Annotated in this window: 49 protein-coding genes (2 of these 49 cut by a window edge); 31 read left to right on the forward strand and 18 right to left on the reverse strand. The window is 71.5% G+C overall.

From position 1 onward, the window contains the following. The 13 genes from DFH01_RS24445 to DFH01_RS24505 all read left to right on the forward strand — a co-directional run. A protein-coding gene (locus DFH01_RS24445) for an urease accessory protein UreE (protein ID WP_109873129.1) crosses the window boundary here: on the forward strand, positions 1-557 show its 3' portion. The gene continues 1 nt to the left of window position 1, outside the view; 557 of the gene's 558 nt are visible here — the last part of the coding sequence; the start codon is cut by the window's left edge — 2 of its three bases fall inside, at positions 1-2; the stop codon is at positions 555-557. A 19-nt stretch (positions 558-576) separates the two neighbouring features. Beyond that, positions 577-1,233, forward strand: coding sequence for an urease accessory protein UreF (locus DFH01_RS24450; RefSeq protein ID WP_332903298.1), 657 nt, complete (start codon positions 577-579; stop codon positions 1,231-1,233). Further along, on the forward strand, positions 1,230-1,913 hold the full coding sequence (gene ureG / locus DFH01_RS24455; RefSeq protein ID WP_109873131.1) for an urease accessory protein UreG: 684 nt from the start codon (positions 1,230-1,232) through the stop codon (positions 1,911-1,913). Before DFH01_RS24450 ends, ureG begins: the two co-directional genes overlap by 4 nt. After that, positions 1,913-2,476: a HupE/UreJ family protein gene (locus tag DFH01_RS24460; RefSeq protein WP_109873132.1), complete on the forward strand. Its 564-nt coding sequence runs from the start codon at positions 1,913-1,915 to the stop codon at positions 2,474-2,476. Before ureG ends, DFH01_RS24460 begins: the two co-directional genes overlap by 1 nt. Positions 2,477-2,612: 136 nt before the next feature. Continuing rightward, a complete protein-coding gene (locus DFH01_RS24465) occupies positions 2,613-4,172 on the forward strand; it encodes an ABC transporter substrate-binding protein (RefSeq protein WP_109873133.1) in 1,560 nt (519 codons plus the stop codon). Beyond that, positions 4,169-5,176: an ABC transporter permease gene (locus DFH01_RS24470; RefSeq protein ID WP_109873134.1), complete on the forward strand. Its 1,008-nt coding sequence runs from the start codon at positions 4,169-4,171 to the stop codon at positions 5,174-5,176. The genes DFH01_RS24465 and DFH01_RS24470 overlap by 4 nt, the downstream gene beginning before the upstream one ends. Then, entirely contained in the window at positions 5,173-6,069 is an 897-nt protein-coding gene (locus tag DFH01_RS24475) for an ABC transporter permease (protein WP_109873135.1), read from the forward strand. The genes DFH01_RS24470 and DFH01_RS24475 overlap by 4 nt, the downstream gene beginning before the upstream one ends. Continuing rightward, entirely contained in the window at positions 6,066-7,034 is a 969-nt protein-coding gene (locus DFH01_RS24480) for an ABC transporter ATP-binding protein (protein WP_109873136.1), read from the forward strand. Before DFH01_RS24475 ends, DFH01_RS24480 begins: the two co-directional genes overlap by 4 nt. Before the next feature lie 5 nt (positions 7,035-7,039). Further along, on the forward strand, positions 7,040-8,020 hold the full coding sequence (locus tag DFH01_RS24485; protein ID WP_109873137.1) for an ABC transporter ATP-binding protein: 981 nt from the start codon (positions 7,040-7,042) through the stop codon (positions 8,018-8,020). Then, the gene (locus DFH01_RS24490) at positions 8,017-9,033 is read left to right on the forward strand and encodes a C45 family autoproteolytic acyltransferase/hydrolase (RefSeq protein ID WP_109873138.1); all 1,017 of its coding nucleotides are present in this window, start codon (positions 8,017-8,019) and stop codon (positions 9,031-9,033) included. The genes DFH01_RS24485 and DFH01_RS24490 overlap by 4 nt, the downstream gene beginning before the upstream one ends. A 29-nt stretch (positions 9,034-9,062) precedes the next feature. Beyond that, complete coding sequence (locus DFH01_RS24495) at positions 9,063-10,061, forward strand: sigma-54 interaction domain-containing protein (protein WP_109873139.1); 999 nt, start codon at positions 9,063-9,065, stop codon at positions 10,059-10,061. A gap of 62 nt (positions 10,062-10,123) precedes the next feature. Continuing rightward, positions 10,124-11,512 carry an acyclic terpene utilization AtuA family protein gene (locus DFH01_RS24500; protein ID WP_109873140.1) on the forward strand — a complete coding sequence of 463 codons (1,389 nt, stop codon included), beginning with the start codon at positions 10,124-10,126 and terminating at the stop codon, positions 11,510-11,512. 2 nt (positions 11,513-11,514) lie between these two features. Next, on the forward strand, positions 11,515-11,835 hold the full coding sequence (locus DFH01_RS24505) for a DUF4387 domain-containing protein (protein WP_199231386.1): 321 nt from the start codon (positions 11,515-11,517) through the stop codon (positions 11,833-11,835). 41 nt (positions 11,836-11,876) lie between these two features. On the opposite strand, the gene DFH01_RS24510 is transcribed toward DFH01_RS24505, so the two are convergent. Together DFH01_RS24510 and DFH01_RS24515 are read right to left on the reverse strand one after the other, a co-directional pair. Next, positions 11,877-12,659 carry a class II aldolase/adducin family protein gene (locus DFH01_RS24510; protein ID WP_109873141.1) on the reverse strand — a complete coding sequence of 261 codons (783 nt, stop codon included), beginning with the start codon at positions 12,657-12,659 and terminating at the stop codon, positions 11,877-11,879. Between the two features lie 20 nt (positions 12,660-12,679). Continuing rightward, complete coding sequence (locus DFH01_RS24515; protein ID WP_109873142.1) at positions 12,680-13,651, reverse strand: Bug family tripartite tricarboxylate transporter substrate binding protein; 972 nt, start codon at positions 13,649-13,651, stop codon at positions 12,680-12,682. A gap of 115 nt (positions 13,652-13,766) precedes the next feature. On the opposite strand from DFH01_RS24515, the gene DFH01_RS24520 reads away from it, so the two are divergent. Then, entirely contained in the window at positions 13,767-14,861 is a 1,095-nt protein-coding gene (locus DFH01_RS24520; protein ID WP_109873143.1) for an Ldh family oxidoreductase, read from the forward strand. Positions 14,862-14,868: 7 nt separating this feature from the next. On the opposite strand, the gene DFH01_RS24525 is transcribed toward DFH01_RS24520, so the two are convergent. Both DFH01_RS24525 and DFH01_RS24530 read right to left on the reverse strand, forming a co-directional pair. Continuing rightward, a complete protein-coding gene (locus tag DFH01_RS24525) occupies positions 14,869-16,053 on the reverse strand; it encodes an MFS transporter (protein WP_158287892.1) in 1,185 nt (394 codons plus the stop codon). 25 nt (positions 16,054-16,078) lie between these two features. Continuing rightward, a complete protein-coding gene (locus tag DFH01_RS24530) occupies positions 16,079-16,834 on the reverse strand; it encodes an amino acid ABC transporter permease (protein ID WP_199231387.1) in 756 nt (251 codons plus the stop codon). A gap of 111 nt (positions 16,835-16,945) precedes the next feature. Here DFH01_RS24530 and DFH01_RS24535 point away from each other — a divergent pair, with 111 nt between their 5' ends. The 3 genes from DFH01_RS24535 to DFH01_RS24545 are packed head-to-tail and all read left to right on the forward strand — an operon-like array spanning position 16,946 to position 19,463. Then, positions 16,946-18,277, forward strand: a complete 1,332-nt coding sequence (locus DFH01_RS24535) for an aromatic ring-hydroxylating oxygenase subunit alpha (protein WP_158287893.1) — start codon at positions 16,946-16,948, stop codon at positions 18,275-18,277. After that, positions 18,274-19,077: a transporter substrate-binding domain-containing protein gene (locus DFH01_RS24540; protein WP_109873146.1), complete on the forward strand. Its 804-nt coding sequence runs from the start codon at positions 18,274-18,276 to the stop codon at positions 19,075-19,077. The genes DFH01_RS24535 and DFH01_RS24540 overlap by 4 nt, the downstream gene beginning before the upstream one ends. After that, a complete protein-coding gene (locus tag DFH01_RS24545; RefSeq protein ID WP_199231388.1) occupies positions 19,053-19,463 on the forward strand; it encodes a Rid family hydrolase in 411 nt (136 codons plus the stop codon). Before DFH01_RS24540 ends, DFH01_RS24545 begins: the two co-directional genes overlap by 25 nt. Here DFH01_RS24545 and DFH01_RS24550 read toward each other — a convergent pair. Further along, positions 19,454-20,221, reverse strand: coding sequence for a creatininase family protein (locus DFH01_RS24550; protein ID WP_158287894.1), 768 nt, complete (start codon positions 20,219-20,221; stop codon positions 19,454-19,456). The genes DFH01_RS24545 and DFH01_RS24550 overlap by 10 nt on opposite strands. Positions 20,222-20,238: 17 nt before the next feature. Here DFH01_RS24550 and DFH01_RS24555 point away from each other — a divergent pair, with 17 nt between their 5' ends. From DFH01_RS24555 to DFH01_RS24585, 7 genes are read left to right on the forward strand one after another with little or no spacing between them, the layout of a single operon-like run. After that, complete coding sequence (locus DFH01_RS24555; protein WP_109873149.1) at positions 20,239-21,438, forward strand: NAD(P)/FAD-dependent oxidoreductase; 1,200 nt, start codon at positions 20,239-20,241, stop codon at positions 21,436-21,438. 24 nt (positions 21,439-21,462) lie between these two features. Next, positions 21,463-22,452 carry an isopenicillin N synthase family dioxygenase gene (locus tag DFH01_RS24560; RefSeq protein WP_199231389.1) on the forward strand — a complete coding sequence of 330 codons (990 nt, stop codon included), beginning with the start codon at positions 21,463-21,465 and terminating at the stop codon, positions 22,450-22,452. Beyond that, positions 22,449-23,084 (forward strand): phosphohydrolase, encoded by a 636-nt coding sequence (locus tag DFH01_RS24565; RefSeq protein ID WP_109873150.1) that lies wholly within the window; start codon positions 22,449-22,451, stop codon positions 23,082-23,084. The genes DFH01_RS24560 and DFH01_RS24565 overlap by 4 nt, the downstream gene beginning before the upstream one ends. Further along, positions 23,074-23,901 carry an amino acid ABC transporter permease gene (locus DFH01_RS24570; RefSeq protein WP_199231390.1) on the forward strand — a complete coding sequence of 276 codons (828 nt, stop codon included), beginning with the start codon at positions 23,074-23,076 and terminating at the stop codon, positions 23,899-23,901. Before DFH01_RS24565 ends, DFH01_RS24570 begins: the two co-directional genes overlap by 11 nt. Before the next feature lie 27 nt (positions 23,902-23,928). After that, positions 23,929-24,792: a transporter substrate-binding domain-containing protein gene (locus DFH01_RS24575; protein WP_109873151.1), complete on the forward strand. Its 864-nt coding sequence runs from the start codon at positions 23,929-23,931 to the stop codon at positions 24,790-24,792. A 9-nt stretch (positions 24,793-24,801) separates the two neighbouring features. After that, positions 24,802-25,698 (forward strand): amino acid ABC transporter permease, encoded by an 897-nt coding sequence (locus tag DFH01_RS24580; RefSeq protein WP_109873152.1) that lies wholly within the window; start codon positions 24,802-24,804, stop codon positions 25,696-25,698. A gap of 20 nt (positions 25,699-25,718) precedes the next feature. Further along, entirely contained in the window at positions 25,719-26,345 is a 627-nt protein-coding gene (locus tag DFH01_RS24585) for a carboxymuconolactone decarboxylase family protein (protein WP_109873153.1), read from the forward strand. Between the two features lie 51 nt (positions 26,346-26,396). On the opposite strand, the gene DFH01_RS24590 is transcribed toward DFH01_RS24585, so the two are convergent. The 10 genes from DFH01_RS24590 to DFH01_RS24635 form a co-directional block, all read right to left on the reverse strand. Continuing rightward, a complete protein-coding gene (locus DFH01_RS24590) occupies positions 26,397-27,497 on the reverse strand; it encodes an alpha-hydroxy acid oxidase (protein WP_199231391.1) in 1,101 nt (366 codons plus the stop codon). 53 nt (positions 27,498-27,550) lie between these two features. Continuing rightward, positions 27,551-31,612 carry a glycogen debranching protein GlgX gene (gene glgX, locus DFH01_RS24595; RefSeq protein WP_109873155.1) on the reverse strand — a complete coding sequence of 1,354 codons (4,062 nt, stop codon included), beginning with the start codon at positions 31,610-31,612 and terminating at the stop codon, positions 27,551-27,553. Beyond that, positions 31,602-33,047 carry a glycogen synthase GlgA gene (gene glgA, locus DFH01_RS24600; RefSeq protein ID WP_199231398.1) on the reverse strand — a complete coding sequence of 482 codons (1,446 nt, stop codon included), beginning with the start codon at positions 33,045-33,047 and terminating at the stop codon, positions 31,602-31,604. The genes glgX and glgA overlap by 11 nt, the downstream gene beginning before the upstream one ends. A 9-nt stretch (positions 33,048-33,056) precedes the next feature. Beyond that, positions 33,057-34,325, reverse strand: a complete 1,269-nt coding sequence (gene glgC / locus DFH01_RS24605) for a glucose-1-phosphate adenylyltransferase (RefSeq protein WP_109873157.1) — start codon at positions 34,323-34,325, stop codon at positions 33,057-33,059. Then, positions 34,309-36,543, reverse strand: a complete 2,235-nt coding sequence (gene glgB / locus DFH01_RS24610; RefSeq protein ID WP_109873158.1) for a 1,4-alpha-glucan branching protein GlgB — start codon at positions 36,541-36,543, stop codon at positions 34,309-34,311. Before glgB ends, glgC begins: the two co-directional genes overlap by 17 nt. After that, complete coding sequence (locus DFH01_RS24615; RefSeq protein WP_109873159.1) at positions 36,540-39,008, reverse strand: glycogen/starch/alpha-glucan phosphorylase; 2,469 nt, start codon at positions 39,006-39,008, stop codon at positions 36,540-36,542. Before DFH01_RS24615 ends, glgB begins: the two co-directional genes overlap by 4 nt. A 136-nt stretch (positions 39,009-39,144) precedes the next feature. After that, positions 39,145-40,095 (reverse strand): glucokinase, encoded by a 951-nt coding sequence (locus DFH01_RS24620; protein WP_109873160.1) that lies wholly within the window; start codon positions 40,093-40,095, stop codon positions 39,145-39,147. A gap of 30 nt (positions 40,096-40,125) precedes the next feature. Then, positions 40,126-40,434, reverse strand: a complete 309-nt coding sequence (locus tag DFH01_RS24625) for a c-type cytochrome (protein ID WP_109873161.1) — start codon at positions 40,432-40,434, stop codon at positions 40,126-40,128. A 13-nt stretch (positions 40,435-40,447) separates the two neighbouring features. Continuing rightward, the gene (locus DFH01_RS24630) at positions 40,448-41,200 is read right to left on the reverse strand and encodes an SDR family NAD(P)-dependent oxidoreductase (protein WP_109873162.1); all 753 of its coding nucleotides are present in this window, start codon (positions 41,198-41,200) and stop codon (positions 40,448-40,450) included. 92 nt (positions 41,201-41,292) lie between these two features. Then, positions 41,293-42,036 (reverse strand): SDR family oxidoreductase, encoded by a 744-nt coding sequence (locus DFH01_RS24635; RefSeq protein WP_109873163.1) that lies wholly within the window; start codon positions 42,034-42,036, stop codon positions 41,293-41,295. 166 nt (positions 42,037-42,202) lie between these two features. On the opposite strand from DFH01_RS24635, the gene DFH01_RS24640 reads away from it, so the two are divergent. The 3 genes from DFH01_RS24640 (at position 42,203) to DFH01_RS24650 (ending at position 49,194) form a co-directional block, all read left to right on the forward strand. Beyond that, a complete protein-coding gene (locus DFH01_RS24640) occupies positions 42,203-45,604 on the forward strand; it encodes a transglutaminase family protein (RefSeq protein WP_109873164.1) in 3,402 nt (1,133 codons plus the stop codon). Between the two features lie 267 nt (positions 45,605-45,871). After that, positions 45,872-48,310, forward strand: coding sequence for a circularly permuted type 2 ATP-grasp protein (locus DFH01_RS24645; RefSeq protein WP_109873165.1), 2,439 nt, complete (start codon positions 45,872-45,874; stop codon positions 48,308-48,310). Beyond that, positions 48,307-49,194 carry a transglutaminase family protein gene (locus DFH01_RS24650; protein WP_109873166.1) on the forward strand — a complete coding sequence of 296 codons (888 nt, stop codon included), beginning with the start codon at positions 48,307-48,309 and terminating at the stop codon, positions 49,192-49,194. Before DFH01_RS24645 ends, DFH01_RS24650 begins: the two co-directional genes overlap by 4 nt. Positions 49,195-49,298: 104 nt before the next feature. Here DFH01_RS24650 and DFH01_RS24655 read toward each other — a convergent pair whose 3' ends face one another. Both DFH01_RS24655 and DFH01_RS24660 read right to left on the reverse strand, forming a co-directional pair. Continuing rightward, complete coding sequence (locus tag DFH01_RS24655) at positions 49,299-49,997, reverse strand: Bax inhibitor-1/YccA family protein (protein ID WP_109873167.1); 699 nt, start codon at positions 49,995-49,997, stop codon at positions 49,299-49,301. Positions 49,998-50,117: 120 nt separating this feature from the next. Beyond that, positions 50,118-51,104 carry a Bug family tripartite tricarboxylate transporter substrate binding protein gene (locus DFH01_RS24660; RefSeq protein WP_233256264.1) on the reverse strand — a complete coding sequence of 329 codons (987 nt, stop codon included), beginning with the start codon at positions 51,102-51,104 and terminating at the stop codon, positions 50,118-50,120. Between the two features lie 101 nt (positions 51,105-51,205). Here DFH01_RS24660 and DFH01_RS24665 point away from each other — a divergent pair, with 101 nt between their 5' ends. The 4 genes from DFH01_RS24665 to DFH01_RS24680 are packed head-to-tail and all read left to right on the forward strand — an operon-like array spanning position 51,206 to position 56,218. Next, positions 51,206-52,894: an SMP-30/gluconolactonase/LRE family protein gene (locus DFH01_RS24665; RefSeq protein WP_109873168.1), complete on the forward strand. Its 1,689-nt coding sequence runs from the start codon at positions 51,206-51,208 to the stop codon at positions 52,892-52,894. Between the two features lie 19 nt (positions 52,895-52,913). Continuing rightward, a complete protein-coding gene (locus DFH01_RS24670; RefSeq protein WP_109873169.1) occupies positions 52,914-53,819 on the forward strand; it encodes a dihydrodipicolinate synthase family protein in 906 nt (301 codons plus the stop codon). Further along, the gene (locus DFH01_RS24675; protein WP_109873170.1) at positions 53,816-54,994 is read left to right on the forward strand and encodes a mandelate racemase/muconate lactonizing enzyme family protein; all 1,179 of its coding nucleotides are present in this window, start codon (positions 53,816-53,818) and stop codon (positions 54,992-54,994) included. Before DFH01_RS24670 ends, DFH01_RS24675 begins: the two co-directional genes overlap by 4 nt. A 54-nt stretch (positions 54,995-55,048) precedes the next feature. Further along, complete coding sequence (locus tag DFH01_RS24680; protein WP_109873171.1) at positions 55,049-56,218, forward strand: OpgC family protein; 1,170 nt, start codon at positions 55,049-55,051, stop codon at positions 56,216-56,218. Here the strand turns inward: DFH01_RS24680 and DFH01_RS24685 are convergent. Beyond that, positions 56,215-56,606, reverse strand: the end of a protein-coding gene (locus DFH01_RS24685; protein WP_109873172.1) for an adenine deaminase. The gene runs 1,375 nt beyond the window's last position; only the last 392 of its 1,767 coding nucleotides appear in the window; the start codon falls outside the window, past its right edge; it ends in the stop codon at positions 56,215-56,217. The two genes, DFH01_RS24680 and DFH01_RS24685, sit on opposite strands and share 4 nt — an antisense overlap.

Consider the following 56,606-nt stretch of genomic DNA (forward strand, 5'->3'; position numbering starts at 1 on the left):
TGGAGGAAAGCATTCCCCGTGCCACGGCCGTTGCGGCCGCCGGCGCCTGGCCCGAGACGGAGATGCGCGACACCGTCACGGTGGATTTCGACGATCGCTTCCGCCGCCGCAAGCTCTACACGGGCGAAGGCGGCCTCGCCTTCCTGCTCGACCTGCCGGAGGCGCAGGTGCTGCGCGAGGGCGACGGCCTTGCGCTCGCCTCCGGCGGCTATGTCCGCGTGAAGGCCGCGCCGGAGCCGCTGGTGGAGGTGACGGCCAGCGACCCACAGCATCTGCTGCGCCTCGCCTGGCATCTCGGAAACCGGCACCTGCCGGCCGAGATCGCGGGGACGCATATCCTGATCCGCCACGACCACGTGATCCTGCGCATGCTGGAAGGCCTGGGCGCGACGGTGCGCACGGTGGATGCGCCCTTCAATCCCGAGGGCGGCGCCTATGGCGAGCACAACCGCGCGCCCGGCCACCCGCACGGGCATCACCACCACGATCATCATCACGACCACGGGCACGATCACCATCACCATCACGATGGCTGCGACCACGACCACCACCACTGATGCCGCGCTCGCGCGGCTGATGGTGTGGCTGTCGCCGGCCTATCCGGTCGGCGCCTTCTCCTACAGCCACGGGCTTGAGACGGCGGTCGAGGAAGGCGCCGTCACGCGGCGGCACGAGCTGGTCGCCTATGTGGAGGCCGCGCTGTTGCGCGGCGCCGGCGCGGTGGATGCGGGCCTGCTCGCGCTGGCCTGGCGCGCGGCGGAGGCCGGCGCCGACGCGGCGCTGGACGAGATCGTGGAACTCGGCGCGGCCTGGCGCGGTACCGCGGAACTGGCGCTGGAAGCGATGCAGCCCGGCGCCGCCTTCGCCTCCGTCACCCTCGCCGCCTGGCCGGAGCCGCGCTTCGCCGCCTTCGCCGCGCGCCACCCCGGCCGGCTGACGCATGCTGTGGCCTTCGGTGCAGCCGCCGCCTGGCACGGCGTGCCGTTGCGCACCGCCTGCTTCGGCTGGCTCAACGCCTTCGCCGCCAACGTCGTCTCGGCTGGCGTTCGCCTGGTGCCGCTCGGCCAGACCGACGGGCAGATCGCGACCGCGGCGCTGCTGCCCGCCATCGCCGAGGCGACCGAGGCGGCGCTTGCGGTCGAGGACGCGGATGTGCTCGGCAGCGCCGCGCTCGCCATCGACCTCTTCTCCATGCGTCACGAGACGCAATACACGAGGCTGTTCAGATCATGAGTGGATCATCCGATCGTCGGATTCAGACCTCCGCGCACGACGTGCGCTCCGGCCATCCGACGAATGGACCCTTCCGCGTCGGCGTCGGCGGTCCCGTCGGCTCCGGCAAGACCGCGCTGGTGGACCGGCTGTGCAAATTCATGCGCGACGGCAACGAGGTCGCCGCCATCACCAACGACATCTACACCAAGGAAGACGCGGAATTCCTCACGCGCTCCGGCGCGCTCGCGCCCGAACGGATCATGGGCGTCGAGACCGGCGGTTGCCCCCACACGGCGATCCGAGAGGACGCGTCCATCAACCTCGCCGCCGTCGCGGAGATGTCGCAGCGCTTCCCGCAGCTCGAGATCCTGTTCATCGAGAGCGGCGGCGACAACCTCGCGGCCACCTTCAGCCCCGAGCTCGCGGACCTGACGATCTACGTCATCGATGTGAGCGCGGGCGACAAGATCCCGCGCAAGGGCGGGCCGGGCATCACGCGCTCGGACCTGCTGGTCATCAACAAGACGGATCTGGCGCCGCTGGTCGGCGCGGATCTCGGCGTCATGGACCGCGACGCGCGGAAGATGCGCGGGCAGCGGCCCTTCATGTTCACAAACCTCAAGGAGAACCGGGGCGTGGCCGAGATTGCATCCTTCATCCTCAAGGCGGGCGGGCTGACGTCCCGCAAGGCGGCGTGATGCGCGCGGCCGTCTTCCTGGCGGCGCTGCTGCTGCCGCTGCCGGCGCTGGCCCATCCCGGCGTGCATGGCGCGGGCGGCTTCGCTTCCGGCCTGATGCATCCTTTCGGCGGGCTGGATCATGTCGTCGCCATGGTCGCCGTCGGCCTGTGGGCCTCGGTGCTCGGCGGCCGCGCGCCGCTGCTGCTGCCTCTCGGCTTCCTGGTCGGCATGACGGCAGGCGGCGGGCTCGGCATGGCCGGCGTGGCGATCCCGCTGGTGGAGCCCGGCATCCTGGCCTCGATGGTCGTGCTCGGCGGCCTGGTGGCAATCCTGGCGCGCGTGCCGCTCGTCGTTGCGGTCGCCGTCGGCGCAGGCTTCGGCCTGCTGCATGGCCATGCGCATGGGACCGAGATGGTCGGCAGCGCGCTCGGCAACGCCATCGGCTTCCTGCTGGCGACCGCGGCGTTGCATGGCGCTGGCCTGCTGGCAGGTCGCGTTGCGGGCGGGGTCGGTTCGATGCTTGTGCCGCGCCTCGCCGGCGCGGTCGGGGCCGCGGCGGGCATTGCGCTGATGCTCGCCTGAAGCACGCGCGGCTTTCGCGCCAAGGCGTGAAGGCCGCGCATCCTGTTGCCCCAAAATCGCCTTCATGCGTGAGATGTAACCGGCACGCCGCTTGCTCTGCCGTTGTTCGGCTTCACGAACGGGGACGGTAGGACGCATGAAAACCACTCGCCGCAAGGCCCTTCTGGGCGCGCTCGCCGCGCCTTCCCTTGCGCTCCTGCCGCGGGCCTCGCTCGCCCAGGGCGCAGCGCGCGAGGTGCGCGTGGGATTCACGCAGGATGCGCTGACCCTCGATCCCGCGAACCACCGCAACCGCGAGACCGAGACCATCATCCGCAACATGCATGATGGCCTGCTCACCCGCGACGCGCAGATGCGCATCCAGCCGGAGATCGCCGAGGCGATCACCGCCGTGGACCCGAAGACCTACGACGTCCGTATCCGCCAGGGCATCCGCTTCCATTCCGGCGATCCCCTGACCGCGGAGGATATCGCCTTCAACATCCAGCGTCTGGTGAAGCCGAACGCCATGGGCGGCCAGACCAGCCCGCGCAAGAGCCTGCTCGGTCCGGTGGAGGATGCAAGCGTGCGGGATGCACGCACGGTGCGCCTGCACATGGCTGAGCCCTGGGCGCTGCTGCGCGCCATGCTGCCCTTCCAGGAGATGGTCAACCCGCGCCAGGTTCAGCGCGTCGGCCAGGACGGCATGCAGACCCGCCCCGATGGCTGCGGCCCCTACAAACTGGTGGACTGGCGCCGCGGCGAGGCCATCATCATGGAACGCTTCGCGGAATACTATGGCGGCTCGCCGGAGATCCCGGTCGCCGGCCCCGCGCAGGTGGACCGCGTGATCTTCCGTGTCCTGCCCGAGAATTCCTCCCGCGTCGCCGCGCTGCTGGCCGGCGAGGTGGACATCATCAACGACCTGCCGCCCTCGGCCATGCGGCAGGTTGAGGCCAGCCGCAACGCGCAGGTGATGAAGGTGAACGGCACGCGCACCTTCTTCGTCTCGCTCAACCTTGCCAAGAAGCCTTTCGACGATGTGCGCGTTCGCCGTGCGCTGAACCACGCGCTCGACAAGAACGTCATCATCTCCCGCGTGCTGGCGAACACCGCGACTCCGCTGCGCGGCGTGATGAGCCCGGACGCCTTCGGCTTCAACCCGGACCTGCCCGAATACGCCCATAACCTGGACCGCGCGAAGGCGCTGCTGGCCGAGGCCGGCGTCGCGCAGGGCACGGAGATGGTGATCGACACCACCGGCGCCACGCGGGAGATCGCGGAGGCGATCGCGGCCCTGCTCTCCCGCACCGGCCTGCGCGTGCGCGCGCAGGTCTGGGAAGGCGCGGTGCTCAGCCCGATGTGGCAGAACGCGGAGCGTCGCAAGGATCGCGACATGTATCTCACGTCCTGGGGCAACGGCGCGCTCGATCCCTCGGACATCATGGTGCCGACGCTGAAGACTGGCGGCCGCGGCAACTCCGCCGGCTTCTCCAACGCCGAGGTGGACCGCCTGCTCGACGCCGCGGAGACCGAGGTGGACCAGGAGAAGCGGCGCGAGGGCTATCTGCGCGCGCAGCAGATCGTCAGCGAGCAGGCGCCCTGGATCTTCCTGTGGCTGCCGCAGGACATCTACGGCGTCTCCCGCCGCATCGCCGGCTGGCAGCCCCAGGCCGACAGCCGCATCAACCTGCATCGGGTGCGGATCGCCGGGTGAGCTTTTCCCGAGTCCTCGAAAGGCTCGTCCAGCTTCCGATCGTCCTGCTCGGCGTCAGCGTCATCGTCTTCGGAATGATGGCGCTGACGCCGGGCGATCCCGTGGAGATCATGCTCGCCGACCAGCGGGCGACCGAGGAGCAGGCGGCATCGCTGCGCCGCGACCTCGGCCTCGATCGCCCGATCGCCGAGCGCTTCGTGGTCTTCCTGGGCAATGCTGCGACGGGCGATTTCGGCATCTCCTTCTTCCACCGCCGCCCCGTCTTCGAGGTGATTGCGGAACGCCTGCCCGCGACGATCGAGCTCACCCTGGTCGCACTGCTAGTGGCGGTGCTCGTCGCGGTGCCGCTCGGCGTCGCAGCCGCCGTGAAGCGGGACTCGTGGCTCGACCGGGCGCTGTCGGCCATCTCGCTGTTCGGCGTCTCCCTGCCGGGATTCTGGTTCGGGATCCTGCTGATCCTGCTGTTTGCCGTGCATCTCGGCTGGTTCCCCGTCGGCGGGCGCATCCCCTTCGGTGCCGAAGTGCCGCGCCTCACGGGTTTCCTGCTGATCGACACGCTGGCAGCCGGCCGCCCCGACGCCTTCCTCCGCGCCCTGTCGCATCTCGCGCTGCCCGCCATCACCCTCGGCCTGCCGACGGCCGCGCTTCTCGCGCGCGTGATCCGCAGCGCCATGGCGGAGGTGCTGGCGACCGATTACGTCCTCTTCGCCGAGGCGAAGGGCCTGTCGCGCCGGCGCGTGCTGTTCCTGCATGCGCTGAAGAACGCGCTGATCCCCGCGGTGACGGTGCTGGCGATCGAGACCGGATCCCTGCTCGGCGGCAACATGATCGTGGAGACGGTGTTCGGCTGGCCCGGCCTCGGCCGGCTGGTGGTGGAGAGCATCTTCGCCCGAAATTACCCTCTCGTGCAGGCCGCTGTGCTGCTCTACGCCGTCACCTATGTGTTGCTGAATTTCTGCGCCGACCTGCTCTACGCCGCGCTCAACCCGAAGGTGCGGCTGTGAGCGCGTCCGTCGCGGAGCCGCCGCCGCTTTCCCCCACCGCGCTCGCCCTGCGCCGCCTGGCGGGCAATCGCACCGCGGTGGCGGCGAGCCTCGTCGTGCTGCTCTTCGTCCTGCTCGCCGTCTTCGCCCCCTGGATCGCACCGCATGATCCGGCGGATGCCGATCTGTTCCGCCGCCTCTGCGCCCCGGCCTGGGCGGCGGAAAACACCGAGCCCGGCTACTGGCTCGGCTGCGATGCGCTCGGCCGCGACATCCTCTCGCGGCTGATCCATGGCGCGCGCGTCTCGCTCTCCGTCGCCGCGCTCGTCGTCTGCATCGCCGCGGTGATCGGCACGCTGGCCGGCCTCGCCGCGGGCTATCTGCGGGGCTGGACGGACACCATCGTCTCGCGCCTGGTGGATACGCTGCTCGGCTTCCCCTACCTCGTCTTCGCAATCGGACTGATGGCGATGATGGGGCCGGGCCTGCACAACATCGTGCTCGCCCTGGTGCTGAAGGAATGGGTCTTCACCTGCCGGGTGGTGCGCGGCGAGACGCTGGCCGCGCGCGAGCAGGACTATGTCGAGGCCGCGCGTGCCCTCGGCTGCACGCCGCGCCACATCATGCTGCGGGAGATCCTGCCGAACGTCCTCTCGCCCGTTCTGGTCGTCGCGACCTTCCGCATGGCCTATGTGATCATCATGGAGGCCTCGCTTTCCTTCCTCGGCCTCGGCGTGCAGCCGCCGATGCCGAGCTGGGGCTCGATGGTGGCGGATGGGCGCGATTTCCTGGTGGATGCCTGGTGGGTCTCGACGCTGCCGGGGATCTGCATCCTCGCGCTGGTTCTTTCCATCAACCTTGCCAGCCAGGGCATGCGCGACGCCTTCGATCCGCGCCTGCACCAGTCGTCGTGAGCGCCCCGCTTCTTTCTGTGCGCGGCCTGCGCACGGTGTTTCCCACGCGGCGTGGCCCGCTCGCGGCCGCCGACGGCGTGGATTTCGACATCGCGGAGGGCGAGGCGCTCGGCGTCGTCGGTGAGAGCGGCTCCGGCAAGTCCGTCACCTTCCTCTCCGTCCTCGGCCTCGTGCGCCCGCCTGGCAAGGTGGAACGTGGGGAAATCCTGTTCGGGGGCCGCGACCTGCGCCATCTCTCGCCGAATGAGCTGCGCGCTTTGCGCGGCCGCATGGTCGCGCTGGCCATGCAGGATGCGCTTTCCGCGCTGAATCCCGCGCTCACCATCGGCACCCAGATCGTCGAGACACTGCGCGCCCACGCCATCCCGGGCGATCCGCGCGCCGAGGCCGTGCGCCTGCTGACCCGCGTCGGCATCCCGGATGCGGCGCGGCGGCTCGGCGACTATCCGCACCAGTTCTCTGGCGGCATGCGCCAGCGCGCGATGATCGCCATCTCCCTCGCCGCCCGACCGCGTCTGCTCGTGGCCGACGAGCCGACCACGGCGCTGGATGTCACCATCCGCGCGCAGGTGCTCGACCTGCTGGACGAGCTGCGCGCCGAGCAGGGACTCGCGGTGGCCATGATCACGCATGACCTCGCCGTCGTCGCGGAACGCTGCCCGCGGGTGATGGTGATGTATGCCGGCCAGGTGGTGGAGACCGGCCCGACCGCCGAGGTCATCGCCCAGCCGCGCCATCCTTATACGCGCGGCCTGATGGACAGCCTGCCGCGGCTCGAGGATCCCGACCGGCCGTTGCACGCGATCCCCGGCCAGGTCCCGGATCTCGCCACGGTGGATGCCGGCTGCCGCTACCGCAATCGCTGTGCGCTGGCCGTCGCGGCGTGCGCCGAGCCTGTCGCGCTGGCGCCGGCGGGGGATGCGCGCCTCTCGCGCTGCATCCGCGCGGCGGAGGTCTCGCCGTGACCCCGATGCTGGAAGCCGTCGGCGTCACCAAGCACTACATACTCGGCCAGGGCCTTGGTGAGCGCCTGCTGCGCCACCCGCCGCGCGTGGTGCGCGCGGTGGAGGGCGTGGACCTGCTGGTCGGGCGTGGCGAGACGGTGGGGCTGATCGGGGAGAGCGGCTGCGGCAAGTCCACACTCGGCCGCCTGCTGCTGCGCCTGCACGAGCCCACCGCCGGCGCGATCCGCTTCGATGGGCAGGAGATTGCGCATCTGGATGATGCCGCGATGCGTCCGTTGCGGCGGCGGATGCAGATCATCTTCCAGGATCCCTACGCCTCGCTGAACCCGCGCCGCACCGTGCGCGAGATCGTCGGCCTCCCGCTGATCCTGCATGAAGGCCTGCGCGGCGCGGATCTCGAGCAGCGCGTCGCCGCGATGCTGGACCGCGTCGGCCTCGCGCGTCAGCACCTGGAACGCTACCCGCACCAATTCTCCGGCGGCCAGCGCCAGCGGATCGGCATCGCCCGCGCGCTGATCCTGCGCCCGGATTTCGTCGTCTGCGACGAGCCCGTGTCGGCGCTCGATGTCTCCGTGCAGGCGCAGGTTCTCTCCCTGCTCCGCGAACTGCGCGACGAGATGGGCCTCGCGCTGCTCTTCATCTCGCATGACCTGGCGGTGGTGGCGCATCTCGCGGCGCGCATCGCCGTGATGTATCTCGGCCGCGTGGTGGAGGAGGGGCCGCGCGACGCGCTGATCCGCCGCCCCGCGCATCCCTACACCCGCGCGCTGCTCGCCGCCGTGCCGCGACTGGACGCCCCGGAGACGCGCCGCCCGGCACCGGTGGGCGACCTGCCCTCCCCCCTGGCACCGCCGCCGGGCTGCCCCTTCCATCCGCGCTGCCCCGAGGCCGGGCCGCGCTGCCGAACCGAAGCCCCCCGTCGCGTCGCGCTGGCCGATGCGGGGCATGTCGTCGCCTGCCATGCGCGCGACGGAGGCGTCGGATGAGCAAGCTGGTCCTGCTGCGCGGCGATGCGCGCGCCCGCGGTCTCGGCCAGGCGCAGGCCTGCCCGGAGATGTCGGAGGCCGTGCGCACCTCGATCCGCACGCGCCTGGCCGGCACGCCGCGCGACGCGGCCTTCCTCGCTGCGCAGCGTGGCGCGACGATGGCGCTCGCTCCCGAAGCCTGGGAGGAATGCGCCGGCATCGCGGCAGGCTTCGGCTTGGAGGCGTCGGAGGTCTTCGACTTCCTCCATCTCGGCTGCCTCGCCGATCTCGCGCGGCTGCGCGAGGACCCGGATGGCTGCACCGCTTTCGCGCGCGACGGCGTGGTGGCGAAGAACCGCGACTTCCGGCCGGAACATGTGGCGCTGCAGCGCATCTTCCTGCTGCAGGACCCGGCCTGGCGCGGGCGCCGCATCCTCTGCGTCGGCTCTCTCGGCGCGCCCGGCGCCTGGTCCTCCGGCATGAACAGCGACGGATTCGCACTGGCCGATACCCAGATCGCCACCGCCGATCACGGGCCGGGGATGCTGCGCTACTTCCTGATGAACCGCCTGCTCGCCACCTGCGCCACGGTTGCCGAGGCGGTGGCGGCGATCCGCGCCATGCCGCATGCGGGCGGCGGCAGCCTGGTGATGGCCGATGCCTCCGGCGCCGGCGCCGCGGTGGAGTTGCGGCACGGCCGCGTGGATATCGAGCAGGGGGCGTGCGTCTCGCGCACCAACCACTACACCGCCGCGCCGGAGCGCCTGGCCGCGGTCGCGCATTCCGCCGGCCGGCTGGAGACGCTGCGCGCCGCGCTGGCGGAAGGCCCGCCCGATCCGCGCGCCCTGCTGGCGCTGCACGCGCCGACCGCGATCTGCCGCCACGCCCCCGATCCCTCGCCGACCCTGGCCGGGGCCGTCTGGGACACGCTGCATGGCATCGCGCGCATCGCGCTCGGCCCGCCCTGCAGCACGCCCTGGCGGGTCTTCGAACCCGCCGCCGGCGGATGGCGCGAAACGCACGCCTTGGCGTAGACTCCGCGCCGGTAACGGCCGGGGGCGCCATGGCTCAGGGCGAGCTGCTGGGGGAGCACGAGAGCATCCGCGCGGTGCGCGCGCTGGCGGCGCGCATCGCCGCCAGCCCCGTTCACCAGGTGCTGATCTATGGCGAGACGGGCACCGGCAAGGGCCTGGTGGCCCGGATGATCCATCGCCTGTCGAAGCGCTCCGGCCGCGCCTTCGTGGATGTGAACTGCGCCGCCATTCCCGCCAACCTCATGGAGAGCGAGCTGTTCGGCCATGAGCGCGGCGCCTTCACCGGCGCCGCCAACGCCAAGCCCGGTCTGATCGAGGCCGCCGATGGCGGCACGCTGTTCCTGGACGAGATCCGGGAGATGGACCCGCAGCTCCAGGCCAAGCTGCTGACCCTGCTGGACACGCAGCGGTTCCGCCGCGTGGGCGCGGTGAAGTCCATCGCCGTGGATGTGCGCTTCGTCGCCGCCACCAACAAGATCCTGCTGTCCGAGGTCAGCGCCGGCCGCTTCCGCGACGACCTGTACTGGCGGCTGCAGGTGGTGCCCGTGAACATCCCGCCGCTGCGCGCCCGCGGCGACGACGTGCTGCTGCTGGCCGAGGCCTTCGTGGCCCATCACGGCGCCCGCTGCGGGCGGGTGATCCGCGGGCTGGAGCCGGCCGTCGCCGAGGCCTTCCGCCGCTATTCCTGGCCCGGCAACGTCCGGGAGCTGGAGAACCTGATCGAGCGCATCGCCATCCTGGAGACCGAGGACCGCGTGCTGATGCGCCACCTGCCCGATCGGCTGGTGCGAGAAGTGGAGGGCCGCGCCCAGCCGCCGATCGCCGGGATGGGCGGGCAGGGGGCCGAGCATCTGCCGCTGCATCTCGGCTTCCATGCCGGCACCGAGGCCTTCCAGCGCAGCCTGATCGAGGCCGCGCTGAAGGAAGCCGGCGGCCGCCATGGCCGCGCCGCCCAGCGCCTCCGCCTCTCCCGCCACGCGCTGCGGCACCAGATGCTGAAGCTCGGCATGGCCGTGCCCACTGCTTGACGGCAACGGGACACACTTGGCACGCTGCGTGCAAAGCCGCGCCCATTCCACGGACGCACGGCATGACCGACATCACCATCCTCTGCCCCACGGGCCATCTCGGCTTCACGCCGCTGGAGCCGGAGTCCTTCCGCGCCGGCTGCGCGCTGAAGCCGGACTTCATCATCGCCGACAGCGGAAGCTGCGACATCGGGCCGTATCCGCTCGGCGCCGACGGCCAGGCGAGCCCCGCCGCCTGGCAGCGCCACGACCTCGAGATCATGCTGACCGAGGCGCGCCGGCTCGGCGTGCCGATGATCGTGGGGTCGGCCAGCGACACCGGCACCGATCGCGGCGTGCGGCAATTCGCCGAGATCATCCGCGACGTCGCGGCGGAGAAGGGGATGGCGCCCTTCCGCATGGCCACGATCTTCTCCGAGCTCACGCGCGAGCAGGTGCTCGGCCGCATGCAGGACGGCGCAACGATCCAGGGCCTTGATGGCCGCCCCGACGCCGACGCGGCGCTGATCGGCCGCACCGACCGCATCGTGGCGGTCATGGGCGCGGAGCCGATCGCCGCCGCGCTCGCCGCCGGCGCCGATGTGGTGATCGCCGGCCGCGCCTCGGACTGCGCGCTGTTCGCGGCGCCGCTGCTGAACGCCGGCATGTCGCCGGCGACCGCGTATTACGCCGGCAAGCTGATGGAATGCGCCTCCTTCTGCTGCGAGCCTTTCATGGGCAAGGAGAGCATCTTCGGCCGCATCACGGAGGGCGACATCCGCGTCACCGCGATGCATCCCGGCCAGCGCTGCACGCCCGCCTCGCTCGCCAGCCACGCGATGTATGAGCGCCGCGACCCGTTCCGCGAATACGTCGCCTCCGGCTACGTGGACATGACCAACGTCCACTATGAGCAATGGGACGAGAAGACCGCGCGCGCCACCGGCGCCACCTTCGTCCCCAGCGCGAAGCCGATGGTGAAGCTGGAAGGCGCAGGGAAGGTGGGCGAGCGGCGGCTGGCCATCGTCGGCATCCGCGATCCCTACACCATCGAGAACATCGACAAGGCGATGGACTGGGCGCGCGCGCGTCTTGCGGAGCGCTTCGGCGCGCCGGAGAGCGCGGGCTGGACCGTGCACTACCACGTCTATGGCCGCGACGGCGTGATGGGCAGCCTGGAGCCGAGCCCGCCGCTCCGCCCGCATGAACTCGGCATCGTGGTAGAGACCGTTTGCCAGGATGCGAAGCGCGCCGAGGAGATCTGCGCGCTGGCCTCGCGCAACCTGTTCTATGCCCGCCTGAAGGAGGTGAAAGGCACGGCCGGCGCCGCGGCGCTGATGTCCGACGAGATCCTGGTCGGCAAGCCCGGCTACGAATGGACGCTGAACCACGTGATGCCGGTGCGCGACGCGACGGAGCTGTTCCGCACCGAGTTCAGCACGGTCGGCGGCGCGGCGCGGAAGGCGGCCTGACCATGCGCAACATGCCCACGCTGCGCGACCTCGCCAGCACCATCCGCAGCAAGAATGCCGGGGTCGACCACATCACCTTCGACCTGATCTTCCGCGAGCGCGCGAATTTCGAGCGCGTGCGGGATTCCGGGGTGCTCTCGGCGGAAAAGGTGGCCGCGCTCTATCGCATCCCGCGCGAACGCGTGACGGATTTCGTGGTGTTCGAGCCGGCGAACGCGATCAAGTTCACCATCCGCCGCGAGCGCCCCTCCGGCAGTCCCGGCGAGCACGACGTGTTCGGCGCGCAGCAATACGCGCCGCTCTTCGACGTGGAAGTGCCCTGACCAGAACTCCCTCCCCCGCTTGCGGGGGAGGGAGCAGATGGTCAGCTGTCGAAATCCGGGTCCGTCCGGCGCAACTGCCGCAGCAGGCCCGGCCATTCCAGCAGACCGTATTTCCGTGAGTTCGGCGGATCGTACATCGCGCAGGACTTCTGCACGACCTCCTCGCTCGGCACCTCCAGCTCGGTGTTGCAGGCCATCGCCTGCAGCTGCGCCTGGCAGGCGCGCTCCATGCCCCACATGGCGATGAAGGCCTCCGCCACGCTGTCGCCGATGGTCAGCAGGCCGTGGTTGCGCAGGATGCAGTAGTTCCGGCTGCCGATGCTGCGCGCCAGGCTCTCGCGCTCCGCCGGGTCGCGCTCGGGGCCGCGGAAGTCGTGATAGGCGATGCGGCCGTAGAAGCGGGTCGCCGTCTGCGTCAGCGGCAGCAGCCCGCATTTCAGCGCGCTTACCGCCATGCCGGCGATGGTGTGCGTGTGCATCACCGCCTGCGCGTCCGGCCGCGCGCGGTAGATGCCGCTGTGGATGGTGAAGCCCGCCGGATGCAGGCCATAGGGCGTCTCGGGGCGATACAGGATCTCGCCCTCCATGTTCACCTTCAGCAGCGAGCTTGCCGTGATCTCGCTGAACAGCATGCCGTTCGGGTTGATCAGGAACTCGCCCGGCGCACCCGGCACACGGCAGGTGATGTGGGTGTAGATCATGTCCGACATGCCGTAGCGGTCGCAGAGCCGGTAGCAGGCGGCGAGGTCCACCCGCGCCTGCCACTCCGCCGCGCTGACCGAGCCCTGGATCGGGGCGATCTGCAGGGGCTGGACGATGCTCATGCCTCGATGCTCCTCCTCGTTCACTCGGTCCGGATGCCGAGCTGCGCGACCAGCGCGCGCCATTTCGCGATCTCCGCCGGCAACCGCGCGGCAAGCGGGGCGGGGCCGTCCAGACGCAGCGTGCCCGCAGCCTCCGCCATGCGCGCCTTGAGCTGCTCGTCCTCGCGCAGGTGCGCCAATTCCGCCACCAGCCGGTCGCGCAGTGCCGGGGGGAAGCCCTTCGGCGCATACATCGAGAAGAAGTTCGGCGCCTCGTAGCCCGGCACCTTCTCCGCGATCGCGGGCACGTCCGGCACCACCGCCACGCGCTCCGCGGTCGTCACGCCGAGCAGCCGCGCGCGGCCCTGGCGCACATGCTGCAGCACCTCGATCGAACTGCCGAAGATCAGGTCGATCTCGCCGGCATAGATCGCGTTCACCGCCTGCGAGATGCCGCGATAGGGCACATGGGTCAGCTTGATCCCCGCCATCGAGGCGAAGAGCTCCGTCGTCAGATGGTTCGCCGAGCCGACGCCGCCCGAGCCGTAGTTCAGCTTCTCCGGATTGGCCTTCGCGAAGGCCAGCAGGTCGTCCAGCGAGCGATAGGGCGAATCCATCCGCACCATCAGCCCGGCCGGCAGGTCCACCACCGTCGTCAGCGGCTCCAGGTCGCGCACCGGATCGAAGCCGAGCGAGGGTTGCAGCACGGGCAGGATCGCGACCGAGGCCGAGATGAAGAGGAGCGTCGCGCCATCCGGGGGCGACTTCACCACATGCTGCGCGCCGAGCCCGCCGCCCGCGCCCGGCCGGTTCTCCACCACGAAGGCGGCGCCGAGCCGCTGGCTCAGCCGGTCCGCGATGATGCGCGCCGGAATGTCCTGCGGGCCGCCGGCCGCGAAGGGGATGACGATCCGCGCCTGGCGCACCGGCCAGGCCTCCTGCGCCTGCGCGCGCCCGGCGATGCCGGCGAGCGCCAGGCCGGTCCCGGCCAGCAGCAGGTTGCGTCGTTCCATGGTTTCCTCCTCGTGCTTGGTTGGCGCGGAGACTGCCACGGAGCCGCGCTCTGCGGTAGGCAGCGGGACACCGCCGGGGCAGGCTCCGGCGCGAGTTCACGGAGCGAAACGCCGCATGGCCGAGATGCACCTGGTCCCCGCCGAGACCTGCCGCGCCCAGATCGTGTCCATCCTGTCCGCCTGGGGCATGCCGGCGGAGGCCGTGCGCGTGACGGCCGAGGTGATGGTGGAGACCGACCTCTCCGGCGTGGACAGCCACGGCATCTCGATGCTGATGGATTACGACGAGAGTCGCCGGAAGGGGCGCCTGAACCTGCAGGCGCGCCCGCGCGTGGTGCGTGAGAACCCGGTGACGGCGCTGGTGGATGCCGATGCCGGGCTCGGCCACCCGGCTTCCGTCATGGCGATGGAGCTTGCCATCGCGAAGGCCGCGGCGGCCGGCGTCGGCGTGGTCGCGGTGCGCAACTCGCACCATTTCGGCGCGGCCGGCCACTACGCCGCGATGGCGTCGGCGGCCGGCCTTGTCGGGCTCGTCACCAGCGCCACCCGCACCATCGGCGTGGTGCCCACTCGCGCCGCAGTGCCGGTGCTGGGCACCAATCCCATCGCCTTCGCTGCCCCGGCGCAGCGCAACCGGCCCTTCCGGCTGGACATGGCGACCAGCACCGTCGCGGCGAACAAGGTCAAGGTGTACGACCTGCAGGGCAAGGACCTGCCCGCCGGCTGGGTGCTGGATGGGGAGGGCCGGCCGATCACCGATGCTGGGCTGGCCTGGGACACCGTGATGAAGCAGCCGAAGGGCGGCCTCACGCCCGTGGGCGGCACGCCGGAGATGGCGAGCCACAAGGGCTACGGCCTCGGCATGATGGCGCATATCCTGGGCGGCGTGCTTTCCGGCGCATCCTTCTCGCCGATCCGCGTGCGCACGCAGCGTCCGCAGGATCCGGACAACATCGGCCATTTCTTCATGGCGCTCGACCCCAAGGCCTTCCGCGAGGAGGGCGCGTTCGAGCGCGACCTGGACGACGCCATCGACGTGCTGCATGCCGCGCCGCCGGCCGATCCCACGAAGCCCGTGCTCGTCGCCGGCGACCCTGAGGCCGCCTCCCGCGCGGAGCGCCTGCGCGACGGCATCCCGATCCCTGCGACGCTGGCCGCGCGGCTGCGGGAGGTCTGCACGCGCGCCGGCGTGCCCTGCCTGCTGCCGTAGGGCGCGCTCAGCCCCGGCTGCGCAGCATCGCGATCCCGACGGCCAGCGAGGGCAGCGCGCTGGCCGCGAAGCCGGCGCCGTAGCTGCCTGTCAGGCCCAGCAGCACCGCGAAGACCAGCGGCGCCACCATGCCGCCGACCTGGCCGAAGGAGAGCACGCCTCCCGTCGCCGCCCCGCGCTGGCCCGCCGGCGCCAGCCGCGCCGCCTCGGCCAGCAGCACGCCGTGCCAGGACAGCGCCGTGATGCTCATCCCGAGCGTCGCCACCGCCAGCAGCGGCGCCGAATCCAGCGCGCCGGACAGGCCGAGCAGCAACCCGCTCGCCCCCATGCCGATCGCGAGCAGCCCCAGCAGGCGCCCCGGCGCCACATGCGCGCCGGCGAGCCATCCCCAAAGGATGCGGCCCGGCACCGCGACCAGCGTCGCGGCGGAGAAGAAGGCGCCCGCCGCCGCCAGCTCCTGTCCCTGTGCGACGAGATAGGTGACGAAGAAGGCGATGAAGGCGCTCTGCAGCCCGCTGAAGGTGCCGCAGGCCAGCGCCAGGTTGCGCAGGTCGCGCTCCCGCGTCACCGCGCCGAGGGTGCGGTGCAGGTCGGACAGGCGGAAGGCCTGGCTTGGAACCCGGTCGTCGTCGAAGCTGCGCCGCAGCGGCTGCATCGCGATGGCGAAGGCGAGGCACCCGGCCGCGCCGCACAGCATCGCCACGCGCCAGCCCCACCACCCCGTCAGTAGCGGCCCGATCAGGCCCGAGAGCAGCAGCCCCGCCGGCACGGCGGTCTGCTTGATTGAGAAGACCAGCGGCGCCTGCTTCGCGGTGGCGTAGCGGCCGAGCAGATGCGAGCTCGACGGCGTGGACAGCGCCGATCCTGCGCCGCACAGCACCGCGGAGAACGCGAAGAAGGCCAAGGCGGGCAATGTGGCGACGGCGAGCGCCAGCGCCAGCAGCACCAGCGAGACCTGGCTCATCCGCAGCGCGCCGTGGCGGATGATGAAGCTGCCGCAGCCGAGCTGCACGACCAGCGCCGCGAAGGCGACCGTGCCGACATAGACGCCGAGCAGGGCCGGATCGAGCTGCAGGTCCTCGAGGATCGCCGGCGCGATCACCGGCGGCAGGTTGCGTCCGAGCGTCGCGAAGCTCTGCTGCACGAACATCGCGCCGAGCGCCACCAGCAGCAGCCTGCGTCCCGTCTCCATCGGACTGCGCTGCCCCGCCATGGCCTCAGTTCGTGGTGCGGATGGACTGGTCCGCCTGCATGCGTCGCTCCAGCCAGCGCACCGCGGCCGAGATCAGCAGGATCAGCACCAGGTATTCCAGGATCAGGATCGTGTAGATCTCGAGCGGCCGGAACACCGTCACCACCAGCTCATTCGCCTTTCGCGTCAGCTCCTGGTAGCCGATCACGCTGGCAAGGCTGCTCATCTTGACCACGTAGATGAACTGGTTGGCGATGGGCGGCAGCACGCGGCGGATCGCCTGGGGCAGGATGACGAAGCGCATGCGCTGCCAGGGCGAGAGGCCGAGCGCCATCGCCGCCTCCCGCTGGCCCCGCTCGACGGATTGGATGCCGGCCCGAAAAATCTCCGCCTCGAAGGCGGAATCGCAGATGGCGATGGCCAGCATCGCCGCGACGAAGACATCCAGCCGGATGTCGAGCACCACCGGCAGGCCGTAGAAGACCCACAGGATCATGACCAGGATGGGGATGGCGCGGAACAGCTCGACATAGCCGCGATTGAACCAGCGCAGCGGCGCCATGCGCGACATGCCCATCATCGCGACCGCGAGGCCCAGCACCAGCGACAGCACCATCGTCGCCAGCGAGAGCGAGACCGTCGCCCAGAAGCCGGAGACCAGGAAACCGAGATTGGCCTGCCCGCGCGCATCGCGCGGATCCACCACATGCCAGGCCCAGTTGCCACCGCACGCGGCCAGCAGCGGCGCCAGCGCCATCATCAGCAGCAGCGCGCGCGCCACCCTTCCGCGAGCCGATCCCATCTTCCCCCGCCGATCCGACCGCCGACGGTTGCGCCGGCGCCCCCGAGTGTCGCACCCTGCTTCCCCGGCGCAAGCCGGAACGGGGGAGATATGCAAGGCGACCTGTCGGAACGCTATGCCGGCCATCGGCGGCGCGCGGTTCCCGCGCCCGATCCGGAGCTGACGCAGGTGGGCCCCGGCACGCCCTGCGGCGAGTATCTGCGCCGCGCCTGGCAGCCTGTCTGCCTTTCCGCGCAACTCGCGGACCTGCCGTTGGCGCTGCGCATCCTCGGCGAGGATCTCGTCGCCTTTCGCGACGGGGAGGGTGCGGTCGGCCTGCTGCACCGCCATTGCAGCCATCGCGGCGCCAGCCTGGAGTTCGGCCGCATCATGCCGCGCGGGATTTCCTGCTGCTATCACGGCTGGCACTACGACCGCGACGGCACGATCCTGGCCACGCCGGCCGAGCCGGAGAGCAGCCAGATCCGCCATCGCCTTCGCCATGGCGCCTATCCCGTCGTGGAGCGGCACGGGCTGGTCTTCGCCTTCCTCGGCGATCCCGCCGCGGTGCCGCCGCCGCCGGTGCTGGACGTGGAGCAGGAACCGGGCGTCACCCTCGCGCCCTTCCTGCTGGAGATCCCCTGCAACTGGCTGCAGGTCTACGAGAACAGCCAGGACCCGGTGCACGTGGTCTGGCTGCATGCGCGCAATGCCGGCGCGCATTTCGACGAATCCAACAGCGCCGAGCAGGAGCTCGACTTCATGCCGACGCCACTCGGCATGATGAATGTCCAGTCGCGCCGCTGGGGCGGCATGGTCTGGACGCGCACCGTGGAATGCATCCTGCCCAACCTGAACCAGACCGGTGCGATCTGGGAGGATGCGGCGGAGGCGAAACCGTTCCAGCGCGTCGGCCTGACGCGCTGGGTGGTGCCGGTGGACGACACCCACAGCCTGCAGATCGGCTGGCGCCATCTCGGCGCGCATCTCGATCCGCATGGCAAGGACCGGCCGGACCGGATCGGCCTCGGCCTGATCGACTTCGAGGGCCAGGACGATTCGGCGAGCTATGCGGATCGCCAGCGCCGGCCCGGCGACTACGACGCGCAGGTCAGCCAGCGCACCGTCGCCGTGCATGCGCTCGAGAACCTGGCCGGCAGCGACCGCGGCGTCGCGATGCTGCGGCGCCTGTTGCGCCGCGCGCTGCGCAGCCCGGACATGCCCGCGCAATGCGTCGCCCCGCAGCCCATTGCCACCTTTTGCCAGGACACCATCACGCCGCTGCCGCCCGCGCCGGACGACCGCGCCCTGCTGCGTGCGCATGGCGCCGCGGTGGCACGGGCCGTGCTTGACAGCGCCGACCTGCCGCGCGAGGCGCGTCGCATCGCCATTTCCGCCGCCGCAAGCGGCACCTCTCTGCCCAACGAGGAGACTTCCGCATGAATCGTCGTCATCTGCCGGCGGCGGCTGCGGCCGCCGCGGCGCTTGCCCTGCCCATCCAGGCGCAGGCGCAGGCCGCCGCATCCGGCAAGCTCGCCGCGCTGCAAGCCGCCGGCCGCATCCGCTTCGGCACCACCGGCGACTTCAACCCGATGAGCTTCCGCGATCCCGCCAGCCGGCAGTATCGCGGCCACCAGATCGAGTGCGCCGAGCAGCTGGCGCGCGACATGAACCTGCGGCCTGAATTCGTCGCGACGGACTGGCGCACCTTGATCAACGGCCTGCAGGCCGACCAGTACGACGTTGTCTTCACCGGCACCTCCATGTCGGTGCCGCGCGCCATGGCGGCGAGCTTCACCATCCCCTGGGGCCGCAATGCTTTCGTGCCGCTGGTGCGCCGGCGCGATGCCAACAAGTTCGCCAACTGGGATGCGCTGAACCAGCGCAGCGTGACCATCGGCACCAATCTCGGCACCACGATGGAGACCTGGGTGCAGTCCGCCCTGCCCAACGCCACGCTGCGCCGCGTGGAAAGCCCGGCGCGCGACTGGCAGGAGTTGATCGGCGGGCGCGTGGACGCGACCATGTCCTCGCTGATCGAGGCGGCCTTTCTCACGAAGGAGTATCCGGACCTCGTCGCGATCTTCGCGAACACGCCGCGCAACCCGATCCCCATGGCATTCCTGGCGCCGCTGAACGACACGGTTTTCACGAACTTCCTGAACGCCTGGATCACCATCCGTCTCGCCAGCGGCTTCTTCGACGAGGTGAACCGGAAGTGGGGAGTCGTGCAGGCGTCGTGACGCGGCGGCACCACGAGACCGGGCGGCCCTGGGAGAAATCCTGCGGCTACAGCCGTGCCGTCCGGGTCGGGCCCTATGCGGAAACCGCGCTGTGCAGCCCCTGCGGGCCGGACGGCGCGGTGCTGCACCCTGGCGACGTCTATCGCCAGACGCTGGCCTGCCTCGACCTGGTGAAGGAGGCGCTGGAAGGCGTGGGCATGACGCTCGCCGATGTGGTGAAGACGCGCATCTACGTCGCCGACCCGACGCACTGGGAGGAATCCGGCCGCGCCCATGGCGAGGTCTTCTCCGAAATCCGCCCGGCCCTCGGCTGGGTCTACATGACCGGCTTCTTCGCGCCGGGCATCACCGTGGAGGTGGAGGCGACCGCCTTCCGTCAGGAATGAGGCTCGGGCGCCGCCTCGAAGGCCGCGAAGAGCTCGGCCACATCCTCCGCGGCGGCCTGCAGAAGCGCCGCGCCCTGCTCCGCCGTGGCGAGCGCGGGATCGGCGCCGACCACGCCTTCGGGGTAGCGCGCACGATGCCGCGCCGCATCCTCGTGCCGGTCCCCGCCGAGATCCACCAGCGGATCCGGCGGCAAGGCGCGATAGGCCGGCCACGCAGCGGGCGCGGCGCCCGTCACATGCAACGCGATCGCGATCTCGGAGGGCGTGCCATGAAACCCCTCGCGATCGCCGTAGAAGTCGCGGCGCAGCGCGCCGAGGCGCGGTCCCTCCCACCAGGCGCGCAGCTTCACGCTCAGCGGCCGCGGAAAGACGAGGCGGCCGAGCGAGACCTCGGAAAGAACTTCCTGCACCGCGGCCAGCGCCGGCGCGACATTGCCGCCGTGCCCGGTCAACAGCAGCACGCGGGAGAAGCCGGTGCGGCCGAGGCTCGCGAGCACGTCGCAGAGCAGTGCGCTCAGCGTCGAGGGCCTCAGGCTCACGGTGCCGGCGAAGCCCAGGTTGAACTGCGCCGGCCCATAGGCCAGCGCCGGCAGCGCGACGCCGCCCGCGATCTCCGCGGCACGCAGCGCCACCGCCTCGGCGCAGATCGTGTCCGTGCCGAGCATCCCCGCCGCGCCATGCTGTTCCAGGCTGCCGAGCGGCAGGATCACGCCGCGCCGCCCGCGCGCGAGCCGTTCCTCCACAGCGGGCCAGGTCATCCGGTCGAGACGCATCGATGCTCCCCCTGACGCGGCAGGTCGCCGCCCTCATCCCCCGCGCCGCCGCCGCGCGCCCTCTGCGCGTCGCGATCGTGGGCGCCGGCATCCTCGGCCTCTGCACCGCCTGGGCGCTCGCGCGCCGCGGTCATGCAGTGACCGTGCTGGAAGCCGGGCCGTTGCCCAACCCACAGGCGTCGTCCACCGACGAGGGGCGCATCATCCGCCATGCCTATGGCACGATGGAAGGCTACGCGGCCATGATGCCGGCGGGTTTCGCCGCCTGGCGCGCCCTCTTCGCCGAGACCGGCGCCGACCGCCTGGTGCCCTGCCGTGCGGTCTATGCGCTGCGCGCCGAGAGCCCGTGGGAGGCGGCGGTCGCCCGCACGCAGGAAGCTGCCGGGCTCGGCTTCCACCGGCTCGACGCCGCGGCGCTGGATGCGATCCCTGTGCTGAGCCGCGACGGCCTGCTCCGCGCCATCGAGGTGGATGGCTCCGGCATGCTGCTCGCGCGCCCGATCCTCGACGACCTTTTGGCGTTGCTGCCGCGCCTCGGCGTCTCGCTGCGCGGCAACGCGCGGGTTGCCGAAGTTGCGGCAGGCGGCGTGCGGCTGGCGGAGGGCGAGGGCGTCGCCGCCGATGCCGTGATCGTCGCCGCCGGTGCCTGGGCGCCGCGGCTGCTGCCAGAGATCGCCGCGGCCGCCGGCTTGCGCGTCTCGCTGCAGACGCTCGCCTATCTCGCTCCACCCGAGGACCTGGCCGATGCCTGGGCCACCGCGCCGATGCTGCTCTGCCGGCTGCCGGGGCATGCCACCGGCGGCGTCTATGTGCTGCCGCCGCGCGCCGGCACGCGGCTCAAGATCGGCGACTACGACACCACCGCGCCCGGAGCCCCTGATGCGCCGCCGGAGGAGTCGCGCCGCGCCGCGCTGCTCGATGCCGGGCGAATCGCCATCGCGGGGTTCGATCGCCATCGCGTGACCAACCTGCGCCATTGCCTCTACACCATGGCGCCGGAGGACCGCTTCGTGCTGCGCCCGGCGGGGCAGGGGGCATGGCTCGCCTCCGCCTGTTCCGGCCACGGCTTCAAGCTGGCGCCACTGCTCGCGCTCGGCCTCGCCGCGGCGCTGGAGGAGGCGCTGGCGCCCGAGGAACTCGCACACTGGGCCGCAGGGCGCGAAGGGGAGGCTTCCCTCCCGCGCGCCGACGCGGGATCGTAGCGCCACCAGCGCGGAGAACGAACCATGTCCTACGCAACCGCACGCGCCATCGCCGTGGACGAGATCCCGGTCATCGACATCGCGCCCCTCGTCGCTCGTGATCCCGCCGGCGCCGCCGCGACCGGCGCGGCCATGCGCGAGGCCAGCGAGCGCATCGGCTTCTTCTACATCGCCGGCCATGGCGTGCCCGCTGCGCTGACCCAGAACCTGTTCTCCACCGCCGCCCGCTTCTTCGCCCTGCCGGAGGAGGAGAAGGCCACGGTGAAGGTGAACAAGCGCCATCGCGGCTGGATCGGCCATGGCGGAGCGAAGATGTATGGCACCGCCAAGGCCGACCTGAAGGAGAGCTTCGTCTGGGGCCTCGAGCTGCCCGAGGACGACCCGGATGTCGCCGCCGGCACGCCGCTGATGGGCCCGAACCAATGGCCCGCCGCGCTGCCCGAGCTGCGCCCGGCGCTCTATGGCTGGTACGAGGCGGTGGTCGCCGCCGGCCACGCCGTGCTGCGCGGCCTGGCGCTCAGCCTCGGCCGCGACATGGATTTCTTCGCGAAACCCTTCGAGCGCCCGCTCGCCCGCGGCTCCGCCATCTGGTACCCGCCGCAGCCGCCCGATCTCGGCCGCGAGCAGTTCGGCGTCGCGCCGCACACCGATTACGGCGGGCTGACGCTGCTGGCGCAGGACATGACCGGCGGCCTGCAGGTGAAGGGCACCGACCGCGAATGGGTCATGGCGCATCCGATCCCCGACACCTTCGTGGTGAACATCGGCGACCTGATGCATCGCTGGACGAATGGCCGCTTCCACAGCAACCCGCATCGCGTGGTGAACACCTCCGGCAAGGCGCGGCAGAGCGCGGCGGTGTTCTTCGACCCGGGCTTCCACGCCGTGGTGGACCCGCGCGACCTGCTGGAAGATCCCGCGCAGGCGAAATACCCGCCGATCGCCTGTGGCGAATGGGTCGTCGGCAAGTTCGACAAGGCCTTTCAGTACCGCGCGCCGGCCACGCCGTCATGAGCCGCTCCTTCCCCGGCGACCCACGGCCCTCGCGGCTGCTGTCGCCGGAGATGCAGCATGTGCCGCCGGTGGAGATGCAGGATTTCCGCCGTGCGGAGTGGACGCTGCTGCGCGACCAGCGCCGCCCCTTCGACGCCGAACTCCAGGCGCGGCATGTGCTGCGCGCGCTGGAGGCCTCGGCCGCCGATCCGAGCTTCGGCTACCAGGTGAACAACTACCGCCATTGCGTGCAGGCCGCGACGGCGGCACTGCAGGACGGGCGCGACGAGGAATACGTCGTCGTCGCGCTGCTGCACGACATCGGCTTCACGATGTGTCCCACCAACCACGGCCCCTTCGCCGCCGCGCTGCTCGCGCCCTATGTGTCCGACGCCAGCCGCTGGCTGCTGGAGCATCACGCGCTCTTCCTCGACTTCCACTGCCACGACCACCCCGAGGATCACTGCGACCCGGCGGCACGGGAACGCTGGCGCGGCCATCCGCATTTCGCCGCCACGGCCGATTTCGTCGCGCGCTTCGACCAGGGCACGGTGATCCCCGGCCTGCCGGAAGCGCCGCTGTCGGTCTTCGCGCCCATGGTCGCGCGCCTCTTCGCCCGCCCGCCGCGACGGTTCACGCTGCGTGACGACTGAGCGGCGTTCGCGGGAGCCCCCGAGGGAGCCGCGCGGCCAGCAGTGGCGCCGCCTGCTCGACCTGCTGCAATTCGCGCTCTTCCTCGGCCTGCTCGCCTGGCTACTGTTCGAGGGCGGGACGCGGATGGGCTACAATTGGCAATGGTACCGCGTGCCGCGCTACCTGTTCCAGGTCTTCGAGGGCGAGATCTTCCTCGGGCCGCTGCTGAAGGGCCTGCTGGTGACGCTGCAGATCAGCGCCATCGCCCTGGTGCTGACGGTGGTGATCGGGCTCGGCGCGGCGCTGCTGCGCCTGTCGGGTTCGGCCGCCGGGCGCTGGCTGGTGATCGGCTATGTCGAGACGATCCGCAACACGCCGCTGCTGGTCCAGCTCTACATCGTCTACTTCATCCTGGCGCCGATCCTGGGCCTCGATCGCTTCTGGGCCGGCGTTCTCTGCCTCGCGCTCTTCGAAGGCGCCTTCGCCGCGGAGATCTTCCGGGGCGGCATCATGGCGGTGCGCAAGGGCCAGTGGGAGGCCGCCTGGGCGCTCGGCCTCTCGCGCCGCGACGCCTATCGCTTCGTCGTGCTGCCGCAGGCGCTGCGCGTGATCCTGCCGCCGCTGGCCGGCCTCGGCGTGTCGCTGATCAAGCATTCGGCGATCGTCAGCGTCATCGCGGTGTTCGACCTGACCAACGAGGGCCGCAACGTCATCAGCGACACCTTCATGACCTTCGAGATCTGGATAACCGTGGCCGTGCTCTATCTCTGTGTCACGGTGCTGCTCTCATTGGGCGTCGGGCTGCTGGAAAGGCGGCTCAAGGGCGCCATGGCCTGACCACTGGAAGAAGAAGGAACCCCGACCATGACCGATGAATCCGGCTTCCGTCGCCGCCTGATCGCCCCCGCCGCCGGCGGGCTGGCCGCGCTCGGCGCCTTCGCCTTCGGCCGCCCCGCGGCGGCGCAGGGCGCGGATGCGCGCGCCGCCCTCGCCGCCACCTCCATGATCGAGGAGGTGAAGCGTCGCGGCACGCTGCGCGTCGGCATGTCCACCTTCGTGCCATGGGCCTTCCGCAACCGCGCGGGCGAGCTGGTGGGCTACGAGATCGACGTGGCGAATCGCCTGGCGCAGGACATGGGCGTGCGCGCGGAATTCGTGCCCACCGCCTGGGACGGCATCATCCCCGCGCTGCTCGCCGGCCGGTTCGACGCGATCATCGGCGGCATGACGATCACGCCGCAGCGCAATCTGAGCGCCAACTTCACCAACGCCTATTCCGCGACCGGCGTGGACATGGCGGCGAGCAAGCGCCTCGCGGCCAACATGACCACACTGGAGGCCTACAACCGCCCTAACGTGACGATCGCGGGCCGCCGTGGCACCTCCGCCCTCGCCGCCGCGCAGCGCCTGCTGCCCCGCGCGACCTTCCGCCAGTTCGACGACGACGCGCAGTCCATCCTGGAAGTGGTGAACGGCCGCGCGCATGCGATGGTGGGCAGCATCCCGCGCCCGCTCTTCGCCGTGCTGGACAACCCCGATGCGCTGTTCAGCCCGTTCCCCGAGCCGATGGCGCGGCAGGCCGACGCGATGGCGGTGCGCAAGTCCGACCCGGACGCGCTGAACTTCCTCAACAACTGGATCCTGCTGCGCCAGCTCGATGGCTGGCTGGAGGAACGGCAGAAATACTGGTTCAGCGCCCGCGAATGGCGCGACCAGCTGCCCGGCTGAACGGCGCCGATGGACCTGCCGGGCGGGCCCTATGCCCGCCGGCCCCGTCGCCCGGCGCTCGATGCGCTGGTCATCCTCGCCGTGCTCGGCGCGCTGGGCCTGCTCGCCTGGCGGGCCGGCACGGCGCTCGACTACCGCTGGAACTTCGCGCCGGTCTGGGGCTTCGTGCTGCGCCACGACGCGGAGCGCGGCTGGGTGGCGAACCTGCTGCTGCAGGGGCTGCTCACCACGCTGCGCGTCAGCTTCTGGGCGGCGATCGTCGCGGCCGTGGTCGGCGTGGCGATGGGCGTCGCGCGTACCTCCCGCGCGCTGCTGCCGAGGCTGATCGCCGGCTTCTATGTCGAGACGATCCGCAACATCCCGCCGCTGGTCTTCGTCTTCGTCTTCTACTTCTTCGCCACCAGCCAGATCCTGCCCGCGCTCGGCGTGGAGGACTGGATCCGCAGGCAGGACCCCGCGACGCTCGCCTGGATCGAGCTCTTCTTCGGCCCGCCGCAATTCGCCGCCGGCGTCATCGCCGCCATCCTCTGCCTCGGCCTGTTCGAGGGGGCCTATGTCACGGAGATCGTGCGCGCCGGTATCCAGTCCCTGCCGCGCGGCCAGTGGGAAGCGGCGGAGGCGCTCGGCATGTCGCGCTTGCGCGCGTTGCGCCATGTGATCCTGCCGCAGGCGGTGGCGCGCACCGTGCCGCCGCTGGCCGGGCAGGCGGTTTCGCTGGTGAAGGATTCCTCGATCATCTCGCTGGTCTCGATCCAGGACCTCGCCTTCCTGGGCAACGAGGTCGCGGCAACGACGAGCCGTGTCTTCGAGACCTGGCTTCTCGTCGCCGCCTTCTACTTCATCGTCTGTGCCGCGCTGTCCTTCGTCGCGGCCCGTCTCGAACGCCGCTTCGCCACGCGCGGCTGAACCGCAGGAGAACACGCGTCATGCCGGCCACGGCCGAGAATCCCGCCTGGATCCGCCTCGTCCCCTACGACGAAAGCGAGGGCTATCTCCGCACCCTCTACGACCGCGTGAAGGGGCCGGGCGGGCTGATCGACAACGTCATGAAGGCGCACAGCCTGCGGCCGCACACGATGGAAGGCCACAGCGCGCTGTACAAGTCGGTGCTGCACCACACCGGCAACAGCATGCCCGTGTGGTTCCTGGAATGCCTCGCGGTCTACACTTCACTGGCCAACAAGTGCGACTATAGCGTGGCGCACCATTTCGCCGGCCTCTCCCGCCTGCTGCAGGACGATGCCCGCGCGCAGGCGATCTACAAGGCCTTCGCCGCGGCGAAGCCGGAGGCGGTCTTCTCGGGCAAGGAGCTCGCGCTGCTGCGCTACGTGCGCAAGCTCACCCTCGAACCGCAGCGCATGGAGGAGGCCGACATCCTCGCGGTGCGGGAGGCCGGCGCGACGGATGGCGAGATCCTGGAGGCCAACCAGGTCTGCGCCTATTTCAACTACTCCAACCGGCTGCTGAACGGCCTCGGCGTGACGACGCAGGGCGACATCCTCGGCACCTCGCCGCCGAACACCGACAGCCTGGACGACTGGGAACACCGCTGATCCCGGCGCGATGCAATCGGGGCGCGAAGGTTTCGCCTTCGCGCCCGCGTTTCAGTACCCCCGCTCCGGCTCCGCCAGCAGCGGGAAGGCGGAGTGCACATGCGGCAGAACGGTCGGCGCCGCGGCGACGACCTGGTTGCGCTCCACCTCCGCGAAGCAGGTCGCGCCGAGCAGGCCGAGGCAGGTCTGCACCTCGTCCTCCAGCAGCTGCAGCACGCGCAGCACGCCCTGCTCGCCGGCCGCCGCCAGCCCGTAGCAATAGAGCCGCCCGATCCCGACCAACTCCGCGCCGAGCGCCACGGCCTTCACCAGGTCCGTGCCGCGGCTGATGCCGCCATCCATCCAGACCCGCGCCTTGCCACCGACGGCCTGCACGACCTCCGGCAGCACCGCGAGCGAGCCGCGGCCGTGGTCCAGCTGGCGTCCGCCATGGTTCGAGACATGGACCACCTGCACACCGTGCTTCACGGCGATCTCGGCGTCCTCCGCCATGCCGATGCCCTTCAGGATCAGCGTGACGTCCGGGTGCTTCTCCCGGAAGCGTGCGATGTCCGACCACGCCAGCGCGGCCTGGTAGTTCATCCCTTCCGATCGCGCGCGCCAGTGCTTGACGAAGCGCTTCGCGATGTCGCGCTCGCGCCGGCTGTAATGGGCGCTGTCCACGGTGATGCAGAAGGCGTCGTAGCCCACATCCATCGCGCGCTTCACATGGTCGTCCACGAAGTCCGGCCCGCCGCGCACATAGAGCTGGAAGATTTTTGGGCCCTCCGCAGCGGCCTTCGCGCTTTCCTCAAGCCCCGGCTGCGTCACGGAGGAAACCATGATCGGCACGCCGAAGGCCGCCGCCGCGCGGCCCGCCGTCGCCGCGCCGCCCGGTTCGAAGCTGTCGAGCGAGCCGACCGGGCATAGCATCACCGGCAGCCGGATTTTCCGCCGCCCCAGGAAGGTCGCGCTGCTGTCCACCTTGCTGACGTCGCGCAGCACGCGCGGCCGGAAGGCGACGGAATCCAGCGCGGCGCGGTTGCGCTGCATCGTCGTCTCGGTCTCGGTAGCGCCGACCAGGTAGTCCCAGATATTCGCGTTCAGCTTGAGCTTCGCCGCCTTCACCAGTTCGTGCAGCGTCTGGAAGCGTTCCTGGCCTTCGCTCGACATGGCGTTCCCCATCAGTCCGTGGCGGGCATTTTGCCCCGGCGGGGCCGGGCTTCCTAGCCTGGGCGGGATTCGCGCAGCCGCTCGAGGATCGCGCGTGCCCGCGGCAGCAGCACAAGCCCCTCCGGTGTCGCAGGCAGGCGGCGGCGCCAGTTCGGCCGCTCCCTATCCGTGCCCGGCAGGTTCACCGCCACCGCCTCCCCCGCCAGATCCTCAAGCTGCGTGAGCATCAGCGCCGACGGCGCGCGCGCGACGAGCGCATGGATGGCGGCCGCGAGCCCGTCATGCAGCGGCGTGTCCGGCCCGTCGCCTTCCGGCAGCAGGCCCTCCGCCGCCAGCAGCGCGCAGAGTGCCGCGCGGTCCCGCGCGCGTTCGGCCAGTGCGGCATCAAGATCGGCCAAGTGGCCGAGCGCCGCGCGCTCCCGCAGGTCCTCCCCGGTCCAGAATCCCGCGAGCGTCGGCAGGTCATGCGTGCTGACGCAGGCCGTGGCGCGCGCGGGCCAGTCCTGCACCGGCGCGAAGCCGTCGCCGCGCCGCTCGAACCACAGCACGCGGTAGGAGAGGATGTCGGCCTCCCGCAACTGCGCGCCTAGCCCTTCCGGCACCGTGCCGAGATCCTCGCCCACCACCAGGCAATGTGCGCGTTGCGATTCCAGCGCGACCTGGCCGAGCAGCTCCGCCAGCGGAAAGCGCAGATACGCGCCCTCGGTGGCCGCGGCGCCGTCCGGCACCACGAACAGGCGCTGCAGGCCGAGCACATGGTCGATGCGCAGCGCCGCGGCGTGGCGCATGTTGGCGCGCAGCAGTGCGGCGAAGGCGGCATGGCCCTGCGCGGCGGAGGCTCGCGGATCGGGCGGCGGCAGGCCCCAGACCTGCCCGGCGGCGGAGAAGGGATCGGGCGGCGCGCCGATCGAGAAGTTCGGCAGGACGCGCTGGTCGCCCGACCAGGGCTCCGCCCCGTCCGGCGCCGCGCCGACCGCGAGGTCGCGATACAGCCCCGCGCCGGCACGGCCCGCTTCCGCAAGCTGCATGTCGGCCAGCATCTGCTGGAAGGCGGCGAAGGCGACTGCCTCCTCGTGCCGCGCAACGAACGCCGCCACGCCCGCATCATGGCCGTGGCGCAGCCCGGCCGGCCAGCGTCGCGCATCAGTGTGACCCTGCTGCTCGGCGATGGCGGTGAAGGCGCAGAAATGGGCGAGCGCCGCGCCGCCCTCCGCGCGGAAACTTCCGAGCGCATCGCGCACGCCATCGGGCATCGCACGGTAGGCGGCCTCCAGGACGGCGCGCTTCGCCTGCCAGACTTCCGCGTGGCGCACCGCATCGCCTTCGCGCAGCGCCGCGAAGACCGACGCGTGCTGCGCGAGCACCGCGCGCACCGCGGGCAGATCGTGCAGCAGCGGCAGCGTACCGACGTCGATCAGGATCGGATCGAGGAAGCGGCGGTCGGCGGGGTGATAGGGGCTGGCGCGTGCGCGATCCGTCGGGAACAGCGCATGCGGCGGGCTGAGGCCGAGCAGCGCCGCACCCTCGCGCCCGGCGAGCTCCGCCATCTCCGCCACCGCCCGGAAGTCGCCGATGCCCTGATCCTGCGCGCGCCGCAGCGCGTAGATCTGCGCCGCAAGGCCGAAGCGCCGCCCGCCCTCGCGTAGCCAGGACGGCAGGAAGGCGCCGCGCGGCACCACGGCGAGGTGGCAGGGCTCCTCCGGCGCGGCGTCGTCGCGCACCACATGTCGGCCGGGTGGCAGGCCGGGCAGGTCGAGCAGGCGGCGCGCACCGGCGCTGCCATCGGCCCGCACCAACCGCTCCGTGCGGCCGGCATCCGGCGGCACGGGCAGGTGCCGCACCTCGCCATCCTCCAGTTCCAGCCGCAGCCGAACGGGCCGGTCGGAGAGCGCCAGCGGGAGGCAGGGCGCCGCCACCGGCGCGGTGTGCGCCCGCGGCAAGGCACGCGGCGCCGAAAGCCGCGCCAGGCTGTCGCGGATCGTCGCCGCATTGCCCGCGGGCAGGTCCATCGCGCCAAGCAGCGCGCGCAGCGTCTCCTGCGGCACCGCATGCGCGCGCCCCGAAATCTCGTGCCAGCTCGTCGCGATCCCTGCCGCATCGGCGAGCCGCGCAAGCAGCGCCTCGTCCCCCGCCGGAGGCGTGATGCGCTCCTCGGCGAGCAGCAGCACCGCGCGGCCAGGCAAGTAGTCGGGCGTCTCGCGCCGCCCGGGCGCGCTGCTGTCCGCGATGAGCCGCCACCGGCGACGCGCGCGCGGCGAGGGCAGGGCGAGCGGCAGCGCCGCCTCGCCGGCGTTCAGCGCCAGGACACATCGGTCGCCGCCCGCCTCCAGCAGCAGAACCAGCGCGCGCCGCTCTGCGTCATGCCACTCCGCCTCGGTCATCGGCGCGCCATCCGGCCGCAGCCAGGTTGCGTCTCCATTGCCGCTGAGTGGCGCGTCACCATGCAGCGCGGGATGCGCCCGCCTTGCTGCGATCATCCGTGCGGTGAACTCGACGAGCTCGTGGTCCATCGCCGCCCAGTCGAGCCAGCTCGTCGGATTGTCCTGCGCATAGGCGTTGTTGTTGCCGCCCTGGCTGCGCCCCGCCTCGTCGCCCATCGCCAGCATCGGCTTGCCGCGCGCCACGAGCAGCGTGGCGAGTAGCGCGCGGATGTCGGCGTGTCGGCGCGCCCGGACTGCGGGATCGTCGCTCGGACCTTCCACGCCGTTGTTCCAGGCGTGGTTGGCATCCGTGCCGTCTCGGTTGGCCTCGCCATTGGGGTGGTTGCGCTTGGCGGTGAAGCTGACGAGATCGGCCAACGTGAAGCCGTCATGCGCCGCCACGAAGTTCACGCTGTCCGATAGCGGGCGGCTGCGAAACGCGTCGGCCGACCCCGCCAGCCGCGTCGCCAGCGCGCCGACCATTCCCGCATCGCCGCGCCAGAAGCGCCGCACATCGTCGCGGAAGCGGTCGTTCCACTCTCCCCAGCCGGCCGGGAAGGCGCCGAGGCGGTAGCCTTCCGGCCCGATATCCCAGGGCTCCGCGATGATCAGCCTCTCGCGCAGCAGCGGGTCCTGGCGCATCGCCTGGATCAGCGGCGCATCCGCATCGAACCCTGCCTCCCGCCGCGCCAGCGTGGTGGCGAGGTCGAGCCGTATCCCGTCGAAGCCCGCCGCCGCCCAGTGCCGCAGCGCATCCATCGCCAGCCGCAGCGGCCAGGGGCGGTCCAGCGCCAGTGCATTGCCGCAACCCGCATCGTCCACGTAGCGCCCGTCTTGCAGGCGGTAGAAGGCGGCGTTCCCGAGACCCTTCAGCGACAGCGTCGGCCCCAGCGCATCGCCTTCGCCGCTGTGGTTCAACACCACGTCAAGGATCACCGCTATGTCCGCTTCCTGCAGCGCGCGCACCGCCGCGTGCACCTCCGCCATGCCGCCCGGCGCAAGCCGCGGATCGGGGCAGAGGAAGGCCACCGGATTGTAGCCCCAGTAATTGCTGAGCCCGAGCGGCGGCAGGTGCCGCTCATCCACCCAGGCCGCACCTGGCATGATCTCCACAGCGGTCACGCCGAGCCGCCGCAGATGCGAGATGGCGGCGGGATGCGCCAGGCCCGCGAAGGTGCCGCGGATCGCCCCCGGCACCTCGGGATGCAGCGCGGTGAAGCCTTTCGCGTGCAGTTCGTAGATCACCTGCGGCCCGCGCGGGCGCACGCGCGGCGGGGCAGGGGGCGTCGGCGCCGTCAGGATCGCCTTCGGCAGGAACGGCGCGCTGTCCGCGGCGTCGGGCGCGACGCCGGTGTCGAACAGTGCTGCGTGCAGCGCGAAGGGCCGGTCCAGCGCGCGGGCCCAGGGATCCACCAGCAGCTTTTGGGGGTTGAATCGATGGCCTCGGGAGAGGTCCCAGCGCCCCTCGACGCGCAGCCCGTAGCGCGCGCCTTCTTCGATTCCTGCTATCTCGCCGTGATGCACATCGCCCGTACGGCCCGGCAGCCTTATCCGCCCCACCTCGCGATCCTGCGTGTCGAAGACGCAGATGAAGATCGCCGTCGCATCCGGTGCAGGAAAGGCGAAGTTGGCACCGTGCGCGGTGACGGTCGCGCCGAGCGGCTCAGGCGAGCCGGCCGCGGCCTCAGCCTGCATCCGCCACCATCTCGTGGAACAGCGCCGCATAGCGCGAAGCGGAGCGCGCCCAGGAGACATCCGCGCGCAGCGCATTCGCCTGCAGCCGCCGCCACATCGCCTGGTCGCGCCAGAGCCGCGCGACGCGCAGTATCGTGGCGGCCAACATCTCCTGCGTCGCCGGCGAGAAGTGGAAGCCCGTGCCGATGCCCTCGGCGAGTGCCATCTCGTTCGCGTCCACCACGCTGTCCACCAGCCCGCCGACATGCGCCACCAGCGGCAGCGCGCCGTAGCGCAGCGCCGCAAGCTGCGCCAGGCCGCAGGGTTCGAAGCGGCTCGGCACCAGGATGACATCGGCGCCGGCATAGACCAGCCGCGCCAGCGCCTCGTCGAAGCCGACATGGGCGCCGATGCGTCCGGGATGCGCCGCCGCCGCGCCGCGGCAGCCTTCCTCCAGCCCCCATTCGCCGGTGCCGAGCAGCGCAAGCTGCGCGCCTTCGCCGAGCATCGTCGGCACGGCGCCCAGCAGCATGTCCACGCCCTTCTGCCAGGCGAGCCGCCCGACGAAGCCGAAGAGCAGCGTGTCGCGCGATTCCGCCAGTCCCATGCGCCGCTGCAGCGCCGCCTTGTTCGCCGCACGCGAAGCGGGATCCGTCGCATCGAAGCGTGCCACAAGGCGCGGATCGCGCGCCGGATCGAAATCCACCGTATCGAGCCCGTTCAGGATGCCCGAGACATGCCCGCCCCGCCCGCGGAGCAACCCATCCAGCCCCATGCCGAGCGTCGGCGTGCCAATCTCCGCCGCATAGGTCGGCGAGACGGTGGTGATGCGATCGGCATACCACAGGCCTGCCTTCAGGAAGCCGACCGTGCCGTAGTACTCGAGGCCCTGCACCGAAAGCGCCTCGGCCGGCAGCCCGAGCCGGTGGAACAGAGACAGCGGGAATTTCCCTTGGAAAGCCAGGTTGTGCACGGTGAACATCGCCGGCTTCCGCGGCCCCGGCGCGAAGCGCAGATAGGCCGGCACCAGCCCCGCCTGCCAGTCATGCGCATGCACCGCGTCGAAGCTGAGCCCGCCCACTGCGCCCGTCGCGGCCAGCGCCGCCGCGACGCCGAGCGCCGCGAAGCGGATGCCGTTGTCCTCCCACTCGCCGCCATGTGGCGCCAGGTAAGGACTGCCCGGCCGGTCATAGAGATGCGGCGCATCGAGCACCAGCAGGTCGAGCCCGGCGGCGCTGCCGCGCAGCAGCCGCGCCGGCCCGCCGAACAGGTCGTCGAAGCGGCGCAGCGCGCTCGTCGCGCCCAGCGCCTTCATCACCGCGGGATAGCCCGGCAGCAGCGTCGTGACCGCGACGCCCTGCGCGGCCAGCACGCCCGGCAGCGCGCCGACCACATCGGCGAGGCCACCGGTCTTCAGCAGCGGCGCGCATTCCGACGCGACCGCGAGAACCCGCAGCGCCATCGCCTAGCCGAGCTTGTCGAGCATCGCCTGGGTGATCAGGCAGATCCCTTTCTCGGTGCGACGGAAGCGACGCGCATCCTCGACCGGATCCTCGCCGACCACCAGCTCGTCCGGGATTCGCACGCCGCGGTCCACGACGACGTTCTTCAGCCGCGCGCCGCGCCCGACATCCACATAGGGCAGCAGCACCGCGCCCTCCACGGCCGCGAAGGAATGCATGTGTACGCCGGTGAACAGCAGTGACCGCCGCGCGCTGGCGCCGGAGAGGATGCAGGCACCCGACACCAGTGACGAAATGGCCTCGCCCCGCCGCCCATCCTCGTCATGCACGAACTTCGCCGGCGGCGTTACCTCGGCATAAGTCCAGATCGGCCAGTCGCGGTCGAACAGGTCGAGCTGCGGCACGATGTCCGTCAGGTCGATATTGGCTTCCCAATATGCATCGACCGTGCCGGCGTCGCGCCAATAGGGCGCCGCCTCGGCCGAGGAGCGCACGCAGGAGGCTTCGAAGCGATGCGCCACCGCCTTCCCGTTCGCCACCAGGAAGGGGATGATGTCGCGCCCGAAGTCGCGCTGGCTGCCCGGCGTCGCGGCGTCGCGCCGCAACTGGTCGAACAGCAGCTTCGTCTCGAACACGTAGATGCCCATGGAGGCCAGCGCCATGTGCTCCTGCCCCGGGATGCCGGGCGGGTCCTTCGGCTTCTCGACGAAGGCGATGATGCGGTCCTCGGCGTCCACATGCATCACGCCGAAGCCCGTCGCTTCCATGCGAGGCACGCTGACGCAGCCCACCGTGACATCGGCGCCGCTTTCCACGTGCTGCGCCAGCATCCGCTCGTAGTCCATCTTGTACACGTGGTCGCCCGCGAGGATGACCATGTAGCGCGGCGCGTGGTCCTCGATGATGTCGATGTTCTGGAACACCGCATCGGCGGTGCCCTCGTACCAGGCCGTCTCGCTGGTGCGCTGGCTGGCGGGCAGGATGTCGAAGCTCTCGTTGCGCTCGGGGCGCAGGAAGTTCCACCCCCGCGTCAGGTGGCGGATCAGGCTGTGCGCCTTGTACTGCGTCGCCACCGCCACGCGCCGAATGCCGGAATTCACCGCATTCGACAGCGCGAAGTCGATGATGCGCGACTTGCCGCCGAAGAAGACGGCCGGCTTGGCGCGCCGGTCGGTCAGCTCCATCAGCCGCGATCCGCGCCCGCCCGCCAGCACGAAGGCCATGGCGCCGCGCGCCAGCGGCGCCGAAGCGGTGTCAGCCCTGCCTGCCATCGTCTGCCTCCCGTTCCTTGTCCGCATCATCGGGCACCAGCCAGATGCTGGCCAGCGGCGGCAGCACGACCTCCGCCGAGGCGGGGGAGCCGTTGTGCGGCACCTCCTCCGCCTGCACGGCGCCCAGATTCCCCATGCCGGAGCCGCCATAGGCGACCGCATCGGTGTTCAGCACCTCCCGCCAGCGTCCGGCGCGCGGCAGGCCGACGCGCACGGCGTCGCGCGGCATCGGCGTGAAGTTGCACAGCACCGCCACCGGCGGGTCCGCGGCCGCGCCGAAGCGCAGCCAGCTGAAGCTGGCATGCTCCGCATCGTCGGCTTCGATCCAGCGAAAGCCGCCCATCTCGCCGTCCCGCCGATGCAGTGCCGGTTGCGCGCGGTAGAGCGCGTTCAGGTCGCGCACCAGCCGCTGCACGCCCTGATGGGGCGCCCACTGCAGCAGGCCCCAGTCGAGTTCCCGCGCTTCCGACCATTCGCGCCACTGCGCGATCTCGTTGCCCATGAACAGCAGCTTCTTGCCCGGATGTCCCCACATGAACGCGTAATAGGCGCGCAGCGTGGCGAATCGTTCCCAATCGTCCACGCTGCGTCCCTGCGGCAGTCGGCCGAGCAGCGATCCCTTGCCATGCACCACCTCGTCATGGCTCAGCGGCAGCACGAAATCCTCGCTGAAGGCATAGGTGAGCCCGAAGGTCACCAGGTTGTGGTGCCAGCGCCGGTGGATGGGATCGAGCGCCACGTAGCGCAGCGTGTCGTTCATCCATCCCATGTTCCACTTGAACCGGAAGCCGAGCCCGCCTTCGGTCGCCGCGCGCGTCACGCCGGGCCAGGAGGTCGCTTCCTCCGCGATCATGGCGGCGCCCGGATGCTCCTCCGCGACCTGCGCGTTCACCTGGCGCAGGAAGGCGATGGCCTCCTTGTTGTCGGTGCTGCCATCCGCGTTCGGCGCCCAGTCGCCGGGCGCCCGCCCGTGGTCCAGCCACACCATGGAGCTGACCGCATCCACCCGCAGCCCGTCGGCATGGAAGCGCTCCAGCCAGTGCAGCGCCGAGGAAGCGAGGAAGGCCGCAACCTCCCGCCGCCCATAGTCGAACACGGCTGTGCCCCATTCCTTGTGCGATCCGCGCCGCGGATCGGCATGTTCGTAGAGCGGCTGCCCGTCGAAGCGGATCAGCCCATGCGGATCGCGCGGGAAATGCGCCGGCACCCAGTCCAGGATCACGCCGAGCCCCGCGCGATGCGCCGCATCCACGAAGCGCATCAGCCCGCGCGCATCGCCGAGCCGCGCGGTGGGCGCGAACATCCCGATCGGCTGGTAGCCCCAGCTCTCATCCAGCGGATGCTCCATCACCGGCAGCAGCTCGAGATGGGTGAAGCCGAGATCGGCGGCATAGGGCACCAGCGTCTCGGCCAGCTCATCCCAGTCATAGAGGCGCCCATCCGGGTGCCGCCGCCAGGACGCCGCATGCACCTCGTATATCGAGATCGGCGCGTTGCGCGCCTGCCTGGCCTCGCGCCGCGACAGGAAATCTGCATCGCCCCAGTCGAACGCCGCTTCCTCTGCGACGAGCGAGGCGGTGGAGGGCCGAAGTTCCGCAGACAACCCGAAGGGATCGGCCTTCCAGGGCTGCTCCTCGCCCTCCCGCGACAGGATCGCGAATTTGTAGGGCTGCCCGGCACCGATCCCGGGGATGAAGATCTCCCACAGGCCGGAATCCACGCGCTTGCGCATCGGGTGGCGCCGCCGGTCCCAATCGTTGAAGCCGGCGACGAGCGCGACGCGTTCCGCGTTCGGCGCCCAGACCGCGAAGCGCACCCCCGCCACGCCCTCATGCGTCACGGCGTGCGCGCCGAGCCGCTCATGCAAGCGCCGATGCGTCCCCTCAATCAGCAGATGATCGTCGAGCGGCCCGAGTGCCGGTCCGAAGCGATAGGGGTCATCGATCTCCCAGGCGCCGCCTGCATTGCGCGCCGCCAGGCGGTAGGCGAAGGGCAGGGCGCCCGGCACCAACCCCTCGAAGAAGCCCGCATCGTCGCGCCGCTCCAGCGGAAGGCGGCCGGATGCGGTCACCACGTCCAGGAACTCGGCATGCGGCACGAAGGCGCGCACCACCACACCGCCGGGCGCCCCATGCGGCCCGAGCAGCGCGAAGGGATCCGCATGGCGCGCGGCGAGGAAGGCGTCGAGCTCCGCCTGTGACGCGCGCCAGGCGGTCATCCGCGCCGCACCGGGACGTTCCAGATCTCCTCCGCATACTCCGCGATCGCGCGGTCGGAGGAGAACCAGCCGACATTCGCGGTGTTCAGCACCGCCGACCGCCACCACCGGTCCGGCTCGCGCCAGCGCGCATCGACGTCGCGCTGCGCGGTGAAGTAGCTGTCGAAGTCGGCGGCGACCATGAACCAGTCGTCGCCACGCAGCCCCGCCACCAGCTCCTTGTAGCGGTCGGGATCGTCCGGCGAGAACACGCCCTTCTCGATCTGCTCCAGCGCCTCCTCCAGCCGGCGGGACCGCGAGACCGCGCTTTCGCCGCGCCAGCCCTTTCCGCGGTGCTCCGCAACCTCCTCCGTCGTCAGCCCGAAGATGAAGATGTTCTCGTCGCCGACATGCTCCTTGATCTCGACATTCGCGCCGTCGAGCGTGCCGATCGTCAGCGCGCCGTTCAGCGCGAACTTCATGTTGCCGGTGCCGGACGCCTCCATCCCCGCCGTCGAGATCTGTTCGGAGAGATCGGCCGCCGGTACGATCAGCTCCGCGAGCGAGACGTTGTAGTTCGGCAGGAACACGACCTTCAGCAGGTTGCGCACCGTGGGATCGCTGTTGACCACGCGCGCCACGTCATGCGCCAGCTTGATGATCAGCTTCGCGCGGTGGTAGCTCGCCGCCGCCTTGCCGGCCAGGATCTTCACCCGCGGCACCCAGCTGCGCGTGGGCTGGCTGCGGATCTCGTCGTACAGCGCAACCGCCTCCAGCACGTTCAGCAGCTGGCGCTTGTACTCGTGGATTCGCTTGATCTGCACGTCGAAGATCGCGCGCGTGTCGAGCTGCAGGTACAGGCGCTCCTTCACCAGCTTCGCCAGCGCTTCCTTGTTGGCCCGCTTGACGGCCGCGAAGCGCTCGCGGAAGGCCGCGTCATCCGCCAGCGGCCGCAGCTTCTCCAGCGCCTTCTCGTCGTCCAGCACGGCGGGCCCGACCGCCTCCACCAGCAGCGATGTCAGCGCCGGATTGGACTGCTGCAGCCACCGGCGGAAGGTGATCCCGTTGGTCTTGTTGGTGATCCGCCCCGGCGCGATCCGGTTGAAGTCCGAGAACACGGTCTTCTTCAGCAGATCGGAGTGCAGCGCCGAGACGCCGTTGACCTTGTGCGAGCCGACGAAGGCCAGGTGCCCCATCCGCACGCGCCGCCCATGCCCTTCCTCGATCAGCGACACGGCCGAGAGCAGCGCGTCGTTGCCCGGAAAGCGTTGGCGCACATCGTCCAGATGCAGCGCGTTGATCAGGTAGATCAGCTGCATGTGCCGCGGCAAAAGCCGCTCCATCAGCGGCACCGGCCAGCTTTCCAGCGCCTCGGGCAGCAGGGTGTGGTTGGTGTAGGCGATGGTGCCGCGGGTCGCCTGCCAGGCCTCGTCCCAGGGCAGGTCGTGCAGATCGATCAGGATGCGCATCAGCTCCGCCACCGCGATCGCCGGATGCGTGTCGTTCAGCTGCACCGCCACGCGCTCGGGCAGGCTGCGCAGGTCGCCATGCACGCGCAGATGCCGTCGCACCAAATCCTGCAGCGCTGCCGAGGTGAAGAAGTACTCCTGCCGCAGCCGCAGCTCCTGCCCCGCCGGCGTCTCGTCCGACGGATAGAGCAGCTTGGAGATGCTCTCCTGCCGCACCTGCTCGGCGAGCGCGCCCAGGAAATCGCCCCGGTTGAAGGCGTCGAGGCGCAGCGGATCGGCGGCGCGAGCCGACCACAGGCGCAGCGTGTTCACATGGCTGCCGCGCCAGCCGACGATCGGCGTGTCATAGGCCACCGCCTGCACCGTCTCGGCCGGCTTCCAGACATGGCGCACCCGCGCCTCGCTGATCGGCACCGCCTCCACCGTGCCGCCGAAGCCGATCTCATGCGCGATCTCGGGGCGCGCGAATTCCCATGGATTGCCGAAGTCCAGCCAGGTCTCGGGGTATTCGCGCTGTTTTCCGTCGCGGATCAGCTGGCGGAACAGCCCGTGGTCGTAGCGGATTCCGTAGCCGAAGGCGGGAATGGAGAGCGTCGCCATGCTTTCCATGAAGCAGGCCGCGAGCCGCCCCAGGCCGCCATTGCCCAGCGCCGCATCGGGCTCTGCCTCCCGCAGCGCCTCGAAGGAGACGCCGAGATCCTCGAGCGCCGCCTTCACCTCGTCCATCAGCAGCAGGTTGGAGACGTTGTCCCGCAGCAGCCGCCCGATCAGGAATTCCAGGCTGAGGTAATAGACCTGCTTCGCGCCAACCTCGTAGCTGGCGCGGGTCTGGTCGATCCAGCGGTCCACGATCCGGTCGCGCACCGCCAGCGCGGTCGCGATGAACCAGTCGCGGTCGCGCGCGCCGAGCCGGCTCTTGCCCAGGTCGTAGGTGAGCTTGTGCAGGATCGCATTGCGCAGCGGCCGGGCCTCTGCGCCGGGCTCGGCCGTGGCGACCTTGGGCGGCGTGGTGTCCATCGTGCTCCCGGTTCCTTTCGGCGGTTTGTGCCGGACTGCGCCTCCCCCGCGGCGTCGCTGCGCCTTGCAGTCCTATGTGCCCGAGGGACTGCGCGATTAGAAGCTTCGGCTCAGTGGTTCGTGAGCGCCTGGCGGCTCACGGCTCCGTCAGCCGGGCCAGCGCGGCGAGCCCGAGGAAGGCGGGGGCGGGGTGAATGACGAGCGCGAGGGGGATGCGTGCCATCCAGCCTTCCATTGGCGCCTTGGCCGCGAAGCGGGTGCGGAAGGCGGTCTTGTCCAGCTGTCCGGCAAGCCGCGGCAGGATGCCGCCCGAGAGAAACACGCCGCCGCGCGCCCCCCAGGCCAGCGCCAGGTCGCCTGCTGTCCCCGCCAGGAAGCCGAGGAACAGGTCCACCGTCTCGCCCGCGACCGGGCAGGTTTCGGCGGCGGCCAGGATCTCCGGGGCATCGCGCGCCGGCACCGCGGCCGCTCGCAGCCCGGCCACGACGGCATGCAGGTTGGCGAGCCCGCGGCCCGAAAGGGCCTCCTCCGCTCCGGCCCGGCCGACGAGGCGGCGGAGCCCCGCCACCACCGCATCCTCCCGCGCATCGGTCGGCGCCAGGCCGATATGCCCGCCCTCGGTCGGTACCGCCGTCCCGCTCTCCGGCAGGAAGCCGGCGACGCCGAGCCCGGTGCCCGCGCCCAGCACCAGCATGGGCGCGCCCGGCATGCGCACCCCTGTCCCGATCGGGAGCAGGTCGGACGCGCCGAGCCAGGGCAGGGCATGGGCCTGCGCCAGGAAATCATTGACCAGGCGCACCCGGCGGAAGCCGAAGCGTGCCGCGAGCGCCGTGGAGGAGACCTGCCAGGCCGCATTGGTCAGCCGCACCGGTTCGTCCAGCACCGGCCCGGCGAGCGCCAGCACCGCCCGGTCCACGCCGCCTTCGGGGGCGAGCGCGGCCAGGGCCGTGGCGACGGCGTCCTCCACCGTCGCGAAGCCGGCGACCGGCAGCACCAGGGGCGGGCCGTGCGCCGCCCCTTCCATCAGGGCGAAGCGCGCGTTCGTACCGCCGATATCGGCCAGCAGCGCCTTCAGCGGCCGGGCCACCCGATCAGGCTTCCGCCCGGCCGGCCGCGCTCACTGCGCGCCGCCCTGCGCCTTCACATAGGCCGCCAGGTCCTGCGCCTGGCGCAGCGTCAGCCCGTGGTCCGGCATCCCGGCATGCGGCGTGCGGAGGAAGGTCGCGATCGCTTCCTCCGTCCGGCCCGGCCGCGCGGCGATCACGTGGAAGGCCGGCACGGCATCGGTCACCGGTCCCGGCCCGCCGCGGGCGATCAGGTGGCAACTCGCGCACCACTGCTCGGCCAGCCGCCGCCCTTCGGCGGGATCGGCCGCCTGCGCGGCGATCGGCATGGCCAGAACCAGCAGCGGCAACATCCAGCGCATGCAAGAACCCTTTCTAGTAGGTGGCGCGACCGCCCGAGATGTCGAACACCGCGCCCGTCGAGAAGGAGCAGTCCGGGCTGGCGAGCCAGCAGATGAGGGAGGCGATCTCCTCCACCTCCACGAAACGCCCCATCGGGATCTTCGACAGCATGAAGGCGATATGCTGCTCCGTCATCTGGTCGAAGATGTCGGTCTTGGCGGCGGCCGGCGTCACGCAGTTCACCAGCACGCCCTTCTGCGCCAGCTCCTTCGCCAGCGACTTGGTGTAGCCGATGAGCCCCGCCTTGGAGGCGCTGTAATGCGCCGCGTTCGGGTTGCCTTCCTTCCCGGCCACCGAGGCGACGTTCACCACGCGCCCCCATCCGTTCTTCAGCAGATGCGGCACCACGGCGGAGGCAACGATGAAGGGGGCGTTGAGGTTCACCTCCACCACGCGTCGCCACTGCGCCACCGGGATCTCCCAGCTCGGCGCATTCCCGCCGGTGATGCCGGCATTGTTCACCAGGATGTCGAGCTTGCCGTGCGCCGCCACCGTCTTCGCCGTGGCCTCGGCGACGGCGACCTCGTCCGAGAGGTCGAGCACCTGCGCCGTCACCGTCCCGTCGGCCGCCAGCGCCGCACGGCTTTCCTCGGCCTTCGCCGCATCCATGTCCCAGATCGAGACGGCGGCGCCCGAGGCCACCATGCGCCGCGCCACCGCGAGCCCGATGCCGCGCGCCCCGCCGGTCACGATCGCGACCCGGCCGGCGAGATCCAGCCTGTTCATGTGTGTTCTCCCATGCGATTCACGCCTGCGGTGCTCGCCGCCCCGCGGGCGTCTGCGCCCTCCGGCGACCGCATCGGCGCGTGCTCCTCCGCTCAGCCGCGCCCGACGAAGGGCATCTTGGTCGCCATGATGGTCATGGTCAGCACATTGGTCTCGAGCGTCCAGTCCGCCATCTGCGCCACCGCGCGGCCGACATGCGCCACGTCCATCAGCGGCTCCGCCTTGATGGACCAGTCCGCCTGCGGCACGCCGCGCGCCATCCGCTCCGCCATGGCGGTCATCGCGTTGCCGATGTCGATCTGCCCCACCGCGATGTCGAAGCGGCGCCCGTCCAGGTTCATGGACTTCGTCAGCCCCGTCACCGCGTGCTTCGTCGCGGTGTAGGGCGCGCTGCCCGGCCGCGGCGCATGCGCGCTGATCGAGCCGTTGTTGATGATCCGCCCGCCCTGCGGCGACTGCTCCTTCATCATCCGGAAGGCGGCGTTGCCGCAGAGGAACATCCCGTCCAGGTTGACCGCGACCACCGAGCGCCACTGCGCCCAGGTAAGCTCCTCGAAGGGCGTGCCGGGCACGTTGGTGCCGGCGTTGTTGAACAGCATGTCGAGGCGCCCGAACTCCGCCTTCAGCTTCGCGAAGGCCGCCTCGACCGAGGCCGGGTCGCTGACATCGGCCGGCAGCGCCAGGGTGCGCGCGGTGCCGCAGAGGCCTGCCGTTTCCGCGAGCATCTCCGCCCGCCGCCCGAGCAGACCCACCGCCCAGCCGGCCTCCGCCAGCGCCACCGCCGCGGCGCGCCCGACGCCAGAACCCGCACCGGTGACCAGCGCATACCTCGCCATGAAGCCTTTCCTCGTTCCGTGTGAGACTTGGCGCGAAGGTGCGCCGCGACCGGTTCCCTGTCCAGGCGCATCCCTGGCATGCCGCTTGCCGTCACCGTTCCGCCCTTGCCGCCGATGGCGCTCCAATGGGATAGCGAACCGAACTCCCCGGGATCTCCCTGCAGCCATGAGTATCCACGCCGCCCTCACGCACCGGACGCGTTACAGCTACGACCGGCTGGTCGGGCTCTCGCCGCAGCTGATCCGGCTACGCCCGGCGCCGCACAGCCGCACGCCGGTGCTGTCTTATTCGCTGAACATCGCGCCGAAGCCGCATTTCCTGAACTGGGTGCAGGACCCGCAGGGCAATTTCTGCGCCCGCGTCGTCTTCCCCGAGCGCGTGCGCTTCTTCGAGGTGACGGTGGACCTCGTCGCCGACATGGCGACCATCAACCCCTTCGACTTCTTCGTGGAGCCGCAGGCCGAGAGCTTTCCCTTCGCGTACGACCCGGTGCTGGCCGAGGAACTCGCGCCCTTCCGCCGCGTGACCGCGCCCGGCCCGCTGCTCGACGCCTACGTGCGGAAGATCCCGCGCGAGGCGCCGAACACGGTCAACTTCCTGGTGGACCTCAACCAACGCCTCGCCGCCGAGATCGGCTACATCGTGCGCATGGAGCCCGGCGTCTGGACGCCGGAGCAGGTGCTGTCCAACCGCAAGGGCTCCTGCCGCGATTCCGGCTGGCTGCTGGTCAACATCCTGCGCCATCTCGGCTTCGCCGCGCGCTTCGTTTCCGGCTACCTGATCCAGCTGGTCCCCGACGTGAAGCCGGTGGAGGGCCCCGCCGGCCCGCCCGCCGACTTCACCGACCTGCATGCCTGGTGCGAGGTCTATGTGCCCGGCGCCGGCTGGATCGGCCTCGACCCCACCTCCGGCCTGCTGGCCGGGGAGGGCCACATCCCGCTTGCCGCCACGCCCGAGCCCGCCTCCGCCGCGCCGATCACCGGCGCCTCCGACAAGGCCGAGGTCGAGTTCGATTTTCATATGGAAGTCCGGCGCATCGCCGAGACGCCGCGCGTCACCAAGCCCTACACCGAGGACCAATGGGCCGCCGTGCAGGCCATGGGCGCCAAGGTGGATGCCGCGCTGGAGGCCGGCGAGGTGCGCCTGACCCTGGGCGGCGAGCCGACCTTCGTGGCGGACAGCGACCGCGACGCGGCGGAATGGAACACCGATGCGCTCGGCCCGACCAAGCGCCGTTTTGCCGGCAAGCTGCTGCGCCGCCTGCAGCCACTCTGGGCGCCCGGCGCCGCGCTGACTTACGCGCAGGGCAAGTGGTATCCCGGCGAGCAGCTGCCCCGCTGGGCGCTCTACTGCCATTGGCGCGCGGATGGCGAGCCGGTCTGGACCGACCCGTCGCTGCTCGCCTCCGACGAGGACACCGGCGACGCCACGCCGAAGGACGCGGCGGAGTTCGCGACGCTGCTCGCCGGCAAGCTCGGCGTGGACCCGCGTCTGCGCATCCCGGGGCATGAGGACGTCCACTACTACCTGTGGCGCGAGGGCCGGCTGCCCGCGAATGTCCTGGCGGAGGACAGCCGGCTCCGCGACCCGATGGAGCGCGAGCGGCTGCGCCGCGTCTTCGGCCAGGGCCTGGCCGGCGAGGTCGGCTCCGCGCTGCCGCTGCGCCGCGTGGGCGTCGGCGCCGACCGCGTCTGGGAAAGCGGCCGCTGGAGCTTCCGGGACGGCGCGATGTTCCTGATTCCCGGTGACAGCCCCATGGGCTTCCGCCTGCCGCTCGACAGCCTGCCCTGGGCGAGCGAAGCGAGCATCGAGACCGAGGGCGAAGCCGACCCCTTCGCGCCGCGCAGCCCGCTCGCGCCGCGCCGCGACTACCCCGCCGGCCGCGGTCGCGTCGTCGGCCGCGACGGCCGCCCCCTGCATCCCGAGCTCGCGGAGGGCGAGTCCGGCCGCGACGCCCTCGCCTTGCGCCGGCCCGGCCGCCCCGAGGAGGACCCGCGCGCCCGTGCCCGCATCGCCGAGCAGCCCGTGCCGGAGCCCGGCCGCGAGGAGCCGGGCGTGGTCCGCACCGCGCTCTGCGTCGAGCCGCGCAACGGCATGCTCCATGTCTTCCTGCCGCCGCTCGCGCTGGCCGAGGACTGGCTCGACCTGGTCGCCGCCATCGAGGCGACGGCGAAGGAAACCGGCCGCAAGGTCTTCCTGGAGGGCTATCTTGCGCCCTCCGACCCGCGCCTTCTGCACTTCTCGATCACGCCCGATCCCGGCGTGATCGAGGTCAACATCCACCCCGCCACGCGCTGGGACGAGCTGACCGAGCGCACCACGACGCTCTACGAGGAAGCGCGCCAGGTCGGGCTCGCGGCCGAGAAATTCGCGCTCGACGGCAAGCATGTCGGCACCGGCGGCGGCAACCACATGGTGCTCGGCGCCGCCGAGCCGGCGGACAGCCCCTTCCTGCGCCGGCCCGACCTGCTCAAGTCGCTGGTCGGCTTCTGGCACAACCATCCGAGCCTGTCGTACCTCTTCGCCGGCCAGTTCATCGGCCCGACCAGCCAGCATCCCCGCGTGGACGAGGCGCGCACCGACGCAGTGTACGAGCTTGAGACTGCGTTCTCCCAGGTGCCGCCGCGCGGCAGCAACACCCCGCCCTGGCTGACCGACAGGATCTTCCGCAACCTGCTGGTGGACATGACGGGCAACACGCACCGGACGGAGTTCTGCATCGACAAGATGTACGACCCCTCCGGCCCCTCCGGCCGCCGCGGCCTGGTCGAGGTGCGCGGCTTCGAGATGCCGCCCCATGCCCGCATGTCCCTGGTGCAGCAGCTTCTGCTGCGCGCCCTCGTCGCCGGCTTCTGGGAGAAGCCCTATGAGCGCCGGCTGATCCACTGGGGCACGCGGCTGCAGGACGACTTCATGCTGCCGCACCACGTCGCCCAGGATTTTTCCGACGTGCTGGACGAGCTGCGCGGCCTCGGCTTCGCCTTCGACCCTGCCTGGTTCGCGCCGCATCTGGAATTCCGCTTCCCCCAGGTCGGCCGCATCGCGGTGCGCGACATGGAGCTGGAGCTGCGCGCCGCGCTGGAGCCCTGGCATGTGCTGGGCGAGGAAGCGACGGCCGGCGGCACAGCGCGCTACGTGGACAGCTCCGTCGAGCGGCTGCAGGCAAAGGTCACGGGCTGGACGCCTGAGCGCTTCGTGCTGGCCTGCAACGGCGCCGCCGTCCCGCTCGCGCCGACCGGCACCGCGGGCGAATATGTCGCGGGCGTGCGCTTCAAGGCCTGGGACCCGGTCTCGGCCCTGCACCCCACCATCCGCGCCCAGTCGCCGCTCGTCTTCGACATCTGGGACAGCTGGACCGGCCGCAGCCTGGGCGGGGCGACGCATCACGTGGCGCATCCGGGCGGGCGCAACTACCAGACCTTCCCGGTCAATGCGAACGAGGCCGAGGCGCGCCGCATGGCCCGCTTCTTCCCCTTCGGCCACACGCCGGGTGCCATGCCGGAACCGCGGGCGGTTCCTTCGCGTCAGCATCCCCGCACGCTTGATCTTCGGCGGTCGGTCGGGTGACCTAGCGCCGCTCACGCTTCAGGGAGTCGCGGCCCGGCCCCCACCCCAACCCTCCCCCGCTGCGCGGGAGAGGGAGCAGGTCGAGCCAGGCTTCCCTCTCCCGCGCAGCGGGGGAGGGTGGCCGAGCGCAGCGAGGCCGGGTGGGGGCACGACCGCCTTAAGTCCAAAGGGACCGCCCGAAACGCGGCCGCCATTCATACGCCGGAGAGGAAACGCCTGAACGACAGCCCGGCGCCCGCGGCATCCGCCCCGCCCCAGCTCGATGAGATGGTGGACGGCCAGGGCCGCATCCGCGCGCCCTGGCGGCCGCTGCTCGGCGCCTTCTCCGCCCTCGGCTACCCGCAGCTCGCCGAGCGCGCCCGCCGCCTCGACCGCGCCTTCGAGGAGGAGAGCGTGGCCACCGTGCTGGAAGCGGCCGCCGAGGGCGAGCCGGGCCGCACCCGCCGCCCCTGGCGCTGCGACCCGGTGCCGCTGCTGCTCACCGCCCCGGAATTCGCCACGCTGGAAGCCGGCCTCGCGCAGCGCGCGCGCCTGCTCTCGGCGCTGCTCGACGACCTCTACGGGCCCCAGCGCCTGCTGGAACAGGGCACGCTGCCGGCGCGCCTGATCTACGCCAACCCGCATTTCCTCCGCCCCTGCCGCGCGCCGGCCCGCAAGCCCTTCCCGCGCCTGACCTTCTACGGCGCCGACCTGCTGCGCGGCCCCGACGGGCGCTGGCATGTGCTGGCCGATCGCTGCGGCGGCGCCAACGGCGTCGGCTTCGCCGCGGAGAACCGCACCCTGCTCGGCCGCGCCCTGCCGGAGGCCTTCCGCGCCATGCAGGTGCGCGCGCTGCGGCCCTTCTTCGATACCTGGGTCGGCGCCCTGCAGGGCCTGGCGCCGGAGGGCGTGGACAACCCGCGCATCGCGCTGCTGACGCCGGGCGTCCGCCAGGAGACCTGGCTCGAGCACCTGTTCCTCTCGCGCGAGCTCGGCCTCGAACTCGTCGAGCCAGGCGACCTGACCGTCCGCGGTGGCGAGGTCTTCCTCAAGACGCTGCGCGGCCTGCGCCGGGTGGACGTGATCCTGCGGCGGGTGAAGGGCGACCAGTGCGACCCGCTGGAATTCCAGCACGGCGCCGGCGTGCCCGGCCTGATGGGCGCGCTGCGCGAAGGCGCGGTGCGCATGGTCAACGCGCCCGGCTCGATGGTCGCCGAGGCGCCGGGCCTTGCCCCCTATCTCCCAGCCGCCGCCCGCACCCTGCTGGACGAGGATCTTGCGCTGCCGCAGATGGAGACGCTCTGGCTCGGCGATCCCGCCGCGCGCGAGCATGTGCTGGCCACGCCCGATGCCTGGCGTCTGCGCTCCGCCTTCGACCCGGGCCGTCCGGTGCGCCTCGGCGCGCTGGAAGCCTTCGCCGGCCCGGGCACGGCCGAGCCCTGGCGCCACGCCGCCACCCGCCCGTTGCTCCCCTCCGCCGCGCCCTGCCTGGTCGGCGAGCGGCTCGCTCCCGCGCCCGTGGTGCTGCGGATGTTCCTCGCCAGCGACGGCGCCGGCGCCTGGCACACCATGCCCGGCGGCCTTGCCCATGTGCTGGCCGGAACGGGGGAGGAGGGCATCGCCGGCCCGCCCACCCGGCGCGGCGCCGCCAAGGATGTCTGGGTGCTGGCCGAGGACAGCACCGACATCGTCGGCCCCGCCCTGCCGCGCGTCGCCAGCCTGCCGATCCGCCGCTCCTCCGGCGAGCTGCCGAGCCGCGTCGCCGATGAGCTCTACTGGCTCGGCCGCTACCTGGAACGGCTGGAATCCGCCGCCCGCCTGACGCGTGCCCTGCTGATGCGCCTGCTGCGCGGCGCCGCCCTGCCGCGCGAACTGGCCGAGATGCGCGCGCTTGCCCGCTGCCTGCATGCCGCCGGCGTGCTCGGCGCCGATGCCGCCGCCAGCCCGCCCGACGGCGCGCTGCTGCCGCGGGCGCTCGTCGCCGCCGCGGGCCCCGGCGGCGCGCTGGCGCATCTGCTGGAAGCGGTGGAGCGGCCGCAATCCGCGGTGCGCGACCGCCTGACGCACGACATGTGGGCGACGCTCGCGCAGCTCAGCCAGGAAGGCGACCGCTTCGCCCAGGCGGCCAGCCTGGATTCCCTGGCCGGGATGGCGACCGCGATCATCCGCGCCTGCACCAACCTCTCCGGCCTCGCCGCCGAGAACATGGTGCGCGGCGGCGCCTGGATGTTCCTCGACCTCGGTCGCCGGATCGAGCGCGCCCAGGCCACGGCGCGCAATGTCGGCCACGCCTTGTCGGAGCCCGCGCCGCGCATCGAGGCCGGGCTTCGCCTCGCGCTGGAGCTCTGCGATTCCGCCCTGACCTATCGCGCGCGCTACCTCGGCGCCGTGCAGCCCGCGCCCGTGCTCGACCTGGTGCTGGCCGATCCCGGCAATCCCCGCGCCCTCGGCTTCCAGCTCAACGCCGTGGCCGAGCGGCTGGAGGAGATCGGCGAGGTGGAGGACCGCCTCGCCGCGACCGCCGCCGCGCTCGCCGCGCGGCCGCAGGCGCTGGTGGACGAGGTGCTGCTCGCCGCCGACCGCAATGCCGCTGCCGCCGCCTTGCCGGGCGCGCTCTTCGCGCTGGAGGACGAGGTCGGTTCGCTCTCCGACGCCGTGGCGCGGCGCTATGTCTCGCATGTGCGCGCGCGCGTGCTCGGCGAGGACGAGCCGGAGGCCGGCGCGTGACGCTCGCCGCGACGAGCACGCGCTATGCGCTGCGCCACGCCACGCTCTATCGCTACGCCGCGCCGGTGGATATCGCCGCGCATCTGCTGCACCTGACGCCGCGCAGCCTGCCCGGCCAGGTGGTGGAGGCGATGGCGCTGGAGGTCTCGCCAACGCCGGCCTACCGCACCGAGGGCCAGGACCACTTCGGCAACGGCGTCTCCTGGCTCTCCATCGAGGCGCCGCATGCCTCGCTGGAAGTGGTGCTGGAGGCGGTGCTGGATGTCGGCTTCGCCCCGCCGCCGCCGGCCGCCGCGACGCCCCCCTGGGAAGCGGTGCGCGACGCCGCGACGCGGCCCGAGGGTTTCCGCGCCGCGGAATTCGCGCTGCCGAGCGCGCTCGTTCCGAATGATGCCGGCGCCGGCGCCTATGCCGCGCAGAGCTTCCCGCCGGGGCGCCCGGTGCTGGCGGGGCTGCTCGACCTCAATGCCCGCATCAAGCGCGACTTCGCCTTCCGTCCCGGCGTGACGACGATCTCGACGCCGGTCGCGCAGGTGCTCGCGCTGCGCGCCGGCGTCTGCCAGGATTTTTCGCACCTCATGATCGCCGGCCTGCGCGCGCTCGGCCTGCCGGCGCGCTACTGCTCCGGCTATGTCCGCACGCGTCCGCCCCCCGGCCAGAAGCGACGCCAGGGCGCGGACCAGAGCCATGCCTGGGTGGGCTGCTGGCTCGGCCCCGAGCATGGCTGGGTGGACCTCGATCCCACCAACGACCTGGTCGTGCAGGACGAGCATGTCCTGCTCGCCTGGGGCCGCGACTATGCCGACATCAGCCCTGTGCAGGGCATCCTGCTCGGCGGCGGCCGGCAGACTCTGGAGGTCAGCGTGGACCTGGTGGAGGCGTAGCGCCTGCGGCGTGATCCACTTTCTCGGATCACGCCGCAGGCTTGGTTCGAGCGACTGATTAGCCGCTTCGGCGATTCGCCGATTCCGCCTCCGCGGATCAGGCGCTAGCGCCGCTGCCCCGTCAGGCTCAGCAGCGCGACGAAGATGTTCACCACGTCCAGGTAGAGGCTGAGCGCCCCGAGTGCCGCCATCTGCGCCGGCGCGCCGCCATTCTGCAGATACATCACGCGCAGCCGCTGCGTGTCCCAGGCCGCGAGCCCGGTGAACACCAGCACCGCGAGCGCGGAGATGGCGAACTGCAGGCCGCTCGACTGCAGGAACAGGTTGACCAGCCCGGCGATCACCAGCCCGATCACCGCCATGATCAGGATCCCGCCCATGCGCGAGAGATCCACCCCGGTGGTGTAGCCGACCAGGGAGGCGGCGCCGAAGGTGCAGGCGGTGATCAGCAGCGCGCGCACCACGCTCTCGCCGGTGTAGATGATCAGCATCGCGGAGAGCGTGACGCCCATCACCGCCGCAAACACCAGCAGCCAGCCGGTGGCGCCGGCGGGCGTGCTATTGAGCATCGCGCGGCCCATGAACAGCGCCATGACCAGCGGCGCCAGCAGCACCACCCAGTGCAGCGGCGTGCCGAAGATCGCCTGCAGCAGCGCGGGCGAGGAGGCGACGATCAGCGCGGTCGCGGCGCTGACGGCCAGCGCCATGCCCATGCGGGCATAGACCGCGACGAAGAAGGCGCGCAGCCCCTCGTCACGGCCTGCGACGGCACCACGCGAGGGATCGCGCATCGAATAGGACATCGGGGGTACTCCCGGTTGGCGTTCCGGGACGGAGATTGCGCCCGCCTGCGCGCCAGTGAACCCCCCGACGGATGACAACACGGCAAGGATGCCGCGGCGCGTGCGCCGCGGCGCGCCCCGTCACTCCACCACGATGTTCTGCGCCCGCGCCAGTTCCCGGAAGGTCGCCAGCTCGCGGACCATGAACGCGCGAAAGGCCTCCGGCGTGGTCTGCTGCGGCATCTCCAGGTAGGTGGTGCGGTAGCGCTCGATCGTCTCCGGCATCCGCAGGAAGGCCTGCGTCTCGGCCGACAGCCGCGCCAGGATCGGCGCCGGCGTGCCCGCGGGCGCGGCCAGCCCGTGCCAGGAGGCGAGCTCGGCGCCCGCATAGGTCTCGTTCAGCGCCGGCAGGTCCGGGTAGCTCGGCATGCGCGTGGGCGCGGTGGTGGCCAGCGCGCGGATCTTGCCGTCGCGGATGAGCTGCGCGGTCGTCGCCGCGACGTCGAGCGAGCAATCCACCGTGCCCGCCAGCAGCGCCTGCAGCAGCGGCCCGCCGCCGGCGAAGGGCACATGCGTCATGCGGATGCCGGCCTTCGCCATGAACAGCTCCATGCCGAGATGCAGCGAGGAGCCGACGCCGGAGGAGCCGAAATTGATCGCCTCCGGCCGCGCCTTCGCCGCCGCCACGAGGTCGGCGACCGTGTTCACATTCGGCAGCTTCTGCGGGTTCACCAGAAGCAGTGCCGGCGTCACCGCCAGGTTGGAGATCGGCGCGAAGTCGTCCACCGGCCGATAGGGCAGGGGCTGGCGCCGCACCGCGGGCACGATGGCGTTCGCCGCGATGTTGATCAGCCCGATCGTGTAGCCATCCGGCGCGGATTTCGCGAGCGCATCCACGCCGATGGTGCTGCCCGCGCCGCCGCGATTCTCCACCACCACGGAGCGCCCGAGCGCGGACTGGAAATGCGCCGCGAGCATGCGCCCCACCAGGTCGGCCGCGCCGCCGGGCGGGAAGGGGACGATGAAGCGGATGTTGCGCGACGGCCAGGCCTCCTGCGCGCGGGCGAGGCCCGGCATGGCGAGGCCGCCGAGACCGAGCATCAGGGCGTGGCGACGTGTGGCGCGCATCGGGCTTTCCTCCGGTTCCGTTCCGCGGCTTGTCACGCGTGGAACTTGGTTCCACGATATGGACACGCGACAGGCGGGTCAACCGCGCGCGCAGGAGGATCATGCGCCCACGCCCGCGCCCGGCCGAAGCGGAGGAGGATGGCGTCGCCGTTCCCGGCACCCAGGCGCTGACGCGCGGCCTCGCGCTGCTGAACTTGGTCGCCGACGCACCCGCGCCGCTGCGCTTCAGCGAGATCGCCGAGCGCGCCGGCCTCGCCCGCCCCACCGCGCATCGCATCCTCGCCGCGCTGACCGAGGCGCGGCTGCTGCGCCACGAGCCCGCGACGCAGACCTACGCCCTCGGCCCGCGCCTGATGGAGATGGCGCATCGCGTCTGGGAAGGCTTCGACCTGCGCGCCACCGCCGCGCCGGAACTCGAACGCCTCGCGCGCCTGGCCGGCGAGACGGCGCGGCTTGCCGTGCTGGATGGCGACGGCGTGCTCTATGTGGACCAGCGCGAAGCCGAGCAGGAGGCGATCCGCCTGGTCAACCGCGTCGGCGCCCGCGTGCCGCCGCATGCGAGCGCGGCGGGCAAGGCGATGCTCGCGCAGCTTCCCGCCGCCGAGCGCCGCGCGATGCTGGATCGGCTCGCGCCGGATGCCGCCGACGCCATCGAGCGCGACTGCACCCTCTCCGCCGCGCGCGGCTATGCGCTCTCGCTCGAGGAAGCCTCGGCTGGCGTGAATGCCGTGGCCGCCGCGGTGCTGGACCGCCGCGCCCGCCCGCTCGGCGCCATCGCGCTCGTCGGCCCGGCCTTCCGGCTGCCGGAGGCGAAGCTGCATGCCCTCGGCCGCGAGGTGATGGAGGCGGCGCGCCGCGTCTCCGGCAACGCCGCGCAATCGGCGATGACGCTCGCGGTCGCGCCGCGCCCCGCCGGCGTCTCGCCGGGCGTCGAGGTCGCGGTGCGCGCAGAGGCGCTGCTCGGCGAAGGCCCGCTCTGGTCGCCGGCGGACCAACGGCTTCTCTGGGTGGACATCCTCGCACCCGCCATCCACCTCAGCGATCCCGCCACCGGTGCCGACCGCGTCGTCGCGACGGAGGAGATGGTCGCCGCGCTGGCACCGCGCGCCGCGGGCGGCTTCGTCGCCGCCGCGCGATCCGGCCTGCGCGCCTTCGACGGTGCGACGCTCGGCCCTGTGCTGGCCGCACCCATCGCCGAAGGCGCGGCGCTGCGCCTGAACGATGGGCGATGCGACGCGCGCGGCCGCTTCTGGGTCGGCAGCCTCGCGCTCGACTCCACGCCAGACGCCGGCGCGTTGCATCGCCTCGACGAGACCGGCGCGCGCGTCATGCAGGCCGGTCTGCATGTGCCGAACGGCCTCGGCTTCAGCCCCGACGACACGCGCCTGTATCTCGCCGACAGCGCGCGCCGCCGGGTGGATGTCTTCGACTTCGACCTCGCCACCGGCGCCATCGCCAACCGCCGTCCCTTCGTCGCGCTGGCAGAAGGCGAGGGCGTGCCCGATGGCCTGGCCGTGGATGAAGAGGGCGGCGTCTGGATCGCGCTCTGGGATGGCTGGCGCGTGGCGCGCTACGCGCCCGATGGCCGCCTCGACCGCGAGATCCACCTGCCCGTGCCGCGCCCGACCAGTTGCTGCTTCGGTGGCGCCGATCTCGCGACGCTGTATGTCACCAGCGCGCGCGTGCGCCTCTCCGCCGCGCAGCTTGCGGAGGCGCCGCTCTCAGGCAGCGTCTTCGCCCTCGATCCGGGCGGCGCGCGCGGCCTGCCCGAATCTTCCTTCCGCGCCTGACCGGAGTCTTTTGCGAGTCATGACCCAGATCGCCGGCGTCTTTCCCGTCCTGCCCACGCCCTTCACGCCGGAAGGGCCGCCCGATGTCGCGGCCTTCCTGCGGCTTGCCGATTTCGCGCTGGAGGCCGGCGTGGACGGCGTGGTGTTCCCCGGCATGGCGAGCGAGGTGGAGACACTCTCCGCCGAGGAACGCGCGCAGATGGTCGCGGCGCTCGGAAAGCACCTCGGCGGCCGCACCACCTTCGTCGTCGGCGCCTCCCACGCCGATCCCGCGCAATCCGCGGCACGCGCGCGGGAAGGGCAGGCAGCGGGCGCGGTGGCCGCAATGATCATGGCGCCGCCCGGCTGCGGCCAGGACGTGGCGCAGCATGTCGCCTTCTATCGCGCGGTCGCGGAGGCCGCGCCCGGCGTCGTCATCATGCTGCAGAACGCCCCCGCGCCGAACGGCGCGGGCCTGCCGCCGGAGAAGGTCGCCGCCATCGCCGCGGAAGTCCCCGCCATCCGCTACGTCAAGGAAGAAACGCTGCCCTGCGGCCAGCACGTCACGCGCATCCTGGCGGCAGCGACGACGCTGGACGGCGTGATGGGCGGCGCCGGCGCGCGCTTCATCCTGGACGAGCTCGCCCGCGGCGCCTGCGGCACCATGCCGGCGCTGGAACTCGCCGATGCGCATGTCGCGCTGTGGAAGGCGTGGCAGCGCGGCGACCGCGCGGAGGCGCGTCGCATCTACACCCTCACCTTGCCGCTGCTCGCCTTCCAGATGACCTTCCGCGTGCGCGCCACGAAGGAGGTGCTGAAGCGCCGCGGCCTGCTCACCCACACCGGCGCGCGCGCCGCCGGGCCGAAGCTGGACGAGGGCGACGTGGCCGAGATTGGCGAGCTGATCGCGACCGCGAAGCCCGCCATGACGATGCACGTCCCATGACCGACAGGATCGAACGGGTCACCGCCTACGTCGCGGAAATCCCGCGCGACGTGCCCTATCTCGGCCCGTTGCGCGCGGGCGAGACGGTCAATCGCCGTGGCTACATCGTCCGCCAGGGCAACCGCACCCTCTACCCCACCGCCGACCGCTCCGTGCTGCTGCGGATCGACACCGAAAAGGGCCTCACCGGCTGGGGAGAGACCTACGGAATCGTCGCCCCGGAAGCCGTGCGCGCCATCGTGGACGACGTGCTCGCGCCGGTCCTCGAAGGCCGCGATCCCTTCGCGCCCGCGGTGATCCACGAGGACCTGTACGACCTCATGCGCGTGCGCGGCTTCTTCGGCGGCTTCTATCTCGACAGCCTGGCCGCGGTGGACATCGCGCTGTGGGACCTGCTCGGGAAGCGTCTCGGCGCGCCGATCTCCACCCTGCTCGGCGGCTGCCGGCACGAGCGCATCGCCGCCTATGTCTCCGGCCTGCCGAAGGCGACGCTTTCCGAGCGCGTGGAGTTCGCGCGCGACTGGCAGGCCAAGGGTTTCGGCGGCTTCAAATTCGCCGCCGTCGTCGCCGATGACGGCGCCGAGGCCGAGATCGCTGCACTGCGCGAGGGATTGGGCCCGCAGGCGCGGATCATGGCCGACCTGCATTGGCGCCACACTGCGCCCGACGCCATCCGCCTGATCCGCCGCCTGGAACCGCACGGCCTCGCCTTCGCCGAGGCCCCCTGCGCGCCGGAGGACATCGAGGGCATTGCCCAGGTCGCGCGCGGCGTCGGCGTGCCGGTGGCGCTCGGCGAGGAATTGCGCACCGTCCACGAATGGCAGCCGCGATTCGCCGCGCGCTGCATGGGCATCGGCCAGCCCGAGATGGGCCGCACCGGCATCACGCAATTCGTCCGCATCGGCGCGCTGTGCCAGGCCAATCACGTGGCCGTGATGCCGCATGCGACGATCGGCGTCGGGATCTTCATGGCGGCAAGCCTGCAGGCCTCCGCGACGTTGCAGAACCTCCCCTGGCACGAATACCAGCACAGCATCTTCGCGCCGAACCTGGCACTGACCCGCCCGACAGGCACGCGGCACATGGCGTGCGAGGCGGGCTTCTACACCCTGCCGGACGGCCCCGGCCTCGGCGTCGAGCCCTCGGAGGACCTGCTCGCGCGGATCGGGGCGTAACCTCCGCCCCGGGCCGGGCGAAGACGGGGCGAACCCAGCGAGGAACGCCGCGCGATGGCGCGACCCGTCTCATCTGCCCGGCCGCTCGTCCGTCCGCCGCGCGACGTCCGCCTGGACGTGCTGCGCGGCTGGATGCAGGTCTCGATCTTCATCAGCCATGCCCAGGCCAGCGTCTTCTTCTTCGGCATCAATGCCGCCTGGGGCATCTCGGACAGTTCGGAGCAGTTCGTGCTGCTGTCCGGCCTGGCGCTCGGCTCCGTCTTCACGCTGAAGCGCGTGCGGGACGGCTTCGCCGCGGCATCAAGCGACCTCGCCGGCCGGATCTGGCGCCTCTACCTCACGCATCTGGTGGTCTTCGCCCTGTTCGGCGCGATGGTGATCTGGGCCGAGCGCTTCGTGCCGCTGCCTGGCGCGGTGGAGTATGGCGGCTGGAAATGGCTGATGACCGAGCCCTGGTTCGCGGTGCCGGCCGCGCTGGCGCTGCTCTACCAGCCGAGCTTCATGGACATCCTGCCGATCTTCATTGTCTGCATGATCGGCCTCGCGCCCTTCCTGTGGCTGCTGGAGCGGGTGGGCGACCGGGCGCTGCTGGTACCCTTCGGGCTCTATCTCGCCACGCAGGTGTTCGGGCTGCAGCCGCTGGTGCTGGGCGGCACGGGGCTGACCTTCGACCCCTTCGCCTGGCAGGTGCTGTTCATGCTCGGCGCCTGGGTCGGTCGTCGCGCGCTGCTGGGCGAGCCGCCGCTGCCGCGCTACCCCGCGGTCTTCGTCGCCGCGGCGCTGTTGCTGGCGGTCGGGCTCTGGGTGCGGCTCGGCCTGCAGGGCGTGGTGGCGCCCCCCTCGGCGCTGGTGGAGGCGCTGTCGGACAAGTCCCGGCTCGGCCCGTTGCGCCTGCTGCACGCGCTGGCGCTCGCCTGGCTGGTGGCCGCGCTGGTGCCACGCGACGCGCCTTGGATGCACGGCCTGGTGCCGCGCCTGCTCGGCGTGATCGGCCGGCACAGCCTGCAGGTCTTCTGCGTCGGCCTGTTCCTGAGCTGGTGGGTCGCCGCCGCGCTGCACGAACTGCCGGCGCAGGCCTGGTGGATCGACCTGCTCGCTATCCCCGCCGGCGTCGTCGTGCTGACCGCTTTCGCTGTCTGGCGCGAATCCCAGCGCCCCCTGAAGGCAGGGGCCCGGGGAGCATCATGCTCCCCGGCGGGGCGCGGGGCGGAGCCCCGCAGCTAACCCGCGAGAACCTCCGCCGGATCGAACACTTCCCCGGTGGTTCCATCCGAGATCCCGAGATCCGTCGGATGCGGCCCCGGATTACACGCCAACGCGATCCCGGTCAGTCCGCGGAAGATGCGGAAGGGCGGGTGCCAATCCATCACCCGGTCGGCCGCCCTGCGCAGCGCCGCGAAGTTCGCCGCGGTCTCCTCCGGCGGCGTCTCGGCCAGCAGCCCGGCGATGGGCAGCGGCAGCAGCGCCGTCACGCGGCCGCCTTCGGCCACCGCCATGCCGCCGCCGCAGGCGATCAGCGCGTTCGCCGCCGCCTGCATGTCGGCGGCCTCTCGCCCCAGCACCAACAGGTTGTGGCTGTCATGGGCGATGGTGGTCGCGATGGCGCCGCGCG

This window comes from Falsiroseomonas bella, from assembly GCF_003173615.1.
Classification (GTDB): Bacteria; Pseudomonadota; Alphaproteobacteria; order Acetobacterales; family Acetobacteraceae; genus Falsiroseomonas; species Falsiroseomonas bella.

What these genes read in the sequence shown, in the direction of transcription:
- DFH01_RS24490 (WP_109873138.1), top strand. Translation starts at nt 8,017, where the DNA reads ATGAGCAAGCTGGTCCTGCTGCGCGGCGATGCGCGCGCCCGCGGTCTC.
- glgC (WP_109873157.1), bottom strand. Translation starts at nt 34,325, where the DNA reads ATGGCAGGCAGGGCTGACACCGCTTCGGCGCCGCTGGCGCGCGGCGCC.
- DFH01_RS24535 (WP_158287893.1), top strand. Translation starts at nt 16,946, where the DNA reads ATGCAAGGCGACCTGTCGGAACGCTATGCCGGCCATCGGCGGCGCGCG.
- DFH01_RS24495 (WP_109873139.1), top strand. Translation starts at nt 9,063, where the DNA reads ATGGCTCAGGGCGAGCTGCTGGGGGAGCACGAGAGCATCCGCGCGGTG.
- DFH01_RS24625 (WP_109873161.1), bottom strand. Translation starts at nt 40,434, where the DNA reads ATGCGCTGGATGTTGCCGCTGCTGGTTCTGGCCATGCCGATCGCCGCG.
- DFH01_RS24565 (WP_109873150.1), top strand. Translation starts at nt 22,449, where the DNA reads ATGAGCCGCTCCTTCCCCGGCGACCCACGGCCCTCGCGGCTGCTGTCG.
- DFH01_RS24465 (WP_109873133.1), top strand. Translation starts at nt 2,613, where the DNA reads ATGAAAACCACTCGCCGCAAGGCCCTTCTGGGCGCGCTCGCCGCGCCT.
- ureG (WP_109873131.1), top strand. Translation starts at nt 1,230, where the DNA reads ATGAGTGGATCATCCGATCGTCGGATTCAGACCTCCGCGCACGACGTG.
- DFH01_RS24670 (WP_109873169.1), top strand. Translation starts at nt 52,914, where the DNA reads ATGACCCAGATCGCCGGCGTCTTTCCCGTCCTGCCCACGCCCTTCACG.
- DFH01_RS24450 (WP_332903298.1), top strand. Translation starts at nt 577, where the DNA reads ATGGTGTGGCTGTCGCCGGCCTATCCGGTCGGCGCCTTCTCCTACAGC.
- DFH01_RS24585 (WP_109873153.1), top strand. Translation starts at nt 25,719, where the DNA reads ATGCCGGCCACGGCCGAGAATCCCGCCTGGATCCGCCTCGTCCCCTAC.
- glgB (WP_109873158.1), bottom strand. Translation starts at nt 36,543, where the DNA reads ATGACCGCCTGGCGCGCGTCACAGGCGGAGCTCGACGCCTTCCTCGCC.
- DFH01_RS24515 (WP_109873142.1), bottom strand. Translation starts at nt 13,651, where the DNA reads ATGGAACGACGCAACCTGCTGCTGGCCGGGACCGGCCTGGCGCTCGCC.
- DFH01_RS24680 (WP_109873171.1), top strand. Translation starts at nt 55,049, where the DNA reads ATGGCGCGACCCGTCTCATCTGCCCGGCCGCTCGTCCGTCCGCCGCGC.
- DFH01_RS24640 (WP_109873164.1), top strand. Translation starts at nt 42,203, where the DNA reads ATGAGTATCCACGCCGCCCTCACGCACCGGACGCGTTACAGCTACGAC.
- DFH01_RS24635 (WP_109873163.1), bottom strand. Translation starts at nt 42,036, where the DNA reads ATGGCGAGGTATGCGCTGGTCACCGGTGCGGGTTCTGGCGTCGGGCGC.
- DFH01_RS24645 (WP_109873165.1), top strand. Translation starts at nt 45,872, where the DNA reads ATGGTGGACGGCCAGGGCCGCATCCGCGCGCCCTGGCGGCCGCTGCTC.
- DFH01_RS24550 (WP_158287894.1), bottom strand. Translation starts at nt 20,221, where the DNA reads ATGACCTGGCCCGCTGTGGAGGAACGGCTCGCGCGCGGGCGGCGCGGC.
- DFH01_RS24665 (WP_109873168.1), top strand. Translation starts at nt 51,206, where the DNA reads ATGCGCCCACGCCCGCGCCCGGCCGAAGCGGAGGAGGATGGCGTCGCC.
- DFH01_RS24590 (WP_199231391.1), bottom strand. Translation starts at nt 27,497, where the DNA reads ATGTCGAGCGAAGGCCAGGAACGCTTCCAGACGCTGCACGAACTGGTG.
- DFH01_RS24555 (WP_109873149.1), top strand. Translation starts at nt 20,239, where the DNA reads ATGCTCCCCCTGACGCGGCAGGTCGCCGCCCTCATCCCCCGCGCCGCC.
- DFH01_RS24505 (WP_199231386.1), top strand. Translation starts at nt 11,515, where the DNA reads ATGCGCAACATGCCCACGCTGCGCGACCTCGCCAGCACCATCCGCAGC.
- DFH01_RS24560 (WP_199231389.1), top strand. Translation starts at nt 21,463, where the DNA reads ATGTCCTACGCAACCGCACGCGCCATCGCCGTGGACGAGATCCCGGTC.
- DFH01_RS24460 (WP_109873132.1), top strand. Translation starts at nt 1,913, where the DNA reads ATGCGCGCGGCCGTCTTCCTGGCGGCGCTGCTGCTGCCGCTGCCGGCG.
- DFH01_RS24615 (WP_109873159.1), bottom strand. Translation starts at nt 39,008, where the DNA reads ATGGACACCACGCCGCCCAAGGTCGCCACGGCCGAGCCCGGCGCAGAG.
- DFH01_RS24675 (WP_109873170.1), top strand. Translation starts at nt 53,816, where the DNA reads ATGACCGACAGGATCGAACGGGTCACCGCCTACGTCGCGGAAATCCCG.
- DFH01_RS24510 (WP_109873141.1), bottom strand. Translation starts at nt 12,659, where the DNA reads ATGAGCATCGTCCAGCCCCTGCAGATCGCCCCGATCCAGGGCTCGGTC.
- DFH01_RS24580 (WP_109873152.1), top strand. Translation starts at nt 24,802, where the DNA reads ATGGACCTGCCGGGCGGGCCCTATGCCCGCCGGCCCCGTCGCCCGGCG.
- DFH01_RS24660 (WP_233256264.1), bottom strand. Translation starts at nt 51,104, where the DNA reads ATGCGCGCCACACGTCGCCACGCCCTGATGCTCGGTCTCGGCGGCCTC.
- DFH01_RS24575 (WP_109873151.1), top strand. Translation starts at nt 23,929, where the DNA reads ATGACCGATGAATCCGGCTTCCGTCGCCGCCTGATCGCCCCCGCCGCC.
- DFH01_RS24500 (WP_109873140.1), top strand. Translation starts at nt 10,124, where the DNA reads ATGACCGACATCACCATCCTCTGCCCCACGGGCCATCTCGGCTTCACG.
- DFH01_RS24525 (WP_158287892.1), bottom strand. Translation starts at nt 16,053, where the DNA reads ATGGAGACGGGACGCAGGCTGCTGCTGGTGGCGCTCGGCGCGATGTTC.
- DFH01_RS24485 (WP_109873137.1), top strand. Translation starts at nt 7,040, where the DNA reads ATGCTGGAAGCCGTCGGCGTCACCAAGCACTACATACTCGGCCAGGGC.
- DFH01_RS24540 (WP_109873146.1), top strand. Translation starts at nt 18,274, where the DNA reads ATGAATCGTCGTCATCTGCCGGCGGCGGCTGCGGCCGCCGCGGCGCTT.
- glgX (WP_109873155.1), bottom strand. Translation starts at nt 31,612, where the DNA reads ATGCAGGCTGAGGCCGCGGCCGGCTCGCCTGAGCCGCTCGGCGCGACC.
- DFH01_RS24520 (WP_109873143.1), top strand. Translation starts at nt 13,767, where the DNA reads ATGGCCGAGATGCACCTGGTCCCCGCCGAGACCTGCCGCGCCCAGATC.
- DFH01_RS24630 (WP_109873162.1), bottom strand. Translation starts at nt 41,200, where the DNA reads ATGAACAGGCTGGATCTCGCCGGCCGGGTCGCGATCGTGACCGGCGGG.
- DFH01_RS24655 (WP_109873167.1), bottom strand. Translation starts at nt 49,997, where the DNA reads ATGTCCTATTCGATGCGCGATCCCTCGCGTGGTGCCGTCGCAGGCCGT.